Genomic DNA, 55,967 nt, shown 5'->3' with positions numbered 1-55,967 from the left:
AGCGCCGAATGTTCGATCTCGGCATGAATCTCGGGCTCCAGGCCTTGGAGAAAGGAGGGCGGTCGGCCGTCGCGGATGGCATCCTTTTCCGTGCCCTGCGCGACCGGCTGGGCTTCACCAACCTACGCTCCGCCGCCACGGGTGGCGCCGCGCTCGGCCCCGATACGTTTCGCTTCTTTCTCGCGCTCGGCGTGCCGTTGCGCCAGCTCTATGGGCAGACCGAGACGCTGGGCGCCTATACGTTGCAGGCGCCGGGCCGAGCAGATTTCGAGACCGTGGGCACCCCGTTCAACGAGCAGATCGAACTCCGCGTGAATGACCCGGACGCCAACGGGGTCGGCGAGATCGTCACGCGGCATCCGCACATGTTCACCGGCTATTTCGGCGTGGCCGAAACGCCGGACCTGCGTGATGGCTGGCTGCATACCGGCGACGCCGGGTATTTCGATGCCAAGGGCCGGCTCGTCGTGATCGACCGAATCAAGGACATCGCCACGACCAGCACTGGCACGCGCTTCTCGCCGCAGTACATCGAGAACAAGCTCAAGTTCTCGCCCTATGTGGCGGAAGCGGTGGTGCTGGGGGACGGACGACCTCACCTCGCGGCGATGATCTGCATCCGCTTCCCTATCGTCAGCAAATGGGCTGAGCGGAACCGTATCGCCTTCACCACCTACACGGACCTTTCGGCGCGACAGCAGGTGCAAACGCTGATCGCCGAGGAGGTCGCGAAGGTGAACGCGACCCTGCCGGAAGCGCAGCGCATCCGCGACTTCGTGCTGCTCTACAAGGAGCTCGACGCGGATGACGAGGAGCTGACGCGCACGCGCAAGGTGCGGCGCGGTGTCATCAATCAGAAGTATGGCGACATCATCGCAGCCATCTATGGCGGGCAGGGGGAGATCCCGGTGGACACCACCATCACCTTCCAGGACGGAAGCCGCAGCCGCATTCGCACCACCCTGACGGTACAACGCGGCGACGCCGCGCCAGCCAAGGCGGCCTGAACATGGAATGGGCACTTCTCTTCCAACTGCTGATCAACGGCCTGATCGTGGGCGCGCTTTATGGCGTTGTCGCGATGTCCTTCGTGCTGATCTACAAGGCCTCGCAGGTTGTGAACTTCGCCCAGGGCGAGTTCCTGCTGGTCGGTGCCTGGGCCTGCTGGTGGCTCATCACGCACATGCAGCTTCCCTTCTGGCTGGCCTTTCCCATGTGCCTCGCCTTCATGACGATCTTCGGGATCGTGCTGCAAGTCACGGTGCTGCGGCCTTTGATCGGTGAGCCCGTGATCTCCGTCATCATGGCGACGGTGGGGTTGTCCATCTTCTTCCAGGCGCTGATGAAGTGGATGTTCGGTGTCTTCGCCCAGCCATTCCCGCCCATCTTCGCTGCGGACCGCGTCTCGTTGCTCGGGCTCGAGGTACAAAGCGTCTACCTGCTCTCGCTCGGCCTTTCGGTATTCATCATGCTGGGCTTCTGGTGGTTCTTCACCTTCTCGAAGCACGGGCTCGCCATGCGCGCGACGGCCTTCGACCAACAGGTCGCGCAGTCGCTTGGCGTGTCGGTGCCCAAAGTCTTTGCCATGTCCTGGGCGATCAGCGCCGTCGTCTCGGCCGTGGCCGGTGTGGTTGTCGGCGTGGTGTCCGGCGTGTCCTCCGGCTTGTCGTTCTATGGCATCAAGGTCTTCCCGGCCGTCATCCTCGGCGGGCTGGATTCCATTGTGGGCGCCATGCTCGGCGGAATCATCGTCGGCGTGCTGGAGAACCTGGCGCAGTACCTCGACGCGCAGTGGCTGAACTGGGGCAACATGATCAACATCGCCCCCTTCTATGCGCTGGTGCTGATCCTGCTGATCAAGCCATACGGCCTGTTCGGCACGCGCAATATCGAGCGGGTCTGAGCCATGGCGGCGGCCAGCCAGCTTCCGAGCGGCGATTTTCGCACCTCCTATGCCGCGGACATGACAATCTTTCCCACGCGCAACTCGCGTATCGCGCTCTGGATCGGGTTGGCGCTGCTCTGCCTCGCGCCGCTTGTGTTCGGGCGATACGAGCTGTCATTGCTGATCCAGATCGGCTTCCTCGGCATCGCGGCGCTGGGCCTCAACATCCTGGTCGGTTTCACGGGACAGATCTCCATCGGCCACGCGGCCTTTTTCGGCTTTGGCGCGTTCGCGTCGGCCGGTTTCGCGAAGCTGGGCGTTCCGGTGGCGCTGGCCATTCCACTGGCGGGCATTGTCACCGCGTTTGTCGGCCTCGTCTTCGGCCTGCCGGCCGCTCGACTGAAGGGTCTCTACCTCGCCATCGCGACGCTGGCGGCACAGTTCATCCTGGAGGACTTCTTTGCCCGTGCCCGGTGGTTCTCTGGCGGGGTCGCGGGGCAGGTGACCGAGAATTTTTCGCTCTTCGGCTTCCGCTTCGACCGCGAGGAGACGTATTTCTACGTCGTGCTCGCCTGGGCCGTGATCATGTACGTGATGGCCGCGAACCTCATGCGGTCGCGGGACGGGCGTGCCCTGGTCGCCGTGCGAGACCACTATCTTTCGGCGGAGGTGATGGGGATCAACCTCGCCTATTACCGCACCCTGTCTTTCGGCATCGCCTCCTTCTACGCGGGCATCGGTGGCGCGCTCTACGCGCACTACATCCTGTTCGTGAGCGTCGAGGCATTCAACATCCTCTTCTCCATCCAGTTCCTCGCCATGGTCATCATCGGTGGGTTGGGTTCGGTCATGGGCTCGCTGATGGGCGCGGCCTTCATGGTGCTGATGCCCGAAGCGGTGCAGAGCGCGGCGCAGGCGCTGCAGGGCGGTGCGCTGGACCGGGCGCTGAACCTCGGCAACTCGCTGAACTTCCTGCGCGAGATGGCGATCGGCGCCGCCATCATCCTATTCCTGATCTTCGAGCCTGACGGGCTGGCCCGGCGATGGCGGTTGATCAAGGCCTATTGGAAGCTTTACCCCTACTCACACTAAGCAAGAAATCCGGAGGACACGTCCATGAAGAAGACCCTTCTCGCGGCCGCGCTGGCCTTGGGGGCGAGCCCCGCGCTGGCGCAGGCGCCCATCCAGGTTGGGCATATCGCGGATTACTCGGGCGCAACCTCGGATGTCGGCGTGCCCTACGGGCGCGGCGTGCAGGATGCGCTGGCCTGGGTGAACGCCAATCGCCGCGTCGGCGGTCGTCCGATGAACGTGATGACGGTGGATTACGGCTACCAGGCGCCGCGCGCCATCAGCCAGTACCAGTCCTGGATGGGCCGTGAGCGTCCGGTCGCGATTCAGGGCTGGGGCACGGTGGACACCGAGGCGCTGATCACCTTCAACACGCGCGACCGCGTTCCCTACATCTCCGGCTCCTATTCCGCCGCGCTGACCGACCCGACGGGACGTGCCCCACGCGCCGACAAGGCCGCACCGTTCAACTTCTTCTACGGTCCTTCCTACAGCGACGCATTGCGCGCCATGCTGATGTGGGCACGCGACGACTGGCAGCGGCGCGGCCAGCAAGGGCGGCCGAAATACGTCCACATGGGCGCCAACCATCCCTATCCGAACTCGCCCAAGGCGGCGGGCGAGGCCCTGGCGCAGGAACTCGGCTTCGAGGTGCTGCCCGCCATCCAGTTCGCGCTGACGCCGGGTGACTACACCGCCCAGTGCCTCACGCTGCGGAATCAGGGCGCGAACTACGCCTATCTCGGCAACACCGCCGGCTCCAACATTTCCGTCCTGCGGGCGTGCCAGACGGTGGGCGTGCAGGCGCAGTTTCTCGGCAATGTGTGGGGAATGGATGAGAACGCGATGAAGGCCGCCGGTGCCGCGGCGAATGGCGTAGTCTTCCCTGTACGCACCGCGGCAGTCTGGGGCCAGGATGCGCCTGGCATGAACCAGGTCCGTGCCATCTCGCGTATGAGCGACCAGGCGGGCAATGCCTACCGTCCTGTGCACTACCTCGCCGGGGTCTGCGCGGCGATGCTGATGGTCGAGGCGATGGAGACGGCGGCGGCCAATGGTGGCCAGATCACCGGGGAACGCATCCGCGATGGCTTCTATGCCCGGCGCGATTGGGTGCCCGAAGGATTCCAGGGAGTCTGCGCGCCCTCCAACTTCTCGAACGAGGACCATCGCGGCACGCTCGCCGTCGCGCTCTACCGCTCGGTGGTGCAGGGCGACACGACCCAGGCCAGCGTGGATGAACTGATGCGCAACGGCACCATGCGGCTGGAGCCGGTGACGACGGTCAATCTCGAGCGCCGCCGCGACTGGCTGGGCTGGTAAGCGATGACGGGCCCGCTGCTCCAGGTCAACAACATCGAGGTCGTCTACAACGACGTCATCCTGGTGCTTCGGGGCCTTTCGCTGGAAGTGCCGCAGGGCGAGATCGTCGCCCTGCTCGGCGCCAATGGCGCGGGCAAGTCCACCACGCTCAAGGCGATCTCCGGCCTGCTCCGCACGGAGGAGGGCGAGGTCACGAGGGGCGAGATCCGCTTCCTGGGCGACCGGATCAACGGCATCGAGGCGCATGACATCGTCCGGCGCGGCATCTTCCAGGTGATGGAGGGACGCCGCATTGTCGCCGACATGACGTGCCAGGAGAATCTTCGTCTCGGCGCCTTCACGCGTTCCGATGGCGCGGTGAAGCGCGACATCGACATGGTGTATTCCTACTTCCCGCGTTTGAGGGAGCGGACGGGCCTCGCGGGCTACCTCTCGGGTGGGGAACAGCAGATGCTTGCCATCGGCCGCGCCCTGATGGCGCAGCCTAAGCTGATCCTGATGGACGAACCTTCCATGGGGCTCTCGCCGCTCCTGGTGAAGGAGGTGTTCGGCATCATCCGCAAGCTGAACCGAGACCTCGGCATCACCATCCTGCTTGTGGAGCAGAATGCGCGGATGGCGCTCTCCGTGGCCTCTTATGGCTACGTCATGGAGCAGGGCAAAGTGGTGCTGGACGGCACCGCGGCCTCGCTGATGGACAACGAGGATGTGAAGGAGTTCTACCTCGGCGGCCACGGCGCGGATCGCAAGTCCTTCAAGAACATCAAGAGCTACAAGCGGCGCAAGCGTTGGCTGTGACCTCCTACGAAGCCTGGCGCCGTGATTTCCGGTGGGACATCCCGGAACGGTTCAACATCGCCCGGGCCTGCTGCGACCGTTGGGCGGATGGCACGGGACGCGTCGCCCTGCTGCGTCCGGACGGGTCGCGAGTCACCTTCGACGAGTTGCTGCAGCAGGCCTCACGCATGGCGAATGTCCTCCTTGCCCATGGCATCTTGCCGGGGGACCGCGTCGGGGTGCTGCTGCCGCAAGCGGTCGAGACGGCGGTGGCGCATATCGCGATCTACCGCATCGGTGCGATTGCCGTGCCGCTGTTCGGGCTGTTCGGCGCGGATGCCATCGCCTATCGCCTCGCGGACTGCGATGCGCGCGCCGTCGTCACGGACGGGGAGGGACTCCAGAAGCTTCCAACGGGTCCGCTGGTGTTCAGCATCGGGCCGGGCGCCCTGGACATGCGGGCCGCCATGGAGCGCGCGAGCGACCGTCACGAATGCGCAGAGACCTCGGCCGAGGACCCTGCGCTGATCATCTACACCAGCGGCACGACCGGCTCCCCCAAGGGAGCGCTTCATGCGCACCGGGTGCTGCTTGGCCATCTGCCGGGGGTGGAGATGCCGCAGGACCTCTTCCCCCAGCCCGGCGACCTGTTCTGGACCCCGGCTGACTGGGCCTGGATCGGCGGGCTGCTGGACGTGCTGCTGCCCAGCCTGTTCCACGGCGTTGCAGTGATGGCGCACCGCATGGCCAAGTTCGACCCGGAGGAAGCGTTCCACCTGGTTGCCCGCCAGGGCATCCGCAACTTGTTCCTGCCGCCCACCGCGCTGCGCCTCATGCGGCAAGTGCCTGACCCGGCGCGGCTCGGGGCGCGGCCCCGTTCCATCGGTTCGGGTGGCGAGACACTGGGCGCGGAGATGCTGGAATGGGGGAGGGAGGCCTTCGGGGTTTCGATCAACGAGTTCTACGGCCAGACCGAGTGCAACCTCGTCGTCTCCTCATGCGGCGTCCTTTTCCCGCCGAAGCCGGGCTGGGCGGGCCGCGCCGTGCCAGGGCACGAGCTTGCCATCGTGGAGGGCGAGATCGCGGTCCGCTCGCCCGATCCCGTCATGTTCCTGGGCTATTGGAAGCGGCCCGGTGACACCGCGGCCAAGTTCCGCGACGGATGGCTCATGACCGGCGATGCCGGCGAGATGGACGCTGACGGCTTCATCCGCTTTCTCGGTCGCGCCGACGATGTCATCACCTCCGCCGGCTACCGGATCGGCCCTGGCGAGGTCGAGGACTGCCTAATGCGGCACGAGGCCGTGGCCGCCGCCGCCGTGATCGGCATTCCCGACCCTATGCGGACCGAGGCGGTGGCCGCGGCGGTCGTCCTGCGCGCCGGCCATCCCGGCAGCCCGGAATTGGAGGCAGCCCTCCAGGCCCATGTCCGGACCCGCCTTGCCGGCCATCTTTATCCCCGCCACATCCGCTTCGTCGCGGAGTTGCCGCAGACAGCGACAGGCAAGATCATGCGGCGCACCCTGCGCGAGAACTGGAACAGGCTGCCATGATCCCGAACACGCCACCCGGACTGGACTTTGCCCTGGGCGAACCCGTCGAGGCCCTGCGCGACACGGTGCGCGGCTTCAGCGACCAGCGCATCGCGCCGCTCGCCGCAGAGATCGACCGCACCGACGAGTTCCCGCGCCACCTTTGGCCGGAGATGGGCGCGCTCGGCCTGCATGGCATCACCGCCAGCGAGGAGCATGGCGGCGCCGGAATGGGGTACCTCGCCCATTGCGTGGCGATGGAGGAGGTCAGCCGCGCCTCGGCCAGCATCGGCCTGTCCTATGGAGCGCACAGCAATCTGTGCGTCAACCAGATCGAGCGGAATGGGACGGAGGCGCAGAAGGCCCGCTACCTTCCCAAGCTGATCAGCGGCGATCACCTCGGCGCGCTGGCGATGAGCGAGCCGGGCGCGGGCTCGGACGTCGTCTCCATGAAGCTGCGGGCGGAGAAGCGCGGCGACCGCTACGTGCTGAACGGCACGAAGCTCTGGATCACCAACGCCCACTACGCCGAAACGATCATCGTCTATGCCAAGACGGAGCCGGAGGCCGGTCCGAAGGGCATCACCGCCTTCATCGTCGAGCGCGGCTTCAAGGGTTTCACCCCGGCGCAGAAGCTGGACAAGCTTGGCATGCGTGGCTCGCCCACCTCGGAACTCGTCTTCGAGAACTGCGAGGTGCCGGAGGAGAACGTGCTGGGCGCCGTGAATGGCGGTGTGCGGGTGCTCATGTCCGGGCTTGACTATGAGCGGGCGGTGCTGGCGGCGGGGCCGCTCGGCATCATGCAGGCCTGCCTGGACGTGGTGGTGCCTTATATCCATCAGCGACAGCAATTCGGCAGCCCGATCGGCGAGTTCCAGTTCATCCAGGGCAAGGTCGCCGACATGTACACACGGCTCAATGCGGCGCGCGCCTATGTCTACGCCGTGGCCCGTGCCTGCGACGCCGGCAAGACGACACGCAAGGACGCAGCCGGCGCCATCCTCTTCGCGGCGGAGGAGGCGACACGCGCCGCGCTGGATGCGATCCAGATCCTCGGGGGCAATGGCTACATCAACGACTACCCGACCGGCCGCCTCCTGCGCGATGCCAAGCTCTACGAGATCGGTGCCGGGACCAGCGAGATCCGCCGCCTTCTGATCGGACGCGAGATCTTCCGGGAGACGGCGTAGGTGCGCATCGCATCCAAGCTGAACCTTCGGACCGAGGAATCTCGCGCCAACCGCGCCCGCATGGACGCGCTGCTGGCGGAACTTTCCTCCCGGACCGCGCGCGCCGCGCTGGGTGGACCAGAGGCGGCGCGACAGAAGCACCTGTCACGCGGCAAGCTCTTGCCTCGCGCGCGGGTCGAGAACCTGCTCGATCCCGGCGCTCCATTCCTGGAACTGAGTCCGCTCGCAGCGAATGGCCTTTATGGCGATGAGGTGCCGGGAGCTGGGCTTGTCACGGGGCTGGGCATGGTGTCGGGTCGGCTTTGCGTGGTCGTCGCGAACGACGCCACCGTGAAGGGCGGGACCTATTTTCCGCTGACGGTGAAGAAGCACCTTCGCGCCCAGGAGGTCGCGCGGGAGAACCGCCTGCCTTGCCTCTACCTCGTGGATTCGGGCGGAGCCAACCTCCCGAACCAGGACGAGATCTTCCCTGATCGCGAGCATTTCGGCCGCATCTTCTTCAACCAAGCCAACATGTCGGCCGAGGGAATCCCACAGATCGCCGCTGTCATGGGCTCCTGCACCGCGGGCGGCGCCTATGTCCCCGCCATGTGCGACGAGGCAGTGATCGTCCGCAACCAGGGCACGATCTTCCTTGGCGGCCCGCCTTTGGTGAAGGCCGCAACCGGGGAGGTGGTGAGCGCCGAGGATCTCGGCGGGGGCGACGTGCACACCCGCCTGTCTGGGGTCGCCGACCATCTGGCCGAGGATGACCACCACGCCCTTGCGCTGCTGCGGCGCATCGTCGGTAACCTCAACGCGCCGAAGCCGCATGCGCCCCCGCGCGTCGCTGGGCCACCCGCCTACGACCCGGCCGAACTGCACGGTCTGGTTCCCAGCGACGTGCGGCAGCCAGTGCCGGCGCGCGAGATCATCGCGCGCATCGTGGACCGGTCCGAGCTGGACGAATTCAAGCCGCGCTACGGCACGACTCTCGTCACAGGCTTCGCGCATCTCTGGGGCATGCCTGTGGGCATCCTCGCGAATGACGGAATCCTGTTCAGCGAGAGTGCGCAGAAGGGTGCGCATTTCATCGAACTTTGCTGCCAGCGCGGCATCCCGCTGCTGTTCCTGCAGAACATCGCCGGCTTCATGGTGGGGCGGAAATATGAGACGGGCGGCATCGCCAAGGATGGCGCGAAGCTGGTCACCGCCGTCGCCACTGCCTCGGTGCCCAAGCTGACGCTGATCACCGGCGGATCCTTTGGCGCGGGGAACTATGGCATGTGCGGCCGCGCCTATTCGCCGCGCTTCCTTTTCACCTGGCCCAACTCGCGCATCTCCGTCATGGGCGGCGAGCAGGCGGCGAGCGTCCTCGCCACGCTTCGGCGCGACAACCTGGAGGCCGCCGGCAAGTCCTGGAGCGCGGAGGAGGAGGAGACCTTCAAGGCTCCGATCCGCGACAAGTACGAGCGCGAGGGAGATCCCTACCATGCCACGGCGCGGCTCTGGGATGACGGCATCATTCCGCCTGCCCTCAGCCGGGACGTGCTGGGCCTTGCGCTGCACGCAGCGATGCACGAGCCCGGTGAGCGTCGCGCCGCACCACTCTTTCGGATGTGAGCGCCATGTTCCGCACCCTGCTCATCGCCAATCGCGGCGAGATCGCCGTCCGCATCACCCGCACCGCGCGGCGCCTCGGTTGCCGGGTCATCGCCTTGTATTCGGAAGCCGACCGCCACGCGCTGCATGTAGAAGTGGCAGACGAGGCGCACTGCATCGGCCCCGCCCCCGCAGCGGAATCCTACCTGCGTGCCGAGGCGATACTGGAGGTGGCGCGCCGCACCGGCGCCGACGCGATCCATCCGGGCTACGGCTTCCTCAGCGAGAACGCCGCTTTCGCCGAGGCCTGCGCCGCAGCCGGCATCACCTTCGTCGGACCGGGCCCGGGGGCGATCCGGGCCATGGGTTCCAAGGCAGAAAGCAAGCGCCTGATGGTGGCGGCCGGCGTGCCGACCGTGCCCGGCTACCATGGCGAGGACCAATCGGACGCGGTGCTCGAAGCCGAGGCGCGGCGGATCGGCTTTCCCGTGCTGATCAAGGCGAGCGCCGGCGGGGGCGGGAAGGGGATGCGCCCCGCCCAGCGACCCGAGGATTTCGTCGCTGAGCTGGCGGGAGCCCGGCGCGAGGCGGAAGCCGCCTTCGGCGATGCGCGCGTCCTGCTGGAACGCTACCTCGCTCGGCCGCGCCACGTGGAGGTGCAGGTGTTGGGCGACACCCATGGCCGCATCGTCCACCTCCACACGCGGGATTGCTCGGTGCAGCGGCGCCATCAGAAGGTGCTGGAGGAAGCGCCTGCGCCGGCCCTGCCCGAGGCTCTGCGCGACAGGCTGCACGAGGCGGCGGTGAACGCCGCGCGCGCCGTGGGCTACGTGAATGCCGGAACGGTGGAATTCATCGTGGAGGCCGACGAGGCCTATTTCCTGGAGATGAACACGCGCCTCCAGGTCGAGCATCCGGTCACCGAGATGGTAACCGGCCTCGACCTCGTGGAATGGCAATTGCGCGTTGCGTCTGGTGACACCTTGCCTTCCGACCTCCCTCCGGCGCCGAAAGGCCACGCGGTCGAGGTGCGTCTTTACGCCGAGGACGCGGCCCAGGATTTCCGGCCCTCCACCGGACAAATCGCGCGGCTGGAGGTGCCCGAAGGGAAGGGGCTGCGGCTGGATGCGGGGTTCCGCACCGGTGACGCCGTCACCTCCTTCTATGACCCGATGCTGGCCAAGCTGATCGCCTGGGGCGAGGATCGCGATGCTGCCCTGGACCGCCTCGCTGAGGCGCTGGAGGCGGCGTCGCTAGAAGGCTTCGCCACGAACCTCCCTTTCCTCCGCCGCTTGGCACGGCATCCCGCGTTGCGTGCACTGGAGCTGGACACGGGGTTCATCACCCGCCACGCGGAGGCATTGCTGGCCGCCCAGCGCCCGATGCCTGCGCCTCTCCTCGCCGCCGCGCTGGCATGGCCCCGGGCGCGGGAGGTGTCAGGACCGTGGAACCGGCAGGACGGGTTCCGGCTCCAGGGCGTGGCGGAGCGGGTAGAGCACTGGTCGGACGGGATTGCCACCCATGCTCTTACCGTGCGGCGCTCGCCCTCCGGTGTGATGCTGGACGGCGTGGCGCCTGACGCATCGGGCGCCCGACTTACGGTAGAGGGCGACGTCCTGCGGGTCATCCGGCCCGGTGAGGCCTGGCGCCTGGAGCTTGTCGAGACGCCCAGCTCCGGCTCCGAAGCCGGGGATGCCGGGACCTTGCTCGCGCCCATCCCCGGCCGGCTGGTGCAATTGCTGGTTGCGGCCGGCGACAAGGTCGCGGAGGGCCAGCTCCTAGCGGTCATGGAAGCGATGAAGACGGAACTGAAGTTCCACGCGCCCTTTGCCGGCCGGATCGAAGCCGTGCCCCATGCGCCGGGCGATGCGGTTGAAGAGGGCGAGGCATTGGTGCTGCTGACCCCCGCTGCCTGAGGTCGAGCGTATGGCGATGAGGCAAGACGGGCTTTCACGGATTGCCCGTCCTGCAAGGTTCGGGCGATGGATGAGGGCTTACCCGCGCTTTGCGCCGCGCCGGCGAGGCGTGTAGAACCGGCCCATGGATCGTCGCCATTTCCTGGCCGCCGTCGCGGCGCTCGGCGCTGCCTCGGGGCACGCCCGTGCACAGACGCGCGCCATCGCGGCAAGCCCGGAAGCCCTTGCGCGCTTGGCCGAGCGGCTGCTGCGCGTCGAGGAGGACGGGCTGGACCCGCGCTGGTACGATCTTGGCCCGGCGACCCTGTCCGATCCAGCCGCCATCCTGCGCGCAGCCGGAATGGTCATGACGGACCTCCTGCATGGGCGCGCGGGCGTCCCAGCCGGACGTGTGGACCTGAGGCGTGATACGGCGGCGCACCCGCTCGGGCCATGGCTGGCGCAGATCACACAATCCGCCGAGCCGGTCGAGGCGCTGGACCGTGCTGCCCAGGCAGGGCCGGAGGTCGCGGCGCTGAAGGCGGGCCTCGCTGCTGCCCGTGCCCGCGCGCTGCGCCCGCTTCCCGCCGTTCCCAGCGCGGGTGGCACGTTGGAGCCGGGTGCCCTCGACGCTGCCCGAGTGCCGGCCCTGCGCGCGCGCCTCGCTGCGACCGATCCCCAGCTTGCCGCCCACCCCGGCACCGGCGAGGAGTTCAACGAGGCGCTGGTCGCCGCGGTGCGCCGCTTCCAGAGCGACGCGGGGCTGGAGGCCGATGGTCGTGTCGGCGCCCTGACCTTCGCCGCGCTCAATCGCTCGCCGCAGCATCAGGTCGACCAGATCAGGGTCGCGCTCGACATGCGGCGCGGCCTTGCTCCCGCGCTACGCGAACGCCGCATCGAGGTGAACGTCCCCGATTACCGCCTCCTGGTGCTGGAAGAGGAGCGGGTGCTGATGGACATGGCCGTGGTGGTGGGCCGGCCCGCCCGCGCCACGCCGATGATCGTGACGCGCTTGACCGCCGTGCAGTTCAACCCGCCCTGGGGCGTGCCGCAGCGCCTCGCGAAGGAGGACATGCTTCCGCGCCTCCGGCGCGACCCGCAATCCCTCGCGCAGCGCGGCATCCGCATCTTCCGCTGGATTGAAGGCGAGCTGACGGAAATCGACCCGATGACGGTGGACTGGCGCTCCGTCCACCCCGACCGCTTCCCCTTCATCCTCCGTCAGGACGCGGGCGACCTGAATGCCCTCGGCCGGCTGAAATTCATCATGCCGAACGGGGACGACATCTTCCTGCATGACACGCCGGAGCGGCAGTATTTCCGCCGCCCCGACCGAGCCTTCTCATCGGGCTGCATCCGGCTGGAGCGCCCGATGGATTTCCTGACGCTGCTCCTGGACGGCATGCCCGGCTGGGATCGCGAGCGGGCAGACCGCATGCTGGCCTCCCGCGCCACCTCCGTCGCCTCGCTGAGGCGACAGCTACCCATCCGCCTTCATTATTCGACCGTCACGGTCGCGGGGAGGGATGTCCGGATCCGTCCGGACATTTATGGGCTCGACCAGGCCTATGCGCGCGCAATGGAAAGCCGCGCTCCCCGCGTTCCGGTGGCGGCGCGGAGCTAGACACACCATGCGACTCTTTCACGATACCTGCCCGGCCTGCCGGGACGGCGTGGCGTGCGACGCCGTTCCCCGTCGCGTGATGCTGGGCGCCGCCTTCGGCCTGCTGACCGCCCCGGCCATGGCGCAGAGCGTCGCCTCGGGCACGCGCTCCATCGCCGTGCGCCGCGTCCAGACCGGCGACTCCTTCCGGGGCGTCTACTGGCGCGACGGCCGCTATGACCGCGACGCCCTGCACCGCCTTGACGAGGTGCTGCGCGACCCTGGCCTGGACGAAGCAACGCCCATGGACCCGCGCCTGTTCGACGTGCTCCATCAGGTGCAGCGTCGCCTGGGCTCGGACGACATGTGGGACGTGATCAGCGCCTACCGGGCCCCCGAAAGCAACGCGGCCCGCGCCCGGGAATCCCGTCGCGTGTCACGCGTCTCGCTGCACATGTCCGGCATGGCCTTGGATTGCCGGCTTCCCGGCCGCGATTCCATGGGAATTGCGCGCGCCGCGGCCGACATGCAGACCGGCGGTGTCGGGCTGTATCGGCGCGACGGCTTCGTGCATCTCGACTGCGGTCCCGTGCGCCGCTGGTAGCGGCTCACATCGGCTGCTGCGTCGCCCCGCTGGCCTGGCCGCGCAGGCAGGTCCGCATGAAGCCCTGACGCTGCTCGCCGGAAAGGCTGCGGCTCTTCGCCTCGGCGTTGCAGCTTCGCATCCTTTCCTGCTGCGCCCTTTGCGCTGGGCTGGGCTGCCGTGTCTCGGCCAGGGCGGGCGCTGCAACCAGCAGAAGAATGGGAAGAAGGCGGAGCATCCTGCATCCTTGCGAAAGTGGGAGGACATTCGCATGGCGCCGGTGGCTGGCCAAGAGGGCTTTCAACGCCGCTCGAGCCACCGTCGCAGCGGGATGCCCAGCAGCACCACCAGAGCGAGGCCGCACAGCGCCAGGATCAGCCCGGGCGTCAGGACGCGCCCGCCCTCCAGCGCGTCGCCCAGGCCGGAACCGGCCAGCGCGAAGGCGAAGGTGGCCGGAACGACGCCCAGCGCGGTCGCCCCGAGAAAGACCGGGAGCCGCATGCCGGCGAGGGGCGGCAGCAGGTTCACCAGCACGAAGGGAAAGAGCGGCACGAGGCGCAGCGCCAGCAGAACGAGGAAGCCGTCCTGCCGCAACAAGGCTGCGAGCCGAGCGCCGCGCTCGCCTAGGCTTTCCAGCCCATCCGCGCCCAAGATCCGCCGGGCCAGCAGGAAGACCAGCGCCGCGCCGAGAGTCGCGCCGGTCGCGGCCAGCGCGGTGCCGGGGAGTGGCCCGAACAGGAAGCCGCTGGTGAGCGTCATCACCGTCGCGCCCGGAAGCGAGAGCGCCACAACCGCAACATAGGCGCCGAGAAACAGCAGCGCGGCCAGGATGGGCCGTTGCTCCACCAGCGCCAGCAGCCCCGTCTGGTGCTGGCGTAGCTTTTCCAGCGAAAGCGCGTCGCCCAGCGGAGAAAGGCGCAGCGCCACGAGCAGCAGCACTAGCGCCGCCGCGGCGAGGAGCATGCGCCTCACGGCATCCAGCGCTGGATGAGGCGGACCAGCGACTGGGTGCGCGGTCCGAACAAGGTGGGCTCGAAGTGCTGCCCGGCAGCGCGCTTCAGCGCCTCGGACAAAGTCGGGTAAGGCAGGATCAAGCCGGCAAGCTCACGCACGCCGAGGCCGCGCGCGATGGCGAGAGTCGGCAGCCCGATCATCTCACCCGCATGCGGCCCGACAATCGAGCAGCCGAGCAGCTTGCCGCGCTTGCCGAGAACGAGCTTCACGCGGCCCTCCGTCAGGCCGTCGGTGACGCCGCGATCGGTGCGCGCCAGCTCAGCCACCTGGACGGTGCAACCCGGTGCCTGGGCCTCGGTCAGCCCGACCTGCGCGGATTCCGGATCGCAATAGGTGACGGAGGGCAGGGCACGCGGCCGGGCATGCGCAGGAAGCAGGAACAGGGCCCGCCGCAGCACGATGCCCGCCTGCCATCCTGCGAGATGGGTCCATTGGCCGCGGCCCGCCACGTCACCCAGTGCGAAGACGCGCCGGTTGCTGACGCTGCGAAGCCCGTCATCCACGGTGATGCCCTTGGCATCGTGCGCCACGCCGCCCGCTTCAAGGTCGAGGCCATCGGTCACCGGCACGCGCCCGACCGCCGCGAGTACATGCGTGGCCTCGACCGGCCCGGAGGGGAGGTGGAGCCGCGTTCCCGCCGCAAGCGTGGGCGCCTCGCCTAGCCGGACGGTGACGCCTTCCCGTTCCAAAGCGTTCTCGATGAGGGCGGAGGCGTCCGGCTCGTCGCGAGGGAGGAGGCGTGGACCGCGCTCGATCAGCGTCACCCGCGCTCCAAGGCGGCGGAAACCCTGCGCCATCTCGACTCCCACAGGACCGCCGCCGAGGATGGCGAGGTGGGTGGGCAGTGACTCTAGCCTGAACAGCGTCTCGTTGGTGAGGGGCGGGGCGAGGCCGGCGATGTCGGGAACGGCAGCGCGAGAGCCGGTAGCCAGGACGAAGCGCCGCGCGCGGATCCGCTGCCCACCAGCCTCCATCTCTTGTGGCGACACAAAGCGGGCAGAGGCGCGGATGACCTCGCAGCCCAGGCCACGGAACCTTTCTTCCGAATCGTGAGGTGCGATGGCTGCGATGGCGTCGCGGACACGCGCCATCGCTTCCGGGAAGGCCATGTCGTCGCGCGCCGCGGAAAGCAGCGCCTTGGATGGAACGCAGCCCGTGTTCAGGCATTCGCCGCCCATCGTCCCGCGCTCGACCAGCACGACCCGGGCGCCCATCCGTGCAGCGCCGGCCGCGACCGACAAACCGCCTGAACCTGCGCCGACGATGCAGAGATCCGCTTCCAGCATGGGGGCTACCTTATCGCCCCTTCGCGCCCGTGGCAGGGTCGCAAGCATGATTGGCCTGATGTGCAAGGACCCCGCGCGTGGAAAGACCCGCCTGGCGGCGACGATGGGGGCGGAGCGGGCCGCAATCTTCGCGGGCGCCTTCCTGCAGGACTCGGCCGCACTCGCGGCGGAAATCGCGGAGCGCCTTTCCGTGGGCGCCATCGCTTTCGCGGAGGGCGAGGTGGCCCTGCCGGGCTTCAGCGTGATGCCGCAGGCCGCCGGCGACCTGGGCCGGCGCATGGAGGCCGCTTTCGAGACGCTGGGCTATCCTTCCCTGCTCCTTGGCACGGATGCGCCCACACTACCGCCGTCCCTTGCCGAGTTGGCGATGGCGGGGCTGCGCGGTGGCGCCGACGCGGCCTTGGTGCCGGCGCTTGATGGCGGCTACTGCCTCCTTGCCCTGTCGCGGCCGCTGCCTGCGCTTCTGCGCGACATGCCGTGGTCCACGCCGGGTTTGATGGAGGCGACCCGTCGCGCCGCGGCCGGGCTGCGCTTGGTGGAACTGCCAGCTTGGCACGACGTGGACAGCGAGGAAGACCTCGCGCTGCTGCGCCTTTCCGTGGAAGGGCAATCCCCGTCCGGCTGCGCGGCGCTGCCGCCCTGGCGGGCCACCGAATGCCGACGGATTCTTCATGATTCTCGGCTTTGACTTCGGATCGACACCGGTTCAGCTTTCCCACAGACAGATATCAAGGAAGGACGCGTTCATGAGAAAGACCGTTGCTCTGGCCGTGCTGGGGGTGGCACTGGCCGCGGGGAGCGGCTTCGCGCAGCAGAAGGCGCCGCAAGGCACTCCCTTCCCGGATTGGCGCGCCGATCCGCGCTACGGCACGCTGAATCTGCGCGCCGACTTCCAGCCTGACCCGCGCGAAGTGTCGGTCGAGGCCGGCGGCGACCGACAGGCGGACGGAATCGGCCCCGGCTGCGCCGGGTGGATCGACTTCTCCCGTCCCGACGTGGACGTGAACTACGAGGCGGGCTCCTTCCCGCTCATCATCAGTGCCGTGTCGTCCGTGGACACGACCATCGTCGTCAATGACCCCTCTGGTCGCTGGTTCTGCAACGATGATTTTCAGGGGTTGAATCCAGGCGTGGTGTTCGAGCGGCCGCAGAGCGGGAACTACAACATCTGGGTCGGAACCTTCGACCGCAGCCGTCCGCAGCCCGCGACCGTCCGCATCTCGGAAATCATGCCGCAGGGCCGCTGAGGAAAGGGCGGGCGGCGCGCCACGTCGCCGCCCGCACCCCATCTCAGCGCGGCGCCATCCGCAGGGCGCCGTCCAGGCGGATCGTCTCGCCGTTCAGGTAGCCATTCTCGACGATATGCGCGGCGAGGCGCCCGTACTCCTCCGGCAGCCCGAGCCGGTGCGGGTTGGGAACACCCTGCGCCAGGGATTGCTTCACCGGGTCCGACAAACGCTGGAGCATCGGCGTGTCCATGATGCCCGGGGCGATGGTGCAGACGCGAATTCCCTTCGACGCAAGGTCCCGCGCGGCGACGATCGTCATGCCGATCACGCCGGCCTTGGAGGACGCGTAGGGAATCTGGCCTATCTGTCCCTCATACCCCGCGATGGAGGCGGTGAGGATGCAGACGCCCCGCTCGCCGTCCACTGCGTCAGTCCTCGCCATCGCCGCGGCAGCGAGGCGAAGCGCGTTGAAGGAGCCGGTGAGGTTCACGCGGATGATCGCCTCGTACTGCGCGAGGCTGCCCGGCGTGCCGTCCTTCTCCAGGATGCGGAGGGCGCCGCCGCGGCCCGCGCAATGAACCAACACGCGCACGGGGCCGAGCTTCTCGGCAGCGGCAACCGCCTCCTGCATCTGGCCTTCGTCGGCGACGTCGGCCACTGCGAAGCCGCCGCCCAGTTCCTTCGCCATCGCCTCGCCATTCGAAGTGGCGAGGTCCACGATCATGATCCTGGCGCCCTGCGCGGCGAGGCGCTTCGCCGTCGCCAGCCCGAGCCCAGAAGCGCCGCCCGTCACGATCGCGACGGCCCCCTTCACGTCCATCCTGTTTCCTCCTTCGCGGATGCGAGGGCAGGGCATCATGCACGCGCGGTTGACGCAAGCCGGGGCAGCCGGAAGCATGGCTGCCACGAGGAAAGGAAACGCCATGCCGCTGCTGGCCGCACGCGCTGCGGAAACACCCGAGAAGGTCTGCGCGATCTTTCCCGAGACCGGCGAATCCCTGACCTTCCGCGCCCTGGACGAAGCGGCGAACCGTGCGGCGAACGGCCTCCTGTCGCTGGGCCTCTCGCCGGGCGAGGGGATCGCGATGCTACTGCCCAACACGCCGGACTTCCTGGTGCTGGGCTATGGCGCGAGACGGGCCGGGCTGATGGTCACGCCGCTTTCCATCCATCTCCGCCCGCATGAGGTGGCGCATGTGCTGCGTGATTCCGGCGCGCGCGTGCTGGTGGCCGACGCGGGCCTCGCGACGCTCGCCGCCGCGCTGGACCTCGACGATGTCCCGCATCGCTACGCCGCCGGGGGCGTGCTGCCAGGCTTCGCACCACTGGAATGGCTTTCAGCAGGACAGCCCGCGACCTGGCCGGAGCCGCCACGTCCGCTGGGACGGGATTTCCTCTATTCCTCCGGCACGACCGGATTGCCCAAGGGCATCCGCCGTCCCCTCACTCCCTGGGAAGAGCGCGCAAAGCCTGAGTTCGACATGACCTGGAAGCGGCTCTACGGCTTCGATGCGGACACGGTCTATCTTTCTCCCGCGCCGCTCTACCACGCCGCGCCCAACCGCTACGTCCAGCGCGCCATGGACCATGGCGGCACCGCCGTGGTCCTGCGGAAGTTCGATGCCGAAACCTGCCTCGCGATGATCGAGCGCTTCGGCGTGACGCACAGCCAGTGGGTGCCGACCATGTTCGCGCGCCTCCTCGCCCTTCCGGAGGAGGTGCGGCGGCGGCACGACCCGTCCACGCATCGCTGCGCCATCCATGCCGCCGCCCCATGCCCCGCCGAGGTGAAGCGCGCCATGATGGCGTGGTGGGGGCCGATCCTTTGGGAGTACTACGCCGGCAGCGAGGGCATCGGCACCACGGTCATCTCGCCGCAGGAGTGGATGGAGCGCCCGGGAAGCGTCGGCCGTGCCGTCTATGGCCAGCTGCACATCACCGACGAGGAAGGGAATGAACTCCCCTCCGGCGAGATCGGGCGCGTCTGGTTCGAGGGCGGCGCCCGCTTCGCCTACCACAATGACCCGGCCAAGACTGAGGCGTCCTACAATAACAAGGGTTGGGCGACGCTGGGCGACCTCGGTTCCTTGGACGAGGCGGGCTACCTGTTCCTGTCCGACCGCCGGGCGGACCTGATCCTTTCCGGCGGGGTCAACATCTACCCGGCAGAGATCGAGGCGGTGCTGTCGCGCCACCCCGATGTTTCGGAATGCGCGGTGATCGGGGTGCGGGATGCCGATCTGGGCGAGATTCCCCTGGCGCTCGTGGTGGCACGCGGCGATGCGTCGCCGGACGCCCTCCTAGCCCATTGCCGCAACCACCTCGGGCGGATGAAGGTCCCGCGCGCCGTCGAGTTCGTGGAGGAACTGCCTCGCTCCGAGGCCGGGAAGCTGCTGCGCCGCATCCTGAAGGAACGCTTCTTGACGTAAGCCCGCGGGCGGACGAACTCCGCCCGGTCATGCTGCGCCTCACCGAGCTTCGCCTTCCCCTGGACCACCCGCCCGAGGCGCTTGACGCCGCCGTCGCCGAACGCCTGGGCGCGGCTCCGACGCGCTATTCCGTGTTCCGCCGTGGCTACGACGCGCGCAACCCGCGCCGGATCATGCTGGCCTACACGGTCGACGCCGAAGTGCGGGATGAGACGGACTTGCTGGCCCGCGACCCGAGGCTGCGCCCCAGCCCGGACATGACCTACCGCTTCGTCGCCGAGGCACCCGAGGGGTTGGCCGATCGGCCCGTCGTGGTCGGCACCGGGCCCTGTGGGCTGATGGCGGCGCTCATCCTTGCCCAGTCCGGCTTCCGCCCCATCATCCTTGAGCGCGGAAAGGCGGTGCGGGAGCGGACGCAGGACACGTGGGGGCTATGGCGCAGGCAGGTCCTGAACCCCGAAAGCAACGTCCAGTTCGGCGAGGGCGGGGCGGGCACCTTCAGCGACGGCAAGCTGTGGTCGCAGATCCGCGACCCCTTCTTCTTCGGCCGCAAGCTCCTGAAGGAGTTCGTGAAGGCCGGCGCGCCGGAGGAGATCCTCTTCATCTCCAAGCCGCATATCGGCACATTCCGCCTCGTCCAGATGGTGGAGCGCATCCGCAGCGAGATCACGGCGCTGGGCGGCGAATACCGCTTCGGCCAACGCGTGGACGACATCGAGACTGACCCCGGAACGCGCGCCATCCGCGCCTTGCACCTTTCGACCGGCGAAAGGCTGGAAGCGCGCCACGTCATCCTGGCCATTGGCCACTCGGCGCGCGACAGCTTCGCCATGCTGCACGGGCGCGGCGTGCAGATGGAGGCGAAGCCCTTCTCCGTCGGCGTGCGGATCGAGCACCCGCAATCCCTGATCAACCTGCGGCGCTTCGGGCCGAATGCGGGCAACATGCTGCTGGGCGCCGCGGATTACCGCCTGGTCCACCATGCCTCCAACGGGCGCGGCGTCTACTCCTTCTGCATGTGCCCCGGCGGGCGTGTCGTCGCGGCAGCGTCGGAGGCAGGGCGCCTCGTCACCAACGGAATGAGCCAGTACCAGCGCGACGAGCGCAACGCGAATGCCGGCATCGTGGTCGGCATCAACCCGGAGGACTATCCGGGCGGACCACTGGCCGGCATCGAGTTCCAGCGGCGATGGGAGGAGCGGGCCTTCGAAGCCGGCGGAAGGAACTACCGGGCTCCGGCGCAGCGCGTGGGCGACTTCCTGGCCGGCCGCGCCTCCACCACCCTCGGCGAGGTCGCGCCCTCCTATCAGCCTGGCGTGACGCCCGCCGACCTCGCACCTTGCCTGCCGGATTTCGCGGTGGCCGCGATGCGCGAAGCGCTGGCAGCATTCGACCGTGACCTGCCGGGCTTCGCCATGGGCGACGCGGTGATGACGGGAGTGGAGACACGCACCTCCTCGCCGCTGCGCATCCCGCGCGGCGAGGATTGCCAGAGTCTGAACACGCCGGGCCTCTACCCGGCCGGCGAGGGTGCGGGTTACGCGGGCGGGATCTTCTCCGCAGGGGTGGACGGCATCCGCGTGGCGGAGGCAGTGGCGCTGGCAATGACGGGGGGTGGGCCGGTCCGGTCCTCCGGCCGGCCCAAGGATGACAGCGTCACCTACGGCTAGACTTGTCCCGCTCGTTGGTGGCGCGGATACGGTCGCGCGCTTCCTGCCACTCCTCGTCGCCCCAGGCGGCATAGTCCATGTAGGTCCCGGCACCATTGGCCAGCCAATGCCCGCCATCCAGCGCGACGGTGTTCCCTGTGATCCAGCCCGCGCCGTCGCTCAGGAGGAAGGCGGCGAGGGTGCCGATGTCGTCCGGCGTGCCGGCACGGCGCAGCGGGTTGCGGACGGACCACTTTCCCGTCGGGTCGGCCTCGCCGGGCCGGATGCGGGCCAGCATTCCCTCGGTCGGGATCAGGCCTGGCGCGATGCCGTTCAGGCGGATGCCGAAACGGCCCCATTCCAAGGCAAGGGACTTGGTCATCGCCTCGATGCCGGCCTTGCTCATGGCCGAGGGCACGACGAAGGGCGAACCGGTCCAGATCCAGGTGACCAGGATGCTGACCACCGCACCCCCGGTCCCAGCCGCGATCCAGCGCTTTCCCAGCGCATGGGTGACGTTGAAGCTCCCGGCGAAGACGATGTCCGACACGGCGCGGAAGCCCCGCGGCGAAAGGTCCTCCGTGCGGGAGATGAAGTTCCCGGCCGCGTTGTTGATCAGGCGGGTGGGGCCATGCCCGGCCTCGAAGCTGGCCGCGATAGCCGCCTCGACCGCCTCCGCATCGCGGATGTCCACGGCTTGCCAGCGCACGCGCTCCGCGCCGAGCGTGGCGGCGGTCTCCTCCAGCGGGCCGGGGCGCCGGCCCCAGATCTCGACATCGGCGCCGCACCGCAGCAGCGCCTCCGCCATCATCCGGCCCAGTCCGGACCCGCCGCCGGTGACGAGGACGCGCGCACCCGCCAGCGCGTCCTCCCGCAGCACGCTCAACCGCGCAGCCCGAGGCGGGTGACGCGCGCCTCCTCCTCGTCCGCCGTGCGCTGGATGAAGGCGGCGTAGTCCTCGGGCCCGAGGTATTCGAGCGGCATGTCGAGGCGGCGCAGCACCGCGACATGGGCGGGGTCGTTCAGCGCGGTGCGGAAGCCCTCGTTCAGGCGGCGCACGATGTCCGGCTCCATCCCCAGCGGACCGACCAGCCCATAGGGCGAGGTGACGACCATGTTGTAGCCCAACTCCTTCAGCGTGGGCACGTTGGGCCAGCGCCAGGAGCGCTCGGCCGACCACACGTTCAGCACGCGCAGCTTGCCCTGCTCCACCAGTTCCACCACGCCCGAGCCGGTGGCCGAGGCCTCGATGTGGCCGCCCAGCAGTGCGGGCACGGCATCCGCCTCGCCCCGGAAGGGAACATGGACGATGTCCAGCCGCTCGGCGGCGGCAAGGTCCACCATGGTGAGGTGTGGCGTCCCATTCGCCCCCGTATTGCCCATCCGCAGCTGGCCCGGCCGCGCCCGAGCATCGGCCACGAGGTCGGCCCAGCTCTGGTAGGGGCTTTCCGCGCGCACGCAGGTGGCGAAGAGGTAGCCGGTCAGGTGCGTGATGGGCGTGAAGTCGGTGCGCGGGTTGAAGGCCATGCGCTGCATGAAAGGCAGGCGGATGGCGGGAAGCGGGAACTGCGCCACCGTGTAGCCATCGGGCCGCGTGTTGCGCATGTTCAGCGCGGGGATCGTGGCGCCGCCACCCGGCCGGTTCTCGATGATCACCTGCTGGCCGAAGGCGCGCGTCGCCGCGTCTGCGAAGGCGCGCATCTGGACGTCCGTCGCGCCGCCCGGCGGAAAGGCGATCTGCAGCGTGATTGGACGGTTGGGGAAGTTGGACTGCGCCTGCCCGATCGCGGGCAGGGAAAGCCCTGCCGCGCCCGCGGCGAGGATTTGACGTCGCTTCATTCTTTCAGCCTCCCAGCTTTGTTCACCCTTTTCGTGGGCTTCAGAGTGTGCGGGCGATGATCTCCTTCATCACCTCGCTTGAACCGCCGTAGATCCGCCCGATGCGGGCATCGGTCCAGGCGCGGCCGATGGCGTATTCCGCCATGTATCCGTAGCCGCCATGCATCTGCAGAAAGGCGTCCAGCCACTTGTTCTGCATCTCGGTGCCCAGCAGCTTCGCGGCCGCCGCCTCCTCGCCCGAGAGCTCGCCCTGCATGTGTCGGGTTAGGCAGTCATCCAGGTAGACGCGGAACATGCCGATCTCGGCCTTCGCCTCGGCCAGCTTGAAGCGGTGCACCTGGAAGTCGAAGACCGTCTGGCCAAAGACGGGACGCGACTTGGTGTAGGCGACCGTCTCGTCCAGCATCGCCTCCATGTTGGTGGCGGCGCGGATGGCGATGATCAGCCTTTCCTGCGGCAACTGGTGCATGAGGTGACGGAAGCCGCCATTCTCCTCGCCGATCAGGTTGGCGACCGGCACGCGCACATCCTCGAAGAAAAGCTCGGAGGTGTCCTGCGCGTGCAGGCCGATCTTCTCCAGGTTGCGGCCGCGGCTGAAGCCGGGCGTCCCTTCCTCGACCGCGATCAGCGACACGCCCTTGCGTCCTGCCTCCGGGTCCGTCTTGCAGACCACGATGACGAGGCCGGCATTCTGTCCGTTGGAGATGAAGGTCTTGGATCCGTTGATGACGTAGTGATCGCCCTCGCGCCGCGCCGTGGCACGCACGGCCTTCAGGTCGCTGCCCATGCCGGGCTCGGTCATGGCGATGGCGCCGATCATCTCTCCGGACGCCATGCGCGGCAGCCATTCGCGCTTCCGCTCCTCCGTCGCATAGGCGAGGATGTAGGGCACGACGATGTCGGAATGCAGCTGGAAGGCGGCGCCTGAGGCGTTCACCCGCGCCAGCTCCTCGATCACGACGGCGGAGTAGCCGAAATCCGCGCCCGCGCCGCCGTATTCTTCCGGCAGGGTGGGGCAAAGAAAGCCCTGCTCGCCGGCCTTGCGCCACAACTCGCGCGGGACGCAGCGGGCGCGCTCCCAGTCGCGATGATGCGGGACGATCTCGCGCTCGACGAAGCGGCGGAACTGGGCGCGGAACGCCTCGTGGTCAGGCGTCAGGACGGCACGAGGCCGCACGGGCCGGAGGGCCGTGTCCATGGATGCTTCCCCGTTGGTTTCCCGGCCAGACTATCCGTGATCAGCCGTTCGGCAACAGGGATTCGATTTCGGCCGGCGTGAAGCCGGCCTCCTCCAGGATTTCGCGCCCGTGCTCCCCGCGCAGGGAAGGTGGGCGGGACAGGGAGGAGGGCGTGCGGCTGAGGCGGGGGGCGGGGGCCGGCTGAAGGGTGCGCTCCTGCTCGGTGAAGGTGCCGCGTGCACGCAGATGTGGATGCGCGGGGGCCTCCGCCATGGAAAGGACGGGCGTCACGCAAGCATCCGACCCGGCGAAGGTGGCGGCCCATTCGTCGCGCGTCTTTGCGCGGAACGCCTCGGCGAGGCGCTGCTTCTGCCTCGGCCAGTTCGCAGCCTCCATGCGGCCTTCGAACTCGGCCTCGCTGAGCCCCATCCGACGCAGCATCTCGCTGAAGAAGGCGGGCTCGATCGGTCCCACGGCGACGAACCCACCGCAGGCGCAGGCGTAGCTGTCATAGAAGGGCGCGGCGCCATCCAGCATGTTCCCGGCCCGACCCGACCAGCGCCCGCGCGCCGCCATGCCGTATATCGGCGCCATCAGCAACGCCGCGCCATCGACCATCGCGGCGTCCACGACCTGCCCTTCGCCGGAGCGCCCACGCTCCACCAGCGCCGCCAGGATGCCAAGGGCGAGCAGCATCCCGCCCCCACCATAGTCGCCGACGAGGTTGAGCGGCGGGGCCGGGGGCTCACCGGCCCGGCCCATGGCGTGCAGCGCCCCGGTGAGGGAGATGTAGTTGATGTCGTGACCGGCCTCCTTTGCCATCGGCCCGTCCTGGCCCCAACCGGTCATGCGGCCATAGATGAGGCGCCTGTTGCGGCCCCGGACCACTTCCGGACCGAGCCCGAGGCGTTCCATCACGCCCGGGCGAAACCCTTCGATCAGCGCATCGGCGCCGTCGCACAGGCGCAGCACCGCCTCGATCGCCTCAGGGCGCTTCAGATCAAGCGCAAGGGATCGGCGGCCGCGCCCGGAGATGTCCTGGCGGGAGCCGGCCGGCCCGTCCTGACGGTCGATGCGGACGACATCCGCGCCCATGTCGGCCAGCAGCATGGCGCAGAACGGGCCCGGCCCGATGCCAGCAACCTCGATGACGCGGTGCCCCGCGAGCGGTCCGGCCACGGGTCAAAGCGCCTTGGGGGCGGAGACGGCGCAACGAGCGCGGGCAATCTCATCCAGCGCCGCGCGGGTCTCGGCATAGGCGGCGCTCCCCGGGGCAGGGGAATTATGGCGCAGCGTGCTGGCGAGGCGCGCGATGTCGTGCGCCGGCACCGCAGCATTGAGCGACCGCCCGGCGATGGCGAGGGCGTTGGCGACCATCCGCGCCTCGTAATGCTTCTCGCGCGGCAGGGCCGCGAGCAGGGAGTTCAGCACCGTCTCCCGTGCCGCCTCGATCAACTCGCCCGCATCAGGCCGTTCCAGCATCCAGACCCTCCACCTGCTTGAGGATATCCATTTCCAGCGCGGGCACGATGTGCCCAGTCAGCGCCAGTTCCAGCGAGCGTTCCACGCCCGACAGGAACCGCGCGCCCTGGTCGGCGGCGATCACCGCCCAGCGGATCGTCGCCGCCAGTTCCCAGTAGGGCAGCCGCGCCACGTCCACGCCAGTCCCGTAGCCTTCGAGAAAGGCTTCGCGCGGCCCCAGCCCGCCCGCTTCGAGATGTTGGTGTGCGAAGCGCCAGCACGGCGCGCAGAACCAACCCAGATCCTCATGCGGATCGCCCCAGCCGCAAAATTCCCAGTCGAGCACGCCGGTGACGCGACCCTCCTCCACCATCAGGTTGCCGTTGCGGAAATCCCGGTGCAGCAGGACCGGCGGCAGGGGCGGCGCGGCGTGGCGCCGCATCGCGGCCAGGCCCCATTCCAGAACCGGGCGCGGCGTGCCGGCATCGTCCAGCCGCTGCTCCATCGCCGCGACGAAGGCAAGCGCCGGATCGGCGGGCGGCTCTCCCAGGAACGGGAGGTCGTGCCTGGGTGGCGCGATAGCGTGGATGCGCCGCAGCGCCTTCCCGCACTCGCGCACCAGTGCCGCGTCGCCGCCGGGGCCGACCTGCTTGCCCAGCGCGATGGCATTGGCGGTGCCGCGGACGCGGCGCATGACGAGGAAGGGCTTGCCGTCATGCTTGCCCTCGAAGAGCGGCTCTGGCACCGGCACCCCCGCCGAATAGGCGGCGCGCAGCAGCGCGAACTCCTGCGGCCGCGTGAGCGAGACGGCGAGGGTGGCGGCGTTGTCCGTCCTCAGCACCCAATCCTCGCGCGCGCCGCCGCGCTCAACCTCCAGCAGCCAGTTCTGCTGGATTGCGCCGCCGGAGAGCAGGGCGCGCGACAGCACCCGGACGGGGGCGCCGGCTGCCTCGCTCAGCGTGGCGTCATCCATGATGGCCCCAGGCGAAGAAGCCGCCCGCCTCGCGGCGCAGGAAATTCGCGATCACCATGCGGTGCACCTCGGAAGCGCCGTCGACCAGTCGCGCCTGACGGGCATAGCGGTAGATCCACTCCACGACGGTGTCGCGCGAATAGCCCTTGGCGCCGAGGAGCTGTAGCGCCGTGTCGGCAGCGCGGTGCAGGGCATCGGCCACCACGATCTTCGCGGTCGAGATCTCCTTGCGCGCGAAGTCGCCCTGGTCGAGCTTCCAGGCCGCGCGCATGGTCAGCATCCGCCCGATATCGAGCTGCATCGCCGCCTCGCCAAGCAGCATCTGCACGCTTTCCTTGTCGGCCAGCTTCTGGCCGAAGGCGGAGCGCGTCTCGGCGCGTTCCAACCCGATCTCCAGGCAGCGGCGGCCCAGCCCGCCCCAGCGCATGCAGTGGGTGAGGCGCGCGGGACCGAGGCGGATCTGCGTCATCTTGAGCCCGTCGCCGACACCCATCAGCACGTTCTCGTCCGGCACCTCCAGCCCGTCAAACACGAGCTCGCAGTGCCCGCCATGCTCCTCCGGCCCCATGATCGGGATGCGGCGCACGATGTGCCAGCCGGGGTCGGTGTCGCGGAACAGGAAGGCGGTCAGCCCCTTGCGCGGATCGTCCGAGGTGCGGGCCATGACGATGAAGCGCTTCGACTCGCCCGCGCCGGTGATGAACCATTTCCGGCCGGTGATGCGCCAGCGGTCATTGCCCACGCGCTCGGCACGGGTCTTGGTCATGCCGGGGTCGGAGCCCGCGCCTTCCTCAGGCTCGGTCATGGCGAAGGAGGACTGGCACTCGCCGCGGATCACTGGCTCCAGCCACCATTCCTTCTGTGCCGGCGTAGCGACCTTGCACATCACCATCATGTTGCCGTCGTCTGGCGCGGCGGAATTGAACACCACGGGCCCGAAGATGGACCGGTTCATCTCCTCGTAGCAGGCGACCATGCCGGTGAAGGGCAGGCCTTGGCCGCCCGCGCTCTCGGGCAACTGGAGGCACCACAGGCCCTGCGCCTTTGCTTCCTCGCGTAGGGTGCGCAGCAGGGCAGGGGCGATGTTCTCGTGCTCGTCAAAATTGGCACGGTCGGATTCCAGCGGGATGAGGCGGTCCTTCACGAATTCGCGCACGCGTTGGCGGAAGCTCTCGCTCCGGGAGTCGAGGTTCAGGTCCATCAAAGGCTTCCTATCGAATGTCCGCCATCCACGGTGACGACGCTGCCGGTCATGTGCCGCCCGGCATCGCTGGCGAGGAGGAGCAATGCTCCATCCAGGTCGCGCGGTTCGCCGAGGCGGCGCTGCGGGACCCGGCGGATCATCGCCTTGCCCGGTTCCGTCTCGAAGAACCCGGCATTGATGTCACTGGCGATGTAGCCGGGCGCGATGGCGTTCACGCGGATGTTGTGGCGCGCCAGCTCAACCGCCATCTGCCGCGTGAGGTGGACGAGCCCCGCCTTCGCGGCTGTGTATCCCGCGACACCCGGAATGATGCGCGCGGCGAGGATGCTCGCGGTGTTCACGATCGCGCCGCCGCCATGCGCCGCCATGCCGCGCGCCACGGCCTGGCCCACCAGGAAGGCGCCGCGCAGGTTGACGTCCAGGACGCGGTCCCACTCCTCGGCCGTCTGGTCGAGGAAGGGGCGTGTCTCGGCGATGCCGGCATTGTTGACCAGGATATCGACCGGCCCGGCAGCTTCGACGCAGGCGGCGATGCTCGCAGGGTCGGTGACGTCGAGGGCGAGGGCCGTGGCGCCGCTTCCCAGCTCCTCCGCCAACTCCTTGCAGGCTTCCAGGCGACGCGCCGCGAGCACGACCTTGGCGCCCGCCTCGTGCAGGACCCTCGCAAAATGCGCGCCGAGCCCACCGGAAGCCCCCGTGATCAGCGCGCGCCGCCCGTCCAGGCGGAAAATGGTTTCCACTCCCATGCCCCGAGCCTAGCGGGCTTCGCGCCGGCATCAAGCTGCGCCACCATGCGGGAGGGGAAGGAGGCGGCCAATGCCCACCATGTTCGATCGCATCTGGGACCGGCACGTCGTCACGACGCTGGGTGACGGGTGGGACCTGCTCTGGCTGGATCGCATTCTGCTGCACGACCTGTCCGGCGGGCGGGCGCTGCGCGAGGTGGCGGAACGCGGGCTGCGCGTGGCCGAGCCCTCGCGCGTCTTCGCGACGCCGGATCATGCGGTCAGCAGCGCGCCCGGCCGCACGGCGTCCACCTTTCCGCGCGGCGCCCAGCTTCTGGACAGCCTGCGCCGGAACTGCGCCGAGCAGGGGGTCCGCCTCTTCGACCTCGGGACGCGGGAGAACGGCATCGTCCATGTCGTCGCGCCGGAGCAGGGCATCGTCCTGCCGGGCGTCACTCTGGCCTGCGGCGACAGCCACACCTGCACCAATGGCGGCGTCGGCGCGGTGGCCTTCGGCATCGGCTCCAGCGAACTGACCCAGGCGCTCGCGACCAATTGCCTGCCGCAGCGCCGACCCGGCACCTTCCGCATTCGTTTCGAGGGCAGCCGGGCGCCCGGCGTGACGGCGAAGGACATGATCCTGCACGCCATCGGCCGCTTCGGCGCTGCTGCCGGCACCGGAATGGCGCTGGAATTCGCCGGTTCCGCCGTGCGCGCGATGTCGCTGGAGGAGCGGCTGACCCTGTGCAACCTGTCCATCGAGATGGGCGCGCGGGTCGGCATGGTCGCCCCGGACAACACGACCTTCCAGTATCTCGCCGGCCGGCCCTTCGCGCCGACAGGTGCGCTGTGGGATCGCGCCATGGCCGATTGGCGCACCCTGCCGAGCGACCCGGATGCCCGGTTCACGCGCGACGAGGCCATCCCCATGACGGAGGTCGCGCCGCAGATCACCTGGGGCACCAGCCCGGAACAGGTGGCGCCAATCACCGGCACCGTCCCCACCCCCGAGCAGGCGCGCAGCCCGGCCGAAGCCGAGGCGTGGCGCGCCGCCCTGGACTACATGGGGCTGCAGCCGGGCCAGAAGCTGGAAGGCACCAAGGTGGACTGGGTCTTCATCGGGTCCTGCACCAACTCGCGCATCGAGGATCTGCGTGCCGCCGCCGCCGTGCTCGCGGGACGCAAAAGGGCCGGGCACGTGACCGCCTGGGTGGTGCCGGGCAGCGAGGAGGTCAAGGCGCAGGCGGAAGCGGAAGGGCTGCACCGCCTCTTCCTGGACGCGGGGTTTGAGTGGCGGGAGCCGGGCTGCGCCCTCTGCGTCGCCGCCAATGGCGAGTCGGTGCCGCCGGGCGCACGCGCCGTATCCACGAGCAATCGCAACTTCGTGGGGCGCCAGGGAACCGGGGCGCGCACCCACCTCGCCAGCCCTGCCACCGCCGCCCGCTCTGCCCTGGAAGGCGCCATCACGGATCCGCGCGCATGACCCCCTTTTCCAGCGTCACCGGCCCCGCGGCGCCGCTCCTTGCGGCGAATGTGGACACGGATGTCATCATCCCGATCCAGGCCCTTGTCGGCACCGGCAAGGACGGATTGGGAGAGCAAGCCTTCGCGCGGCTCCGCTACCGCAGCGACGGAACGGAGAATCCGGAATTCCTGCTCAACCAGAAGTCGTGGCGCGGAACGCCCATCCTGCTCGCGGGCGAGAATTTCGGCTGCGGTTCCTCGCGCGAGGGGGCGGTCTGGGCGCTGATGGGGATGGGAGTGCGCTGCGTCATCGCCCCCTCCTTTGGCGACATCTTCCACGCCAACTGCTTCCAGAACGGCCTGCTGCCCGTGCGCCTCCCCATGGACGCGATCCGCCGGATCGCCGCGCTATCGGGCGCGAACGGGCTGACGACGGTGGATCTGGAGCGGGGCGTCGTGATCGCTCCGGATGGCGAGGCCATCCCGTTCCAGGTGGATCCGCGCAAGCGTGAGGCGCTGCTGGAAGGCCTGGACGACATCTCCCTCACGCTGCGGCATGCGGAGGCGATCGCGGCCTTCCGAGACCGCGCCCAGACCGAAAGACCCTGGCAATGAAGCTTCTTGTCCTCCCCGGTGACGGCGTTGGCCCGGAGGTAACGGCCCAGGCGCTTCGCGTCCTGCATTGGTTCGCCGAGCATCGCGGCCTCGCCTTGGAGGTCACGGAGCGCGGCTTCGGCTTGGTGAACTGGCAGCGCCACGGCACGCTGATGCCGGACGAGACCTGGGACCGGATCGAGGCGGCGGAAGCCATTCTTTTCGGCGCAATCGGCTCGCTCGACCAGCAGGCGGTGATCCCGTCGGAGGAGCGGCGCAAGGGCAGCCTGCTGCGGATGCGCAAGGCGCTGGACCTCTACGCCAATATCCGGCCCATCCGCCTGCTCGACGCGCTGCTGGAGGCGTCGCCGCTGAAGCCGCGCGTGGCGAAGGGCGCGGATTTCGTGATCCTGCGCGAGCTGACGGCTGGCATGTATTTCGGAACGCCCCGCGGCGTGGAGACCCTGCCCGACGGCACGCGACGCGGCGTGAACACCCACAGCTACACGGAAGGCGAGATCGCGCGCGCGATCCGCTTTGCCTGCCGCCTGGCCCGCGAAAGGCGCGGCCATGTCACCTCGGTGGACAAGGCCAATGTGATGGAGGCGGGCGCGCTGTGGCGCGAGGTGGCCGGTCGCGTCGCGCGCGAGGAGTTTCCGGACGTCACGCTCGAGCACATGCTGGCTGACAACTGCGCCATCCAGATTGCGCGCGACCCGCGGCGCTTTGACGTGATCGTGACCGACAATCTGTTTGGCGACCTGCTGTCGGATGCAGGCGGAGCAATCCTTGGTTCGCTCGGCATGCTGCCCTCGGCCTCGGTGAACGACCGCGGTCAAGCCCTGTATGAGCCGGTGCACGGCTCGGCGCCCGACATCGCGGGCAAGGGCGTTGCCAATCCGCTTGGCGCGATCCTCTCCGCGGCGCTGCTCCTGCGCTGGACGGCGAAGCGGCCGGAAGACGCGGCGATGCTGGAGCTTGCCGTTGATCGCGCGCTGGACGGCGGTACCCGCACCGCCGACATCGCCGCGCCGGGTGAGCGCGTCGTCTCAACCAGCGGAATGGGCGACGCCGTCCTCCACGAGCTTTCGCTCCTTCAGCGGGAAGCGTAGCTCCCAGCGCAAGCCCTCCGGCGGGAAGTCCAGCGAAACCTCGCCGTTGACCGCCTGGGCGGCCGCCCACTCGATTACCTCGCGGCCGAAGCCGCGACGGTTGGCCGGGCGGACGGGCGGGCCGCCCATCTCGCGCCAGCGCAGGGTGCAGCGGCCATTCTCCACGGTCCAGGCGACGCGTACCATGCCGCTTGGCACGGACAGGGCGCCGAACTTTACCGCATTGGTCGCGAGCTCATGCAGCGCCATGCCGATGTGGAGCACAGCCGAGTCGTCCAGCCGCACCTCGGGACCTTCGATGATGAAGCGCGACGCTTCGTGATACCCAAGCTGGCTCTCGACCACCTCCCGCAAGCTCGCGCTGCGCGGCCCCTCGCGGACGAGGAGCTGGTGTGAGCCGCCGAGTGCGCGGAGACGGAGCCCAAAGCGCTCCACCACCTCGTCCACCGTTTCGCAGCTTGCAGCCGTCTGGCGCAGGATCGCCTGGGCCACCGCGAGCAGGTTGCCGACGCGGTGCTTCACTTCGTCGAACAGGAAGCGGATGCGTGCTTCGTCCCGCTTTCGGCTGGTGATCTCGATCGCGCCGCAGATGATGCCGGGGGCGTCGTGCAGCTTCTCGATGGACATCTGCCACCATTGGTCGCCCGCCTTCGCCTCCATCCGCTCGGGGTCTCCGGTTTCCAGCACGCGCCGCTTCACGGCGACGATGGGCGGCGCCGCTTCACCCAGGACTTCCTCGTCCGTGCGGCCGATGATCTCTTCGACCGTCAATCCAAGTTCGGGCTTGCTGATCCAGGTGTAGGTGAGCCTCTCATCCTGGGTGAACACGGTCACGTCCGCAGCGCTGAGCGCGGCGTCGAAGCGGCGGTTGATCTGCGCGATGCTCTCGGTGCGTTCCATCACCCGGCGTTCCAGGGATGCTGTCAGCTCCTTCAGCTCGGCTTCCCGCACCTCGAGCGCACGGACAAGGGCGTTCTTCTCTTCCACCTCGCGCGCCAGCCGGTCATTGGCCTCGCGCAGGGAGGAAGGGGAGGGAAGGGAGAGCGCCTTCGGAATCAGGGGCCAAAGCACGATGGCGGTGAGCAGCGACACGATCGCCGTCGCAGCCTTCACCAGCCCTTCGAACCAGTACCAGGGCTGCCAGAGCGTCACGACGCCGATCATGTGCGTGAGCCCACAAAGCAGGATGAAGGCGGCGAAGAGCCAGCCAATCTGCGGAAACTCGAAGTCGCGCCGGCGGCGGAGGAAGGCGACGAGCGCAACGGGAATGGAGAAATAGGCCAGCGCCACCAGCGCGTCGGAGACGGTGTGCAGCCAGATCAGCCCAGGCTCCCAGAGCAGGCAGAAACCATGCGGGGTAAAGGCGGAGGGCTCAAACCAACTCCGCAGGTAGTTGCCCATCAGGGATGCTCCAGCGCGTCGGAAAAGGCAGCAAGTATGACGCCGCACGGAAACAAGCGTGCGGGGTGCCGCGGGTCAATGCGTTTGCCTACCTAGCAGAAGCAGGTCAGTCGGCGCGACCCAGCACCACGGACACGTTCTGCCCACCGAAGCCGAAGGAGTTCGACAGTGCCGCCTCGAAGCGGTGCTTCCGCGCGACCGGAACGGTGTCGAGACGAAGTTCGGGGTCCGGGTCTTCGTTGTTGATGGTGGGCGGCAGCATCTGGTCCCGTAGCGCGAGGAGGCACACCGCAGCCTCGATGGCCCCAGCCGCGGATAAAGTATGCCCGATCATACTTTTCGTGGATGAGATGGGTGGCGGCGCCTCTCCGAACAGGGCGTGGGAGGCGAGCGCCTCCATCTTGTCGTTCTCGGGAGTGGAGGTGCCATGCGCGTTGACATAGCCGATCGCGCTTGGCTCCAACCCTGCATCCGCGATGGCGCGGCTCATGGCGCGGATGATGGCGGAGCCGTCCGGCGTGCTGCGGGTGCGGTGGAACTTGTCCGCCGCCTCGCCGGCGCCGAGTACGTAGCCGAGGATGGCGGCCCCGCGCGCGCGGGCGTGGTCCTCGCGCTCCAGCACCAGGGCACCCGCGCCATCGGCCATGACGAAGCCGTCCCGGCTCAGGGTGAAGGGGCGCGATGCCTTTTCCGCCGCGTCGTTGCGGGTGGACAGGGCCTGGAGGAGGGAAAAGCGGATCAGCGTTTCCGGCTGCAAGGAAGCTTCGGCGCCGGCCGCGATGGCGCAGTCCGTTTCGCCGCGCCTGATCGCCTCGATCGCCATCTGAATGGCGCTTGATCCGCTGGCGCAAGCGGTGGTGACGGTCTGCGGAACGCCGCGTGTCCCGAAGCGCTCGGCCAGGCGCGTCGCGGTCCCGCCGAACAGGAACTCCGCCTGGAGATCTAGGCGACCGGAGGCGGCCTCGATCAGCCCGGGATAATCGGCGGCGTTGAGTTCCAGGCGCTGCGGCCACTCGATCTCCACGGGCGGCAGGCCGATGCAGAGCGGACCGGGGAAGGGGGCTTCCAACCCGGCCTGGGCCAACGCCTCGGCGATGACCGCCTCGCCGAGGCGTCGCGAGCGTTCGGCGACGGAGACGGGGTGTCGGGGTCGGTCCTCTGGCAGGTCCACGGAGGCGGCGAAGCGGGTCCGCATGCCGGTCGTGTCGAAGCGCGTAATCGGACGGACGCCGGAGCGCCCCGCAAGCATCGCCTCCCAATTCGCCTCCGCGCCCCAGCCGAGCGCGGTGACCATGCCGATTCCGGTGACGGCGATCCTCATTCCGAAGGCTCCAGCACGGCCACGGCCTCACCTCGGAAGGCGCCCCGCATCGCGATGCGGATCTGGGGCGCGCCGTCGCGCAGCATCATCGCGCCCAGCGCGACGGCGAGGGGGAAGGCGGCCTCGACCGTATGGCCGAATTGGTCGGCAAGGCGCAGGCCGGGACGAGGTGTCCCGAAGGGCCCGGCCCAGATCTCGATCGCGCCGGGACGCGCAGGCGGGGCGTCGATAAGCAGCGCGTCCAGACGGGCCTCGCTTGCCTCGGGCGGGCCCTGGTCCGTGGCGACGTGGGTCAGCTGCACCATGCCCGGGCCCGGGCCAAGTAGGAGAAAGGCGGCCGCGCTGCCAAGGACCAAGCCTTCGCGCTCATCCATGGGAACCCAGGGCCCCCGGTGCAGGCGCCCGCCCATGGCATGCAAAAGCAGGATCTCGGGCCGCTCGGCCAGGAAGGCACCACCGGCCAGGGCGAGGGTCGAGCTTCCGGCGGCGACGCGTGCCCAGGCCATGCGCATCGCCTCGGCACCGGCGATCTCCTCACCCATCAAGGTCCGGGAGGAGCCGCCAACGCCGTGGACAATGGAAATCGAGCCGGCGAGGAGGTTGGAAAGCTGTGCCAGAAACAGCGTCGGCCGCAGCCCATTCATCAGCGCGGCATGCAGCCCGGCTTCATCCGGCCGCGTCGCGAGGATCTGCGCGTCCAGCGCCGCATCGCGCTCGCCGCCCCCCGCCGCGACGACGAGATCCATCTCGGCGACACGCTCGGATAGCGCAGCATCGGCGATGGCGAGGCCGGCGGCATGGGTGCCGAGGCGCTGCCAATTCTCCATCTGCCGCGACTCACGCCGCGGGATCGTCTTGTCGAAGGGCAGGGGCGCGAGGGGATGCAGCGGATGGGGGGCGAAACGCGCCTCGTCCAGCACGGGCACCGCATCCCGCCAACCTCGATGTGCCTCCGCGCCATCCCCCAGGGAGGACGCGATCCCGAGGCCCAGCACATGGACCGGCCGGCGCGTCACAGCCCCAGCACCTCGGCGCGCCGCACCACTGCTTCGCGCAGTTCCGGAACGGGGAAGGGGAAGGTCTTCAGGGTCAGCTCGACTTCGGCCACCTTCTGCGTGCCTTCGGACAACTCGCCGCGCAGCACCGCATAGCCGGAGCCGTCATGGATCAGCTCGGCGACAGCGGTGAGCGCGGCGCCAGGACGCACCTGCCCGCGCAGCTTGGCCTCGCCCACCTTGGCGAGCACCGCCATCCGCGTGCGACCTGACCGCTCCACCATCAGCCAGCCCGCGGTTTGCGCCATGATCTCGACCATCAGCACACCGGGAAGCAGCGGGTAGCCCGGGAAATGCCCTTCGAAGACAGGGCTTTCCTCGGGCACGCGGCAGGCGGTCGCGATCCGCGTCTCCGTGCGTTCGGTGACGCGGTCCAGCATCTCGAAGGTTTCCAGGCGCAAGTGTCAGCCCTGCTTCGCGGCCACCAGCTCGTCGATGCGGCGCGCCAGGCTGCCCATCACGAAGAACTGATCCGCGGGGGCCTTGCCGCTGTTCACCTGCTCGGTCCATGCCTCGACGGGGACCTTCACGCCGAAGCGCTTGTCGATCTCGAACACGATGTCGAGGAAATCGAGGCTGTCGATGCCCAGGTCGTTGATGACGTGGGCCTCCGGCGTGATCTTCGCGCGCTCGACATTGGCGGTCTCGGCGATGATGTCGGCGATGGTCTCGAAGGTCGGGTCGGCCGAGGCCATACGGGGGCTCCCAGGGGAATGGCGAAGTGGGCGGTTTCGCCCGAACGCCGGGCGCTGTCCAGCGGGCTACCGTCCGCCGCTAATCCGCGAGGGAGGAGGCCGGGATTCGGATCTGGAGGGATGGTCCGCTTCCACCCGTCTCAAGCACGGCCCGCATCCCGCGCGGCGCCAGCAGCCTGAGCGCGGCCGGCCCTGGATCGCTGGCCGGGCCGTTGCTCTCCATCCACAGGAGCGAGAGCACATCCTCGTTCATCCGGGCTTCGAGCGTCACCAAACCGCCGCGGACGGACAGCGCCCCACTTGCCCGCGCGCGGTCACGCAGGCGGTGCGCCAAAAGGGTGAGCCAAGCTGCAGAGGCTGGTCCCAAGGTGGGTTCGGGCCCTTCCAAGCTTAGCGAGACCTCGATCCCGAGGACGCCGCGCAAAACGCTCCAGCCGCCGTGCCCATCAATATTCAAGGAACTTGTTCCCGCGAGCCCATTGCGGCAATGTTATGTCGCAGGGAGCCTTCGAGTTCTGTCCACAAGCAGACATAGAGCGGAACAAAATGCGGTGGAATAGGTGGAGGGCAGGTCTCATGGAAGAACAGTTCTCGAACAATCTTCTTCTGACCTTGCGACCACAGGACAGGAAGTTGCTGGAACCCTCGCTGGAAACGGTCGTTCTCAGTACTGGCACGTTGTTGTTCGAAGCCGGCGATGATGTCGAGTTCGTGCATTTCCCATGCGGTCCCACCCTCGCTTCGTTTTCCGTGACCTTGGAGAATGGCGCACCGGTGGAGACAGCATTGATCGGCCGTGAAGGCGCTATGGGGGGCATCGTGAGCCAGGGGCGCCTTCCAGCCTACGCCAGGGCGGTGGTTCGCATGGGCGGACCCTTCCTTCGAATTCCATGCATGAGGTTGGAGGCTGCCAAGGAGCGGTCTGCTCCGCTTCGCAACGTCTTCGCCCGCTATGCTGATTGCCTCCTGGCGCAAGTCTTTCAGTCCGTCGCCTGCAACGCCGTCCACGGAATCGAGGCCCGCACCGCCAAGTGGCTCCTCGCCGCGCTGGACCGGACCGGCTCGCCCGAAGTCGAACTGACGCAAGAGCAGCTTGCCGGAATGCTCGGAGTCGGCCGGACCTATGTAAGCCGAGTGCTGCGCGACCTTCGCGGCGCCGGCGTTGTGGCGACGCGCCGCGGCCGCCTCGTCATCCAGGACCCCAAGGCGCTGCACGCCACCTCATGCCACTGCAACGAGGCGCTGAAGCGGCACTTCCAGGAAGTGCTTTCGGGAGTTTACCCGAGCGCAGAGGAAAGCCAGGCCATGCGGCGCGCCTGAGGCCGAACTGGTAGGGGCGGGGGGACTCGAACCCCCATGGCCGCGAGGCCGCTCGATTTTGAGCCGAGTCCGTCTACCGTTCCGGCACGCCCCCACCGGGCGCGGCTGCATAGCACGTCCCGCCACCAGAGGGCGAGACGCCACACTCCGTTTCCTTCGGTTACATGAATCCCCGCTATCCTGAAGCGAAGATGAATCCCTCCCAGCACATCCTTGTCCTCGACGATGATCGCGAGATCCGTGAGCTCCTCGGCCAGTTCCTGGAGCGCCAAGGCATGCGCGTCACCTTGGCCCGCGACGCGCGAGAGCTGCGGCGAGTCTGGCCGCTGGCGAAGTACAATCTTGTCGTGCTCGACCTGATGCTTCCGGGCGAGTCGGGGCTGGACGTGGCACGCTGGCTGCGCAGCCAGTCGCCGGTGCCCATCGTCATGCTCACTGCCATGGGGGAGGAGACAGACCGCATTGTCGGCCTCGAGCTTGGCGCCGACGACTACATGGCGAAGCCCTTCAACCCGCGTGAACTCCTCGCCCGCATCCGCGCCGTGCTGCGCCGCGCGGAGGGAGCAGAGACCGCGCCGGGCGGGCCGCCGGAACGGCTGTTCCGCTTCGCGGGCTGGACGCTGGAGACGGCGCGGCGTCGCCTCCTCAGCCCGCAAGGCGTGGAAATCCCGCTCACGGGGGGCGAGTTCGACCTTCTCACCATCCTCGTCGAACGGCCGAACCGGGTCCTGACGCGCGACATGCTGATGGACCTGTTGCACAACCGGCAGCCCGGCCCCTTCGACCGGGCGATCGACGTCGCCGTGTCGCGGCTGCGGCGCAAGCTGGAGGATGACGGGCGCAATCCCAGCGTCATCAAGACCGTGCGCGGCGGGGGCTATGTGCTCGCCTCGCCGGTGGAAAGGGCCTGAACCCCGTGCTGCGGCGCCTATGGCCCTCCAGCCTCGCCGGGCGCACCGCGCTCGTGCTCATCCTGGCCCTCATGGCCGTGCAGGCGGCCGGCCTCACCATCCATGCGCTGGACCGGGTGGACCTCCAGCGGCGGGCCGAGGCGCGGGAGGTGTCGCTCCGCGGCTTCGCGTTGTGGCGCAGCCTCGTGACCCAACCGCCCGAGCGCCGCGCCGACATCCTGGCTGATGCGGAGCTTCCCGCCGGCCTCCAGGCCTCGCTGGATGACTCGCCTTTGGTGACGCAATCCACGGCCCCGGTGCCTGAGCGCTTGTCGCGGATGTTTCGGCTGGATGGGCCGGGCCCGCCAGGGCTCCGCCGCTTCCGTCCGCGTGAGGTCCTGTCCGGGGTGGAGCGGGGCGAGTTGCGCGTCGCGCTGCGCTTCCCGGATCGGGGCTGGCTGAACCTGGCGATCGCGCCGCCAAGGCTGCGGCCCTGGCATTCGGACACGTTCCTTGCGGCCTTTGTCGCCATGTCGGTAGCGGCGGCCCTGCTCATTCTCTGGGCGGTGCGGCGCCTGACCCGGCCCGTGCGCGACCTCGCGGCCGCGGCGGAGCGGCTCGGGCGGGACGTGAACGCGCCCGACCTTCCGGAAGCCGGCCCGCGTGAGGTCGCGACGGCGGCAGCGGCCTTCAACACCATGGCGGGCAATATCCGCCGCTTCGTCGATGACCGGACGCAGATGCTGGCGGCGATCGGTCACGACCTCCGCACGCCCATCACCCGCCTGCGCCTCCGTGCCGAGATGATGGAGGATGACGCGCTGCGCGAGAGGATGCTGCGCGACCTCGAGGAGATGGAGGCGATGATCAACGCCACCCTGACCTTCGCCCGTGACGACGCGGCCCAGGAAGCAGCGGTTCCGCTCGACCTCGCCGCCCTAGCGCGCACCGTGGCGGACGAGGCGGCCGATGCGCGGGAATCGGCCTTGATCTCCTATGAAGGCCCGGAACGCCTGGTGCTGCCGTTGCGTCCCGTCGCGACCAAGCGCGCCGTTGCCAACCTCGTGAACAATGCCCTGCTCTATGGCGGCGCCGCCCGGTTGTCGCTGGCCCACGAGGAAGGCGAGGTGGTGCTGGCGGTCGAGGACGATGGTCCAGGCATCCCACCCGAGCAGGTGGAAGCCGTGTTCCGCCCCTTTCACCGCCTGGAGGCGAGCCGGAACCGCGAAACCGGCGGGTCCGGCCTGGGCCTGACAATCGCGCGGTCCGTCGCGCGCGCCGGAGGCGGCGATATCCGCCTTCGCAACCGGGCGGAGGGGGGGCTGCGTGCGGAACTGCGGCTTCCGGCCTGACATTGCGGAAACTCCGGGGGACGCGCGCCGTTGGAAGGGGCATGAAAACCCTGCGATTCCTTGCGCCGGCCGTGGTCGGCGCCGCCCTCCTCGGCCCCGCCGCGGGCCTCGCCCAGATGATGGATCGTCCCGCCATCGCGCCGGGCGTCACCGTCATCGTTCCCGGCCATTCCGGCATGGCCCATGGCCATGGCCAGATGGTGCCGATGGACCATGGGCCCGCGACGATGGGCGCGGGCTATGGCGCCGGTCAGGCCGCGCCGCCGGGCTACACCGGCCGGATGGTGCCGGTGCCTGAGCCGTCTGCCGGCGACCGCATGAATTACGAGATGCTGCGCGAGCAGGAACGCCAAGCCTGGGAACGCGAGCGCGCCGAGTTGATCCGGCGCGGCTACGGCGTGCCATCGACCCAGCAGCGCTGACCCACACCGCTTTCCCCCAACGCGTTTGAGCGCCCCGGACCGCAAGGCCGGGGCGCTTCGCTTTGGAAGGGCAACGGTGCGCGCGGCCAGATGTTCAATAAACATGACCCGCATCATGTTCTTTGCGCCGGTTCTCGCCGGTCTTGCCCTTGCGGTCCCGGCGAAGGCCCAGGACCTGGGCACCATCATCCAGCAGGTCGCGCCTGCGCTCCTGGGCCAGCAGCCTCAGGCGCCCGTCCAGCAGCAGCTCCATCCCCAGGATGACCGCAACCGAAACGGTGTCCCGGATTGGGAGGAGCGCCGCCCGCACCGCGATGCCTATCGCGAAGAAGGCCGCCCCCACCGGGATGCGCATCGCGACGAGCGGCGCGCCCTGCGCGAGGAGGAACGGCGCCTGGCCGAGCGCGAGCGTCGCCTCGAGGAGCGTCGGCGTCAGCTCGATGCCGAGCGCCGCTCACTTGACCGACGATGGTAAGGTAGCATTTCTCTCGCGCACCATTTCCCGCTAACCCTTCGCTAGACGCGCGAGGAACCCATGTCCCTGAAGGCCAGCATCATCCCGGTCACGGCTTTTGGCCAGAACTGCTCGGTCTTCTGGGATGACGGATCGCGTCAGGCGACGGTGATCGACCCTGGCGGGGACGTGGACGCCATCCTTGCGATGCTGCAGCGCGAGAACCTGACCGTCGCCGAGATTGTGCTCACGCACGGCCATATCGACCACGCCGGCGGTGCGGCCGAGTTGAAGGAGCGCGCCGGGGGGGTCCCGATCATCGGTCCGCACGAGGCGGACCGGATCCTGCTCGACCATCTGGCGGAGCAGGGCCGCGCCTACGGGCTTGAGGGTGCGCGAAACGTCACCCCCGACCGCTGGCTGAACGAGGGCGACGAGGTAACGATCGCAGGAGAGACCTTTGCCGTGCTGCACTGTCCAGGCCACTCGCCGGGGAGCGTCGTCTTCTTTTCCTCCGCCCTGCGCTTTGCCGTGGTGGGCGATGTGCTGTTCCAGGGCTCAATCGGCCGGACCGACTTTCCCTATGGCGACCACGACGGACTGATCGAGGCTATCACCACCAAGCTCCTGCCGCTTGGTGACGATGTTCGCTTCATCTGCGGCCACGGCGCGGGCAGTGACTTCGGGACCGAGAGGCGGACCAACCCCTTTCTGCGTGGCTGACGGCGACTCACACCGCGACGGAGTGCCGCCCGGGACCCGTTCCCAGCCGCGCGTCGAAGCAGGCGGCGACATGCCGCAGGAAGCGCCGTCCGGTTTCGGTCACCCGGAGCAGGTCGCCTTCCAGCACCACGACTCCATCTTTTGCCAGGGCCCGCAGCCCCGGCACGGCGCGGGCCCGGATGCACAGGGGCAGAGGGGCAAGGTCAAGACGCAGGTCGCACATCACCCGCTCGATCGCAGCGCGGCGTAGCCGGTCCTCCTCGCTGAGGCGGAGGCCGCGCGCCACGGGCAGGATGCCAGCCTCCACCGCCTCGACCCAACCGCGCTCCTCCGAGATGTTCTGCACATAGCCGGAGGGGGTTTCGCCGATCGCGGAGCAGCCCATGCCGAGGAGAACCGGGGCCGTGTCGGTGGTGTATCCCTGAAAGTTGCGCCGCAGCCGGAAGCCGCGTGCGGCGACGGCCATCGGGTCGTCGGGGAGGGCGAAATGGTCGAGGCCCACCGCCTCGTAGCCGTGGGCCAGGAGGGTTTCCTGTGCGGCCGCCGCCTGGTCGAGCCGTTCCACGGCCCCGGGGAGTTCCTCGCCCCGGATTGCGCGCTGGGCGGGCTTCATCCAGGGCACGTGGGCGTAGCCGAACGCGGCGACCCGGTCGGCGCGGAGCCGTGCCGCAACCTGCGCCGTCGCCACCACGTGATCGGCGGATTGGCCCGGCAGCCCGTACATCATATCGAGGTTGATGCGCCGGATGCCCGCGCCGCGCAGGCGCTCCATCGCCTCCTCCACCTGCGGCACCGGCTGGATGCGGCCCATCTTGCGCTGGACTTCGTCATTCGCGTCCTGCAGGCCGAGCGAGGCTCGGTTGAAGCCGGCTTCCGCCAGCGCCCCCACTACGTCCTCAGTCAGGGTGCGCGGGTCGAGTTCCACGGAGAGTTCGGCACCCGGCGCGAAGGGAAACTGGCGCTTCAGGTGGCGGACGACACCGGCCAGGCGCTCGGCGCCGAGGGCGGAGGGGGTGCCGCCGCCCAGATGGAGCTGCGTCACCGGGCCGCAAGGGGAGGGCATGGCATCGGCCAGAAGCTGCGCCTCCCGCACCAGGGCGAGGGCATACCGCTCGATCCGCTCCTCCTGCCGGGTCACCGTGGTGTGGCAGCCGCAATACCAGCAGAGCGCATGGCAGAAGGGGATGTGGAGGTAGAGGGACAGCGCGTCCTCGGCGCCGATGCGCGCCAATCCGGCCGCGTGCTCCGCGGGCGTCAGTGGCTGGAAATGCGGCGCCGTGGGGTAGGAAGTGTAGCGCGGCAGGCTGGCGGTGGCGTAGGCGGCGAGGTCCATGGCGTCATCCCATGCCCCGGCGTGGGATGCGCCGCCTTGCGCTGGATCAAGCCCCCGCCCAGAGCAGGCGCTTCGGCAGGTCGCCCAGACGTTCCGCCTCCGCATTGGCAAAGGCGAGCCGAAGGTGCCGGTGCTGCCCCGGCCCGAAGAAGGGGCCCGGCAGGACAAGCAGGCCGGTCCGCTCCGCGAGCAGCCGCGCAGCTTCCACTGCGTCGGGCGCCGCTTCGGGCAGGCGGAGATAGGCGAAATAGGCACCAATGGCGTCGATCCGGTGCGCGGAAAGCGCCTCGCGGCACGCCCGGGCGCGGCCGTCCATGATCCGCCGGTTTCTGGCACGCCAATCGCGCAGGGCGGGAATGGCCCAGGCCAGCGCCGCCTGTCCCGGTCGGGCCGGGCAGATCTGGAGCGTGTCCAGGGCTTTGCGAAGCTGCTCCTGGAACGCCGCCCGTGCGACTACCGCCCCCAGGCGATGCCCAGGGATGCAGAAGGCCTTGCTGAAGCTGTAAAGGTGGACGAAGCCACGCCCCTCCGCGAAGAGGTCATGGGGCCGGGCGTCCAGGAAGTCGCGGTAGGTCTCGTCCACCACGAGTTCGATGCCGCGCCTTTCGCACAGGGCCTGGAAGGCGGCGATGGTCTCGGGCGGGTAGACGGCGCCGGTCGGGTTGTTGGGCGTCACCAGCAGGATGGCACAGCTCCGCTCGTCCAGCAGGGCCTCGGCCCGTTCGGGATCCGGCACGAAACCTGCCTCAGCGTCGCAGGGGAGGGGGCGTGCCTCCACCCCGGCCATGCGCAGCGCCATCTCGTGATTGAAGTACCAGGGCGTCGGGATGAGCACGTTGTCGCCCGGCGCCGCCAGCACCTTCATCACCATGGCGAAGGCGAGGTTGCAACCTGCGGTGATCGCGACCTCCCCGGCGCTGACGAGGCCGCCGTAGAGGGACGACACATCTTCGGCCAGGGCGTCCCGCAGCGCCACATCGCCCTCGATCGGTCCATACCCGGCCAGATCGGCGCGGGAGGCCGCCTCGCCCAGACGGAGCAGCATCTCCGGATGAGGAGGATAGCCCGGGACAGCCTGCGTCAGGTCCAGGGCCGGTCCCTGCGCACCGTCATAGCGCGATGCCCATTGGCGCGCGGCGGGGATGGGAGGCTCTGCGGTGGCGAGGATGGTGGGCGCGAACATGGCCATGGCTTGGCATCCACCCGGCCCGCGATCAATCCCGGTCCCAGACCGGACGCCCCGTCACCAGCAGCCAGTGGTGCCACAGCATCCGCGCCGCCACCCCGCGCCAGGGCGTCCAGGCGCGCGCAATTTCCCGCAGTGCCGTGGGGGAGGGGCGTCCGGCGAGGTTCAGCATGTGCGCGGCCCCGGCCGCCAGCGCCACATCCCCGGCAGGAAACACGTCATGTCTCAGTTCGGAAAGGACGAGGTGCGTCTCGGCCGTCCAGGGGCCGATGCCCTTCACCGCGGTCAGCATCGCCACCGCCGCTTCATCGGCGAGTTGCGGAAGGGCGGCGAAGTCGAGCGTCCCTTCGACCACCGCCCGCGCCAGGGCCCTTGCATGGGCGGCCCGCGACCGCGTCAGTCCGCCAAGGCCACACAGCGTGTCGTCATCCATCTCGGGCAGGATGGCCGGGTCGAGCGCGCCGGGGATGGAGGAAAGCCGCCGCCAGATCGCGCCCGCGGCCGCATGGCTCACCTGCTGGCCGCAGATCGTGCGCAGCAGGCCGCGGAAACCGCCCTCCCGCGCCACGAAGGGGACGGGCAGGGCCACCTGGGCGAAGCGGGGCTCGGCAGCGATCAGCGCCGCAATGCCCTCACCGAACCAGGGCGGCTCAGAAGGCGGTCCGGAAGCGGAGGGCGAGGAGATGAACGGGTCCACGATCCTGGTTGTATGCCGGGTTCACGATAGCTTGGTAGTTCAGCGCCACGTCGATCCCGGCGGCGACGCGCATGTTGTAGTAGGTCTCAATCGCCACCTCGGGCGTGTAGTTCAGCCGTCCGTCGCCGACGATGAAGCCGATGCCGCCCGCTTCCAGGTAGCGGCGCCGGCCGGCACTGATCCATCCGACATTGCCGCCCAGCGCCACCGTGTCGAGCGGCCGGCCCCAGCGCGTGCCATGCATGGAAACGCCGGCCGAGACGGCGCGGTCCGTCTCGGTGAACATCCAGTTCTGCGTGCGGCCGTCATTCCAGGAAAGCCGTCCGAACACGCCGAGATCCTGAGTGATCTGCTGGTCGAAGGATAGGGCGAGGTTGTTCTTCCCTTCATAGCCATTCGGGTTCTGCTCGAAGGTGTCGAATCCGTTGCGGAAGAGCTGGTTCCAGGTGGATTGGCGCGTGCGGGAATAGCCATAGATCAGCCGTGCCGCGCCCTCGCGTCCATTCACCTCCCAGAACCGCTCCAGCGAGACGAGGGCCTGGAAGGCGCGGGTGACGGAGGGGTCGAGGAACAGGCCATTGGCTCGCCGCGCTACCTGGAACACGCCGGTGCGGACGGCCCACTTGCCGTTGTCCCACTCCACCGCGACGCCGTTGGTCCAGCCGCGCGCATCGGCGGCGTAATCGAACCCAGCCGCTCCGACCAAAGCCCAATTCAGGAACTGGGTGCGGGCGTCATGGGCGTAGCGATTGTCATCGAAGATGTCCCAGACGCTGAACTTGCCGGCCGTGATGGTGATGCGCTCCCGCGGGAGGGGTGCCGTGAAGCGCAGCGGGTCGTTATCGGGCGGCACCATGTCGCCGGAGAGGGCGATGGTCTGGCGGAAGAAGGCGCGCGGGACGAAGAAATACGGCTCTGTGCTGCCCAGGCGGAAGGCCTCGTTGTTCGGAAAGGCAGCGGCGCCCACCGAGTTGGACACGCCGAAGCCGCGTGTGACCGATGCGTTCACGACCACCTCGGCCCCGTGCCACAGCCGCCGCCCAAGGACGAGATCGGTTGAAAAGGTGTTCCGGGCATTGGGCGCCGGGCTGAGCGACGCCTCGCCGCGATAGGGCGAGCGAAAGCGCGGATGGCCCTGAAGGATGAAGGTCGCCTGGCCGCGGATCAGCCAGCCCTGGTCCTCCAGCCGGTCCTGCAACGCCGCGAGGCCAGGGAACAGCGCAAGCTCCGGGGAGCCGACATTGGGCGTGCCTGCCGACTGGAACCGCCCTGTCTGCGCGATGGCAGTGCCTGGCAATACCAGGGCGAAGATGGCGAGGAGGAGGCGTGCGAGGCTCATGGGTCTGCCTATCAAGACGTCTGCCCGCGAACAACGGTTGAACGGGAAATGTCATTCGGCGGACTTGCCGTCCGGGCTGCGCCGTTCTTCGATGCGCCCATTCGGAGGAGACGACGCATGGCTCAGCGCCCCTACACCAAGGAAGATCTCGACGCGCTCTGCGCCTGGGACACGCCCACCATCTGCAACGCGCTGGAGATCGTGGTGCCGGCCCGCCGCTCGCACGGCTTCACGGTGCGCCGCTTCGACGTGGCCTTCCCCTCCATGGCGCCGATCTGCGGCCCGGCCCGCACCGGAACGATCCGGGCGGCGCATCCATCGGGCCGCACCAAGGAGATGGACCGCGCCGCCCGCATCGGCTGGTACGAATACGTCGCCGAGCACGACCTGCCGGTGATCGTGGCGCTGCAGGATCTGGACGACGTGCCGGGCACCGGCGCCTTCTGGGGCGAGGTGAACACCAACGTCCACAAGGGGCTCGGAGCGCTGGGCTGCGTCTCCAACGGCTCCTTCCGCGATCTCGACATGATCGCGCCGGAATTCCAGCTCCTGGGCGTGGTGAACCCGTCCCACGCCTTCGTTCACATCGTGGATTGGGGCCGCCCGGTCAGCATTCACGGCATGAACGTCCAGCATGACGAGATCATTCATGCCGACCGTCACGGCGCCGTGACCATCCCGGCCGAGGCGGTGAAGCAGCTTCCCGCCGCCATCGATCTCCTCACCCGCAAGGAGGCTGTCATCCTGGAGATGGCGAAGCGTCCTGATTTCGACATCGCCAAGCTGCGCGAGGCCCTGGCCAAGAGCGATGACATTCATTGAGGACGGCCCCGTCCCGGAGGTCGAGGATGGGGTCTTCCGGTGGCGCCAGCCCCTCGCGCGGGTGAAGCCCGAATGGGTGGACGGGTATCGCCACCTGAACATGGGCTATTACCTCGTCGCCTACGACGCCCAGACCGACCGGCTCTGGCCGCATCTCGGCCTGGGCACGGCGCTGCGCGAATCCGGCCTCGGCACCTTCGCTGCCGAAGCCTGGCTCGACTATCAGCGCGAGATGACGGAAGGCATGCCGATCGGAGCGGAGAGCGAGGTTCTCGCCGTCGACGAGAAGCGGCTCCTCGTCCGGCACCGCATGTTCCATTGGGAGGAAGGCTGGACCGCGAGCGCGCATGAGGTGCTCTACCTTTGCGTGGATCTCGAGCGCCGCCGCGTCACCCCATGGCCGGAGGCGCTGCGCCAGCGTCTAGCATCCACGGCGACGGGCGCCCCGCCGCAGCGCCTGGCTCTCAGCCGCCGTCGCGGCTGATCGCCCTGCCTTCCGCGCGGGCAGCGCGGCCCGTTGCGAAGGCAGGATGGATTACGTTTCCCCGCGCTGACATGTCGCAAGAGTTGACGCGGCTTCATCATCGCATGACCATTCAGCCGTCCGGGAACAGGGGTGTGCGTGCAAGCAGAGATTCTTTTCACCAACGGCAAGGTGTTTCGTGGTCTCGCGGGCGGCATCGCCGATGGCGTCGCGGTCGCCGGGGGCAAGGTGGTGGCGCTTGGCGGGTCGCGCGAACTGGCGGGACCGGACACCAAGGTGGTGGATCTCGGCGGGAGGCTGCTGATCCCGGCCTTCAACGAGGCGCATATGCACCTCCTCCCCTTCGGCCTGGGACTGCGGCAGGTCCGCCTCCGCGCAGAGGAGGTGCGTTCGCTCGACGAGGTGCTGACGCGCCTGCGCGAAGCCGCGGCGCGGACGCCCAAGGGGCAATGGGTGCTCGGCACCGGCTACGACCACACGGCTCTCGACATCAATCGCCATCCCGACGTGGCCGAGCTGGACGCGGCCGTGCCGGACCATCCGGTCTTCATCACCCGGACCTGCGGCCATATGGGCGTGGCCAACAGCGCCGCGCTGCGCCTTGCCGGCATCGGTCACAACACGCCGGACCCGGAGGGCGGCGTCATCGTACGCGAGAAGGGGCGGCTCACCGGCCTCATCCAGGAACGCGCCATGGGCCTGGTGAAGCACGCCATGCCCGCCCCGGATGAAGCCGTCATGGCCGAGGCGATCGAGGCGGCTGGCCAACACCTCGCCTCGCTTGGCTTCGCATCTGCCACCGACATGAACGTCGGCATGTCCGGCGGCATGGCCGAGCTGGCCGCCTATCGGCGTGCGCGGGTCGTGCAGCGCATGTGGATGGTCCTGGCCGGCAACCCGGAAGGCATCGCCGCGGAGGCATGGGAATCCGGCCTCCGCCCGTGGCTCCCCGGCGGCGACGCGGAGGAGATGCTGCGCTACGGCGCGGTGAAGGTCTTCGCCGACGGCAGCGCGGGCGGGCTGACCGCCGCCTTCTTCGACCCCTATTTGCCCGGCGGCACCGGGGTCTTCACCTTCCCCGACGCGAAGATGCGCGACCTTCTCTCGCGCTATCATGGTCAGGGCTGGCAGCTCGACATCCACGCCATTGGCGACGCGGCAATCGAGCAGGTTCTTTCCGCCATGGAGGAAGCCGGCGCGACGCCGGAGCGCCGCCATCGCGTCGAGCATTGCGGCTTCGTGACACGGGACCAGCGACGCCGCATGAAGGCGCGCGGCATCCTGCCCGTGCCCCAGCCTGTCTTCATGCGGGAGTTCGGCGAAACCTATCTGAAGGTGCTCGGCCCCGAGCGCGCCCTGCGCGCCTATCCGATGAAGACCTGGATGGAGGAGGGCCAGCATCCGAGCGCCAGCAGCGACAGCCCGGTGTCCAACGTGGACCCGTTCGGCAACCTTCATGTCATGGTCACGCGCGAAACCGCGCAGGGCCGCGTCATGGGGCCCGAGGAGCGCCTGACGATCGAGGAGGCGCTGCACGCCTATAGCTGGTGCGGTGCCTACAGCACCTTCGCGGAAGGCAGCCGCGGCACGCTGGAGCCTGGGATGGATGCCGACATTGCCGTGCTGGACCGCGACATCCTGGTGGCCGATCCGGCGGAGATCCTTGCTGCGCGCTGCGACCTGACGCTGCGCGGCGGCGCCGTGATCCATGACCGGCACGGGGAGATGGGCTGATGCTCCGCCACGCCGCCCAGCGCCTCCTCCTTGCCCTGCCGGTCCTGTTCGGCGTGCTGCTGATCGGCTTCCTGCTGATGCAGGTGGTGCCGACCGACCCGGCCACCGTGCGGGCCGGCCCCCAGGCCACCGCCGAAGTTGTGGCCGCGATCCGCACCGAACTGGGGCTGGACGAGCCGATCTGGAAGCAGTTCGTTCTCTATGTCGCCCGCCTCGCCCAGGGCGACCTCGGTGTGTCCATCATCAACAACGTGCCGGTCAGCCAGGAGCTGGGCAGCACGATCGGGCCGACGCTGGAGCTGATGTTCGCGTCGCTGGTCTGGTCCATCCCGCTCGGCATCGCGATGGGCACGGTGGCAGCCTACTGGCGCGGCTCCTTCATCGATCGCATCGTGATGGCCTTCAGCGTGGCCGGCGTGTCGGTGCCGGTGTTCTTCCTCGGGCTACTGCTGATCTGGCTGGTGGGCTTCCAGTGGCAGCTCCTGCCCTTCACGGGGCGCGGCGGACCGCTCTGGACGCTGGACGGCATCAAGGCGGTGATCCTGCCTGCCATCACCCTGGGCGGGGTCTTCGTCGGTCCCGTCGCGCGCATGACCCGCACCGCCGTGGTGGACGCGCTCTCTGCCGAACATGTGCGGACGGCCCGCGCCAAGGGACTCAGCGAAGGCATCGTCGTGCGGCGCCACGCGCTGCGGAACGCGCTGATCCCGGTCGTCACCCTGATCGGGCTGCAGATCGGCTTCCTGCTTGGCGGCGCGGTGGTGACGGAGACGATCTTTTCCTGGCCTGGCGTCGGACGGCTCGCGGTGGGCGCGATCCTGTCCTCTGACTTCCCGATGGCGCAGGGCACCATCATCGTCCTTTCGGCGGGCTTCATCGTGATCAACCTCATCGTCGACCTGCTCTACGGGGCGCTCGACCCGCGGGTGCGCCAGTCGTGAGCGCCATCGTGACGACCGCGATCGAGGCGCCGCGCAAGCCCTCCGTGCTGCGGATGCTGATGCGCGACGTCGGCGGCACCATCAGCCTCGTCCTCGTGGTGCTGATCCTGCTCACCGCGCTGCTGGCGCCCTGGATCTCGCCGCGCGACCCGTACGAGACGGACCTGCTGGCGATCATGCAGCCCCCGAACGAGACCTACTGGCTCGGCACGGATGGGCAGGGCAGGGACATCCTCGCGCGCATGCTCTACGGGCTGCGCGTGACGCTGGCCATGGGCCTCGCCTCGCTGATCTTCGGCGGCGTGATCGGCGCGGTGGTCGGGTTCTGCGCCGCCTATTACCGCCGCGCCGACGGCACGCTGATGCGGCTGATGGACATCCTCCTGTCCTTCCCGGCCATCCTGTTCGGCCTGGCCCTCGCCGCCATCTTCGGGCCCGGCGAGACGAGCGTGGTGATCGCCCTTTCCATCGCCACCATCCCACTGATGGCGCGCATCGTGCGCGGCTCGGCCCTCGTGGTCATGGGGCTTGATTACATCGAGGCTGCGCGGGCCATCGGCATGAGCGACGCCCGGCTGATCTGGCGACACCTTGCGCCCAACTGCCTTTCCGCGATCTTCGTCTTTTCCACCTTGCGGCTCGGGCAGGTGATCCTGCTCGGCTCGGCGCTGTCCTTCCTGGGGCTTGGCGCGCAACCGCCGCTCGCGGAGCTTGGGGCGATGGCGGCGCAGGGGCGGAACTTCCTTTTCATCGCGCCGCATATCAGCGTGATCCCATCGGTTGGCATTTTCGTGATCGTGCTGGCCTTCAACCTTCTGGGGGATGCGCTGCGCGACGCGCTCGACCCCCGGCTCAGAATCTGAATCCGCAGGGAGACCAAGAGATGAGAGCGATGCTTCGACGCGCCACCCTGGCCGGGCTTGCCGCCATTGGCCTTGGCGGCATCGCGCAGGCCCAGGCGCCGGCGCGCAACCAGATCGTCATCATGCGGGAGATCGACGCCGACCGGTACGATCCGCACCGCTCCACCGCCCTCGCCACCGGCGAGGTGATGACCATGCTGTCCGACACGCTGGTCGCGATGGATTTCGACATGCGAACCATCCGGCCGCTCCTCGCCGAGCGCTGGGAGGTTTCGCAGGACGGCCTCGTCTACACCTTCCACCTGCGGCGCAACGTCACCTTCTGCGACGGCAAGCCCTTCACGGCGCGAGATATGGCCTTCAGCCTCAACCGCTGGATTGGCCGCACCCAGCCGCGCATCACCTCGCCCGTTGCCTGGCGCGCCGGCGACGTGAAGGAGATCAGCGCGGTGGACGACCACACGCTGCGCTACGAGTTGAACCGCCCCTTCGGCGAGCTGCTGTCGCAGCTGACGCTGTTCTTTGCCTCAGCGATCGATCCTGCCACGGTGGAGCGCCTGGGCGACAATTTCGGCGTGCAGGGCTTCAACGGCACCGGTCCCTTCTGTTGGGGCAGCTGGACCCCGCGCAACGAGCTGGTCCTGAACCGCCACCAGAACTATCGCTGGGGGCCTGATTTCTACCAGAACCGCGGGCCGGCGCATCTCGAGCGCGTGACCTGGCGCGTGATCCCCGAGGCGGCGTCGCGCGTCGCCGCGCTCCAGGCCAGCCAGGCCGATCTGACGCAATACATCCCTGCGGCCTTCGTCGAGCCGCTGTCGCGCGTGCCCACAGTGCAGCGGCTGCGCCAGCCCAACTACTTCTGGGACGTGTTCATGGGCTTCAAGGTGGACAAGCCCGTGGTGAACGACATCGCCATCCGCCGCGCCGTCCACATGGCGGTGGACCGCAACGCACTGGTGCGGGCCGTCTGGGCCGGGCAGGCCGAGGCCGCCCGCAACATCGTCAACCCCAATGCCGCTGACTACGACGCGGAATCCGACCGCATGGTCCCGGCCTTCGACCGTGCCGCCGCGATCCGCACGCTGGAGGAAGCGGGTTGGCGCGCCGGGCCAGACGGGGTCCGGGTGAAGGACGGGCAGCGCGCGACCTTCCTGCTCTATGCTATCAACACCCTCGACAACCAGCGCATGGGCGAGATCATCCAGCAGGCTTTGCGGCAGGTCGGGATCGAGATGCGCATCCAGCTCTTCGATGCGACCGTCGCCTGGGGGCGGCTGGCGACGCAGGAGTTCGACGCCTTCTTCCTGTCCTACCCCTACGTCTCGGCGACGGACGCGCTGAACCTCTACTGGCACAGCCGCAACCGGCCCACGCCGAACCGCATGAACTGGGCGGACCCGCAGACCGACCAGTGGCTGGAAGCGGGCCGCTCGGCCCTGCAGCCCGAGGAGCGCGCGCGCTACGCCGCGCTGATCCAGCGCCAGCTGGCCGAGCAGGCGCCGTGGCTCACCGTAGCGCGGACCCAGCTCAACCTCTTCGCCTCCAACCGCATCCAGGGCGCCCGCGCCCATGGGCTCTACGGGGCGGGGATCTACAAGGGCCTCGACATCCGGACCGTGAGGTAACCGCCATGCCCGTCACCCTCATCCGCAACGCGGAACTCATCGTCGCCTGGGACGCGTCCGAGAAGCGGCACGCCTACATGCCGGACGCGGACCTCGCCTTCGAGGACGGGGTGATCCGCTTCGTCGGGCGGGGGTATGACGGGCCGGCGGACACGGAGATCGACGGGGCCGGGCTGATGGTCATGCCCGGCCTCGTCAACATCCATTCCCACCCGAGCAGCGAGCCGATGAACAAGGGGCTGCTCGACGAGATCGGCTCGACCGGCCTCTACAACTCCTCGCTCTACGAGTTCATGCCGATCTTCCGTGCGGACTCGGAGGCGGTGCCGGATTGCGTACGCGTCGCCCTGTCGGAATTGCTGCTGTCGGGCGTCACGACCCTCGCCGACCTATCCGTCGCGCATCCCGGCTGGCTGGACCTCCTGGCCGAGGCGGGAATGCGGGTCTGCATCGCCCCCATGTTCCGCTCGGCGCGCTGGTTCACCAAGAACGGTCACGTCGTCGAATACGAATGGGACGAGAAGGCCGGCGTGAAGGCGATGGACGAGGCCTTCACCCTCATCCAGCGGGCGGAGCAGCATCCGTCCGGCCGCCTGTTCGGCATGGCCTGCCCCGCGCAGATCGACACATGCTCGCCTGAACTCCTGCGCGACAGCCGGGCCGAGGCGCGGGCGCGCGGCATCTCCTGGCAGATCCACGCGGCGCAATCGGTGGTGGAGTTCCATGAGATCACCCGCCGTCACGGGTTCACGCCCATCCAATGGCTGCACGAAATGGGATTGCTGGACGAGAAGGCGATCATCGGCCACGGCATCTTTCTGGACGACCATCCCTCGACGCCGTGGCACACCGACAGCGACCTCGGCATTCTGGCCGAGACGGGGACCACGGTCGCGCATTGCCCGACCGTCTTCGCCCGGCGGGGCATCACGCTGAAGGATTTCGGACGCTACCGGCGCGGCGGCGTCAACCTTGGCATCGGCACCGACACCTACCCGCACAACATGCTGGATGAGCTGCGTCTCGTCGCTTACCTGGCGCGCACCCAGGCGGGCAATCCGCGCACCATGAGCACGACGGACGTGTTTGACGCCGCCACGGTCGGCGGCGCGCGCGCGCTGGGACGCGACGATATCGGGCGTCTTTCGCCCGGCTGCCGCGCCGATATCGTGCTGGTGGACGCGGCCCACCCCCGGATGCAGCCGCGCCACGATCCCGTGCGCAGCCTGATCTATGCCGCCGGCGACCGTGCAGTGAAGGATGTCTACGTGGATGGCGAGAAGGTGGTGGGCGACGGCAAGGTGCTGACCATCGATTTCGAGCAGGCGGCCGCCCATCTCGCGGAGGCGCAGAAGCGCGTGGTCGGCAATGCCCCGAACCATGATTGGGCGCATCGGCCCGTGGATCGCATCGCGGCGCCGACCTTCAAGTGGCTGTGACGCCTCTCCTGGAGATCGAGGGTCTCCGCACCGTCTTCCGCACCAGCGCGGGGGAGGTGCCGGCGGTGGACGGCGTTTCCCTCTCGGTGGAGCGCGGCAAGACCCTCGGCATCGTCGGCGAGAGCGGCTGCGGCAAGTCCGTCCTGTCGCTCTCCATCATGCGGCTCGTCGCGCATCCGGGACGCATCGCCGCGGGCAGCGTGCAGCTGGAAGGGAAGGATCTGACCACCCTTTCCCCTTCGGCCATGCGCGACCTGCGCGGGCGCGACATCGCGATGATCTTCCAGGAACCGATGACGAGCCTGAACCCGGTGCACACGGTCGGTTTCCAGGTCACCGAGGGCGTGCGCGCGCACGAGCCGGGCCTTTCCGCCGCCGAGCTGCGGGCGCGAGGGATCGAGGCGCTGCGGCGCGTCCGCATCCCTTCGCCGGAGCGGCGCTTCGACGAGTATCCGCACCAGCTTTCCGGAGGCATGCGCCAGCGCGTGATGATCGCCATGGCGCTGGCCGGGCAGCCGAAGCTGCTGATCGCCGACGAGCCGACCACCGCACTGGACGTGACGGTCCAGGCGCAGATCCTCGACCTCCTGCGCGAACTGCAGGCCGAGACGGGCATGGCGGTTATCCTGATCACCCACGACCTCGGCGTCGTGGCGGAAATGGCGGATGATGTGGCTGTGATGTATGCGGGCAAGGTGGTTGAGCACACCGATGCCCGCCGCCTGTTCGAGGACCCCCAGCACCCCTACACGCTGGGGCTGCTCGGGAGCATCCCGCGGCTGGACGAGGAGCGCGAGGACCTGCTCGCCATCCGTGGCACGGTGCCGCCGCCCTTCGCCCTGCCGCCGGGCTGCCGCTTCGCGCCGCGCTGCCCCTTCGCCATCAACGCCTGCAACGAGGCCCAGCCGCCCTTGCTGCCCATCGCCGAGGGCCACGGCGCGGCCTGCATCCGCGCCCCCGTCGAAAAGGCGCTTGCGGCATGACGGCGTTGCTGGAAGCCGAAGGCATCGCCAAGCACTACCCGGTCCGCCAGGGCCTCATCCGCGCCAAGACGATCGGCACGGTGCGCGCCGTGGACGGCGTTTCCTTCTCGGTCAGGAAGGGCGAAACGCTGGCGCTGGTCGGCGAGTCGGGATGCGGCAAGAGCACCACGGCGCGGCTGGTCCTGAGGTTGATCGAGCCCAGCGCCGGCCACGTGCGCTTCGAGGGCGTGGACATCACCACGCTGGACCGCGCAGCGCTGCGCGCCTTCCGCCGCCGCGCGCAGATCGTGTTCCAGGACCCTTATGCCTCTCTTAACCCGCGCCTGACCGTGGCGGAGACGCTGCGCGAGCCGCTGGAGGTGCACGGCATCGGCGACGGGCGCAGCCGCAAGGCCCGTGTGGAAGAGCTTCTCTCCCTGGTCGGCCTCGCACCCTATCACGCCGCCCGCTACGGGCATGAGTTCTCCGGCGGGCAGCGGCAGCGCATCGGCATCGCCCGGGCACTGGCGGCCGGTCCGGACCTCGTGGTGTGCGACGAACCGGTTTCGGCACTCGACGTTTCCATCCAGGCGCAGGTGGTGAACCTGCTGCGCGATCTGCAGCGGCGGCTTGGTCTCGCCTACCTGTTCATCGCGCATGACCTAGCTGTCGTGAAGCACGTCGCCGACCGGGTGGCGGTGATGTATCTCGGCCGCATCGTCGAGGTGGCGGAGAAGAACGAGCTGTTCCGCAACCCGCGCCACCCCTACACACGCGCCCTGCTTGCGGCGATCCCACACCCGGACCCGACACGGCGCGGCCGCATCGTGCCGCTGGGCGGCGACCTGCCTTCGCCGCTGAACCCGCCCTCGGGCTGCCGCTTCCGCACGCGCTGTCCCTTCGCGCAGGAGATCTGCGCCAAGGAGGACCCGCCGCTGGAAGACGGCGTGGCGTGCCATTTCCGCGACGAGCTTCCGCCCGCCGGGCTGGACTTTTCGGGCGGCCTCGCGCCGAATGCGGCCCGCCGCCTCGCCCTCTTCGCCGAGGCGGGACGGAGACAGGGAACGCTATGACCACTGCCATCGTCGCCCCCCGCCAGATGCTGGTAGGCGGCGGAAGCCTTTCGCGCGCCGGCGACCTGCTGCGTCAGCTTGGCCTGACCCGGCCGCTGGTGGTGACCGATCCCTGGATGGTCCGCTCCGGGACCGTGGACAAGCTGCTGACCCCGCTGCGCGCGGCCGGACTGGCGCCGGAGGTCTTCAGCGACACCGTGCCCGACCCGACCGATACGGTGGTGGAGGCGGGCGCG

56 protein-coding genes and 1 tRNA gene (2 of these 57 only partly in view) are annotated in these 55,967 nt (G+C 68.9%); 34 read left to right on the top strand and 23 right to left on the bottom strand.

Annotation, left to right across the window (positions count from 1 at the left end; all coding sequences use genetic code 11):
- From OF850_RS03600 to OF850_RS03550, 11 genes are all read left to right on the top strand, one after another.
- Positions 1-1,007 carry the 3' portion of an AMP-binding protein gene (locus OF850_RS03600; RefSeq protein ID WP_301588383.1) on the top strand. The gene continues 877 nt to the left of window position 1, outside the view, so the window shows 1,007 of its 1,884 coding nt (coding positions 878-1,884); its start codon lies off the left edge, out of view; the stop codon is at positions 1,005-1,007.
- Between the two features lie 2 nt (positions 1,008-1,009).
- The gene (locus OF850_RS03595; protein ID WP_301588382.1) at positions 1,010-1,903 is read left to right on the top strand and encodes a branched-chain amino acid ABC transporter permease; all 894 of its coding nucleotides are present in this window, start codon (positions 1,010-1,012) and stop codon (positions 1,901-1,903) included.
- Positions 1,904-1,963: 60 nt separating this feature from the next.
- Positions 1,964-2,977 (top strand): branched-chain amino acid ABC transporter permease, encoded by a 1,014-nt coding sequence (locus OF850_RS03590; protein WP_456313631.1) that lies wholly within the window; start codon positions 1,964-1,966, stop codon positions 2,975-2,977.
- A 24-nt stretch (positions 2,978-3,001) separates the two neighbouring features.
- Entirely contained in the window at positions 3,002-4,279 is a 1,278-nt protein-coding gene (locus OF850_RS03585) for an ABC transporter substrate-binding protein (RefSeq protein ID WP_301588379.1), read from the top strand.
- Between the two features lie 3 nt (positions 4,280-4,282).
- Complete coding sequence (locus OF850_RS03580) at positions 4,283-5,077, top strand: ABC transporter ATP-binding protein (protein ID WP_301588377.1); 795 nt, start codon at positions 4,283-4,285, stop codon at positions 5,075-5,077.
- Positions 5,074-6,609, top strand: a complete 1,536-nt coding sequence (locus tag OF850_RS03575; protein ID WP_301588375.1) for an AMP-binding protein — start codon at positions 5,074-5,076, stop codon at positions 6,607-6,609. Before OF850_RS03580 ends, OF850_RS03575 begins: the two co-directional genes overlap by 4 nt.
- The gene (locus OF850_RS03570) at positions 6,606-7,778 is read left to right on the top strand and encodes an isovaleryl-CoA dehydrogenase (protein ID WP_301588374.1); all 1,173 of its coding nucleotides are present in this window, start codon (positions 6,606-6,608) and stop codon (positions 7,776-7,778) included. Before OF850_RS03575 ends, OF850_RS03570 begins: the two co-directional genes overlap by 4 nt.
- A 60-nt stretch (positions 7,779-7,838) precedes the next feature.
- A complete protein-coding gene (locus tag OF850_RS03565) occupies positions 7,839-9,380 on the top strand; it encodes a carboxyl transferase domain-containing protein (RefSeq protein ID WP_301588854.1) in 1,542 nt (513 codons plus the stop codon).
- Positions 9,381-9,385: 5 nt separating this feature from the next.
- Entirely contained in the window at positions 9,386-11,275 is a 1,890-nt protein-coding gene (locus OF850_RS03560; RefSeq protein WP_301588373.1) for an acetyl/propionyl/methylcrotonyl-CoA carboxylase subunit alpha, read from the top strand.
- A gap of 124 nt (positions 11,276-11,399) precedes the next feature.
- Entirely contained in the window at positions 11,400-12,878 is a 1,479-nt protein-coding gene (locus tag OF850_RS03555) for a L,D-transpeptidase family protein (protein WP_301588372.1), read from the top strand.
- Between the two features lie 7 nt (positions 12,879-12,885).
- A complete protein-coding gene (locus tag OF850_RS03550; RefSeq protein WP_301588370.1) occupies positions 12,886-13,461 on the top strand; it encodes a DUF882 domain-containing protein in 576 nt (191 codons plus the stop codon).
- A gap of 4 nt (positions 13,462-13,465) precedes the next feature.
- On the opposite strand, the gene OF850_RS03545 is transcribed toward OF850_RS03550, so the two are convergent.
- From OF850_RS03545 to OF850_RS03535, 3 genes are all read right to left on the bottom strand, one after another.
- On the bottom strand, positions 13,466-13,678 hold the full coding sequence (locus tag OF850_RS03545) for a PsiF family protein (protein ID WP_301588369.1): 213 nt from the start codon (positions 13,676-13,678) through the stop codon (positions 13,466-13,468).
- Positions 13,679-13,740: 62 nt separating this feature from the next.
- Positions 13,741-14,403 (bottom strand): TVP38/TMEM64 family protein, encoded by a 663-nt coding sequence (locus tag OF850_RS03540; RefSeq protein WP_301588853.1) that lies wholly within the window; start codon positions 14,401-14,403, stop codon positions 13,741-13,743.
- Positions 14,404-14,408: 5 nt separating this feature from the next.
- Positions 14,409-15,740: a dihydrolipoyl dehydrogenase family protein gene (locus tag OF850_RS03535; RefSeq protein WP_301588367.1), complete on the bottom strand. Its 1,332-nt coding sequence runs from the start codon at positions 15,738-15,740 to the stop codon at positions 14,409-14,411.
- Between the two features lie 58 nt (positions 15,741-15,798).
- Between OF850_RS03535 and OF850_RS03530 the strand changes: the two genes are divergently transcribed.
- Together OF850_RS03530 and OF850_RS03525 are read left to right on the top strand one after the other, a co-directional pair.
- Positions 15,799-16,428, top strand: coding sequence for a TIGR04282 family arsenosugar biosynthesis glycosyltransferase (locus tag OF850_RS03530; RefSeq protein ID WP_301588365.1), 630 nt, complete (start codon positions 15,799-15,801; stop codon positions 16,426-16,428).
- 58 nt (positions 16,429-16,486) lie between these two features.
- Entirely contained in the window at positions 16,487-16,987 is a 501-nt protein-coding gene (locus tag OF850_RS03525; protein ID WP_301588363.1) for a hypothetical protein, read from the top strand.
- Between the two features lie 43 nt (positions 16,988-17,030).
- Here the strand turns inward: OF850_RS03525 and OF850_RS03520 are convergent, their stop codons facing one another.
- Positions 17,031-17,789, bottom strand: a complete 759-nt coding sequence (locus OF850_RS03520; protein WP_301588362.1) for an SDR family NAD(P)-dependent oxidoreductase — start codon at positions 17,787-17,789, stop codon at positions 17,031-17,033.
- A gap of 103 nt (positions 17,790-17,892) precedes the next feature.
- On the opposite strand from OF850_RS03520, the gene OF850_RS03515 reads away from it, so the two are divergent.
- Positions 17,893-19,398 (top strand): AMP-binding protein, encoded by a 1,506-nt coding sequence (locus OF850_RS03515; protein WP_301588361.1) that lies wholly within the window; start codon positions 17,893-17,895, stop codon positions 19,396-19,398.
- 29 nt (positions 19,399-19,427) lie between these two features.
- Positions 19,428-21,068, top strand: coding sequence for an NAD(P)/FAD-dependent oxidoreductase (locus OF850_RS03510; RefSeq protein WP_301588360.1), 1,641 nt, complete (start codon positions 19,428-19,430; stop codon positions 21,066-21,068).
- Here the strand turns inward: OF850_RS03510 and OF850_RS03505 are convergent.
- The 8 genes from OF850_RS03505 to OF850_RS03470 are packed head-to-tail and all read right to left on the bottom strand — an operon-like array spanning position 21,055 to position 28,448.
- Positions 21,055-21,927 carry an SDR family oxidoreductase gene (locus tag OF850_RS03505; protein ID WP_301588852.1) on the bottom strand — a complete coding sequence of 291 codons (873 nt, stop codon included), beginning with the start codon at positions 21,925-21,927 and terminating at the stop codon, positions 21,055-21,057. The genes OF850_RS03510 and OF850_RS03505 overlap by 14 nt on opposite strands.
- Positions 21,928-21,929: 2 nt before the next feature.
- Positions 21,930-22,886, bottom strand: a complete 957-nt coding sequence (locus OF850_RS03500) for a Bug family tripartite tricarboxylate transporter substrate binding protein (protein ID WP_301588359.1) — start codon at positions 22,884-22,886, stop codon at positions 21,930-21,932.
- Between the two features lie 40 nt (positions 22,887-22,926).
- Positions 22,927-24,084 carry an acyl-CoA dehydrogenase family protein gene (locus OF850_RS03495; RefSeq protein WP_301588358.1) on the bottom strand — a complete coding sequence of 386 codons (1,158 nt, stop codon included), beginning with the start codon at positions 24,082-24,084 and terminating at the stop codon, positions 22,927-22,929.
- Positions 24,085-24,124: 40 nt separating this feature from the next.
- On the bottom strand, positions 24,125-25,243 hold the full coding sequence (locus OF850_RS03490; RefSeq protein ID WP_301588357.1) for a CaiB/BaiF CoA transferase family protein: 1,119 nt from the start codon (positions 25,241-25,243) through the stop codon (positions 24,125-24,127).
- A 3-nt stretch (positions 25,244-25,246) separates the two neighbouring features.
- Positions 25,247-25,546: a hypothetical protein gene (locus tag OF850_RS03485; protein WP_301588355.1), complete on the bottom strand. Its 300-nt coding sequence runs from the start codon at positions 25,544-25,546 to the stop codon at positions 25,247-25,249.
- On the bottom strand, positions 25,530-26,498 hold the full coding sequence (locus tag OF850_RS03480) for a phosphotransferase family protein (RefSeq protein WP_301588353.1): 969 nt from the start codon (positions 26,496-26,498) through the stop codon (positions 25,530-25,532). The genes OF850_RS03485 and OF850_RS03480 overlap by 17 nt, the downstream gene beginning before the upstream one ends.
- Positions 26,491-27,699, bottom strand: a complete 1,209-nt coding sequence (locus tag OF850_RS03475; protein ID WP_301588352.1) for an acyl-CoA dehydrogenase family protein — start codon at positions 27,697-27,699, stop codon at positions 26,491-26,493. Before OF850_RS03475 ends, OF850_RS03480 begins: the two co-directional genes overlap by 8 nt.
- On the bottom strand, positions 27,699-28,448 hold the full coding sequence (locus OF850_RS03470) for an SDR family NAD(P)-dependent oxidoreductase (RefSeq protein WP_301588350.1): 750 nt from the start codon (positions 28,446-28,448) through the stop codon (positions 27,699-27,701). Before OF850_RS03470 ends, OF850_RS03475 begins: the two co-directional genes overlap by 1 nt.
- Before the next feature lie 70 nt (positions 28,449-28,518).
- On the opposite strand from OF850_RS03470, the gene OF850_RS03465 reads away from it, so the two are divergent.
- The 3 genes from OF850_RS03465 to leuB are packed head-to-tail and all read left to right on the top strand — an operon-like array spanning position 28,519 to position 31,597.
- On the top strand, positions 28,519-29,910 hold the full coding sequence (locus OF850_RS03465) for a 3-isopropylmalate dehydratase large subunit (RefSeq protein WP_301588348.1): 1,392 nt from the start codon (positions 28,519-28,521) through the stop codon (positions 29,908-29,910).
- Complete coding sequence (leuD, locus tag OF850_RS03460) at positions 29,907-30,506, top strand: 3-isopropylmalate dehydratase small subunit (RefSeq protein ID WP_301588346.1); 600 nt, start codon at positions 29,907-29,909, stop codon at positions 30,504-30,506. Before OF850_RS03465 ends, leuD begins: the two co-directional genes overlap by 4 nt.
- On the top strand, positions 30,503-31,597 hold the full coding sequence (gene leuB, locus OF850_RS03455) for a 3-isopropylmalate dehydrogenase (RefSeq protein ID WP_301588345.1): 1,095 nt from the start codon (positions 30,503-30,505) through the stop codon (positions 31,595-31,597). Before leuD ends, leuB begins: the two co-directional genes overlap by 4 nt.
- On the opposite strand, the gene OF850_RS03450 is transcribed toward leuB, so the two are convergent.
- The 6 genes from OF850_RS03450 to OF850_RS03425 form a co-directional block, all read right to left on the bottom strand.
- Positions 31,535-32,998: a sensor histidine kinase gene (locus OF850_RS03450; protein WP_301588344.1), complete on the bottom strand. Its 1,464-nt coding sequence runs from the start codon at positions 32,996-32,998 to the stop codon at positions 31,535-31,537. The genes leuB and OF850_RS03450 overlap by 63 nt on opposite strands.
- A 106-nt stretch (positions 32,999-33,104) precedes the next feature.
- Entirely contained in the window at positions 33,105-34,319 is a 1,215-nt protein-coding gene (locus OF850_RS03445; protein ID WP_301588343.1) for a beta-ketoacyl synthase N-terminal-like domain-containing protein, read from the bottom strand.
- On the bottom strand, positions 34,316-35,335 hold the full coding sequence (locus OF850_RS03440) for a beta-ketoacyl synthase N-terminal-like domain-containing protein (protein WP_301588341.1): 1,020 nt from the start codon (positions 35,333-35,335) through the stop codon (positions 34,316-34,318). The genes OF850_RS03445 and OF850_RS03440 overlap by 4 nt, the downstream gene beginning before the upstream one ends.
- Entirely contained in the window at positions 35,332-35,775 is a 444-nt protein-coding gene (locus tag OF850_RS03435; RefSeq protein ID WP_408906453.1) for a 3-hydroxyacyl-ACP dehydratase FabZ family protein, read from the bottom strand. The genes OF850_RS03440 and OF850_RS03435 overlap by 4 nt, the downstream gene beginning before the upstream one ends.
- A 3-nt stretch (positions 35,776-35,778) precedes the next feature.
- Complete coding sequence (locus OF850_RS03430; protein WP_207536896.1) at positions 35,779-36,069, bottom strand: acyl carrier protein; 291 nt, start codon at positions 36,067-36,069, stop codon at positions 35,779-35,781.
- Positions 36,070-36,148: 79 nt separating this feature from the next.
- On the bottom strand, positions 36,149-36,340 hold the full coding sequence (locus OF850_RS03425; RefSeq protein ID WP_301588339.1) for a hypothetical protein: 192 nt from the start codon (positions 36,338-36,340) through the stop codon (positions 36,149-36,151).
- Between the two features lie 305 nt (positions 36,341-36,645).
- Here OF850_RS03425 and OF850_RS03420 point away from each other — a divergent pair, with 305 nt between their 5' ends.
- Positions 36,646-37,389 (top strand): Crp/Fnr family transcriptional regulator, encoded by a 744-nt coding sequence (locus OF850_RS03420; protein ID WP_301588338.1) that lies wholly within the window; start codon positions 36,646-36,648, stop codon positions 37,387-37,389.
- 8 nt (positions 37,390-37,397) lie between these two features.
- Here the strand turns inward: OF850_RS03420 and OF850_RS03415 are convergent.
- Positions 37,398-37,483: transfer RNA gene (locus OF850_RS03415), tRNA-Leu, on the bottom strand.
- Between the two features lie 97 nt (positions 37,484-37,580).
- Between OF850_RS03415 and OF850_RS03410 the strand changes: the two genes are divergently transcribed.
- The 5 genes from OF850_RS03410 to OF850_RS03390 all read left to right on the top strand — a co-directional run bounded on the left by OF850_RS03410 (position 37,581) and on the right by OF850_RS03390 (position 41,230).
- Entirely contained in the window at positions 37,581-38,300 is a 720-nt protein-coding gene (locus OF850_RS03410) for a response regulator (protein ID WP_301588336.1), read from the top strand.
- Between the two features lie 5 nt (positions 38,301-38,305).
- Positions 38,306-39,631: an ATP-binding protein gene (locus OF850_RS03405; protein ID WP_301588335.1), complete on the top strand. Its 1,326-nt coding sequence runs from the start codon at positions 38,306-38,308 to the stop codon at positions 39,629-39,631.
- 41 nt (positions 39,632-39,672) lie between these two features.
- Positions 39,673-40,053, top strand: a complete 381-nt coding sequence (locus OF850_RS03400; RefSeq protein ID WP_301588333.1) for a hypothetical protein — start codon at positions 39,673-39,675, stop codon at positions 40,051-40,053.
- Positions 40,054-40,156: 103 nt separating this feature from the next.
- Positions 40,157-40,528, top strand: a complete 372-nt coding sequence (locus OF850_RS03395; RefSeq protein WP_301588331.1) for a hypothetical protein — start codon at positions 40,157-40,159, stop codon at positions 40,526-40,528.
- Positions 40,529-40,588: 60 nt separating this feature from the next.
- Positions 40,589-41,230, top strand: coding sequence for an MBL fold metallo-hydrolase (locus tag OF850_RS03390; protein ID WP_302474063.1), 642 nt, complete (start codon positions 40,589-40,591; stop codon positions 41,228-41,230).
- 7 nt (positions 41,231-41,237) lie between these two features.
- Here OF850_RS03390 and hemN read toward each other — a convergent pair whose 3' ends face one another.
- From hemN to OF850_RS03370, 4 genes are read right to left on the bottom strand one after another with little or no spacing between them, the layout of a single operon-like run.
- A complete protein-coding gene (gene hemN / locus OF850_RS03385; protein ID WP_301588329.1) occupies positions 41,238-42,563 on the bottom strand; it encodes an oxygen-independent coproporphyrinogen III oxidase in 1,326 nt (441 codons plus the stop codon).
- A gap of 46 nt (positions 42,564-42,609) precedes the next feature.
- On the bottom strand, positions 42,610-43,752 hold the full coding sequence (locus tag OF850_RS03380; RefSeq protein ID WP_301588328.1) for an aminotransferase: 1,143 nt from the start codon (positions 43,750-43,752) through the stop codon (positions 42,610-42,612).
- 25 nt (positions 43,753-43,777) lie between these two features.
- Positions 43,778-44,446, bottom strand: a complete 669-nt coding sequence (locus tag OF850_RS03375) for a DNA-3-methyladenine glycosylase family protein (RefSeq protein ID WP_301588326.1) — start codon at positions 44,444-44,446, stop codon at positions 43,778-43,780.
- Positions 44,400-45,785 (bottom strand): carbohydrate porin, encoded by a 1,386-nt coding sequence (locus OF850_RS03370; protein ID WP_301588325.1) that lies wholly within the window; start codon positions 45,783-45,785, stop codon positions 44,400-44,402. Before OF850_RS03370 ends, OF850_RS03375 begins: the two co-directional genes overlap by 47 nt.
- 117 nt (positions 45,786-45,902) lie before the next feature.
- Between OF850_RS03370 and OF850_RS03365 the strand changes: the two genes are divergently transcribed.
- From OF850_RS03365 to OF850_RS03320, 10 genes are all read left to right on the top strand, one after another.
- Positions 45,903-46,607: an RraA family protein gene (locus OF850_RS03365; RefSeq protein ID WP_301588323.1), complete on the top strand. Its 705-nt coding sequence runs from the start codon at positions 45,903-45,905 to the stop codon at positions 46,605-46,607.
- Complete coding sequence (locus OF850_RS03360) at positions 46,594-47,091, top strand: acyl-CoA thioesterase (RefSeq protein WP_301588322.1); 498 nt, start codon at positions 46,594-46,596, stop codon at positions 47,089-47,091. The genes OF850_RS03365 and OF850_RS03360 overlap by 14 nt, the downstream gene beginning before the upstream one ends.
- Before the next feature lie 138 nt (positions 47,092-47,229).
- Positions 47,230-48,825 (top strand): amidohydrolase, encoded by a 1,596-nt coding sequence (locus OF850_RS03355; RefSeq protein ID WP_301588321.1) that lies wholly within the window; start codon positions 47,230-47,232, stop codon positions 48,823-48,825.
- On the top strand, positions 48,825-49,766 hold the full coding sequence (locus tag OF850_RS03350; RefSeq protein WP_301588320.1) for an ABC transporter permease: 942 nt from the start codon (positions 48,825-48,827) through the stop codon (positions 49,764-49,766). Before OF850_RS03355 ends, OF850_RS03350 begins: the two co-directional genes overlap by 1 nt.
- Complete coding sequence (locus OF850_RS03345; RefSeq protein ID WP_301588319.1) at positions 49,763-50,629, top strand: ABC transporter permease; 867 nt, start codon at positions 49,763-49,765, stop codon at positions 50,627-50,629. Before OF850_RS03350 ends, OF850_RS03345 begins: the two co-directional genes overlap by 4 nt.
- Positions 50,630-50,658: 29 nt before the next feature.
- The gene (locus OF850_RS03340; protein ID WP_301588318.1) at positions 50,659-52,257 is read left to right on the top strand and encodes an ABC transporter substrate-binding protein; all 1,599 of its coding nucleotides are present in this window, start codon (positions 50,659-50,661) and stop codon (positions 52,255-52,257) included.
- A 5-nt stretch (positions 52,258-52,262) separates the two neighbouring features.
- Positions 52,263-53,696 carry an amidohydrolase family protein gene (locus OF850_RS03335; protein WP_301588317.1) on the top strand — a complete coding sequence of 478 codons (1,434 nt, stop codon included), beginning with the start codon at positions 52,263-52,265 and terminating at the stop codon, positions 53,694-53,696.
- The gene (locus tag OF850_RS03330; RefSeq protein ID WP_301588316.1) at positions 53,693-54,679 is read left to right on the top strand and encodes an ABC transporter ATP-binding protein; all 987 of its coding nucleotides are present in this window, start codon (positions 53,693-53,695) and stop codon (positions 54,677-54,679) included. Before OF850_RS03335 ends, OF850_RS03330 begins: the two co-directional genes overlap by 4 nt.
- The gene (locus OF850_RS03325) at positions 54,676-55,731 is read left to right on the top strand and encodes an ABC transporter ATP-binding protein (RefSeq protein ID WP_301588315.1); all 1,056 of its coding nucleotides are present in this window, start codon (positions 54,676-54,678) and stop codon (positions 55,729-55,731) included. The genes OF850_RS03330 and OF850_RS03325 overlap by 4 nt, the downstream gene beginning before the upstream one ends.
- A protein-coding gene (locus OF850_RS03320) for an iron-containing alcohol dehydrogenase (RefSeq protein ID WP_301588314.1) crosses the window boundary here: on the top strand, positions 55,728-55,967 show its beginning. 930 nt of this gene lie beyond the right edge of the window; 240 of the gene's 1,170 nt are visible here — the first part of the coding sequence; the start codon lies at positions 55,728-55,730; its stop codon lies beyond the right edge, outside the window. Before OF850_RS03325 ends, OF850_RS03320 begins: the two co-directional genes overlap by 4 nt.

Source organism: Sabulicella glaciei, from assembly GCF_026183895.1.
Taxonomy (GTDB): Bacteria; Pseudomonadota; Alphaproteobacteria; order Acetobacterales; family Acetobacteraceae; genus Roseococcus; species Roseococcus glaciei.
This window is presented reverse-complemented; position numbering and strand designations above follow the sequence as displayed.

Bases quoted from the DNA above. Each gene is read 5' to 3' on its own strand.
- OF850_RS03595 (WP_301588382.1), top strand. From the start codon at position 1,010: ATGGAATGGGCACTTCTCTTCCAACTGCTGATCAACGGCCTGATCGTG.
- OF850_RS03590 (WP_456313631.1), top strand. From the start codon at position 1,964: ATGACAATCTTTCCCACGCGCAACTCGCGTATCGCGCTCTGGATCGGG.
- OF850_RS03585 (WP_301588379.1), top strand. From the start codon at position 3,002: ATGAAGAAGACCCTTCTCGCGGCCGCGCTGGCCTTGGGGGCGAGCCCC.
- OF850_RS03580 (WP_301588377.1), top strand. From the start codon at position 4,283: ATGACGGGCCCGCTGCTCCAGGTCAACAACATCGAGGTCGTCTACAAC.
- OF850_RS03570 (WP_301588374.1), top strand. From the start codon at position 6,606: ATGATCCCGAACACGCCACCCGGACTGGACTTTGCCCTGGGCGAACCC.
- OF850_RS03565 (WP_301588854.1), top strand. From the start codon at position 7,839: ATGGACGCGCTGCTGGCGGAACTTTCCTCCCGGACCGCGCGCGCCGCG.
- OF850_RS03560 (WP_301588373.1), top strand. From the start codon at position 9,386: ATGTTCCGCACCCTGCTCATCGCCAATCGCGGCGAGATCGCCGTCCGC.
- OF850_RS03555 (WP_301588372.1), top strand. From the start codon at position 11,400: ATGGATCGTCGCCATTTCCTGGCCGCCGTCGCGGCGCTCGGCGCTGCC.
- OF850_RS03550 (WP_301588370.1), top strand. From the start codon at position 12,886: ATGCGACTCTTTCACGATACCTGCCCGGCCTGCCGGGACGGCGTGGCG.
- OF850_RS03545 (WP_301588369.1), bottom strand. From the start codon at position 13,678: ATGCTCCGCCTTCTTCCCATTCTTCTGCTGGTTGCAGCGCCCGCCCTG.
- OF850_RS03540 (WP_301588853.1), bottom strand. From the start codon at position 14,403: ATGCTCCTCGCCGCGGCGGCGCTAGTGCTGCTGCTCGTGGCGCTGCGC.
- OF850_RS03535 (WP_301588367.1), bottom strand. From the start codon at position 15,740: ATGCTGGAAGCGGATCTCTGCATCGTCGGCGCAGGTTCAGGCGGTTTG.
- OF850_RS03530 (WP_301588365.1), top strand. From the start codon at position 15,799: ATGTGCAAGGACCCCGCGCGTGGAAAGACCCGCCTGGCGGCGACGATG.
- OF850_RS03525 (WP_301588363.1), top strand. From the start codon at position 16,487: ATGAGAAAGACCGTTGCTCTGGCCGTGCTGGGGGTGGCACTGGCCGCG.
- OF850_RS03520 (WP_301588362.1), bottom strand. From the start codon at position 17,789: ATGGACGTGAAGGGGGCCGTCGCGATCGTGACGGGCGGCGCTTCTGGG.
- OF850_RS03515 (WP_301588361.1), top strand. From the start codon at position 17,893: ATGCCGCTGCTGGCCGCACGCGCTGCGGAAACACCCGAGAAGGTCTGC.
- OF850_RS03510 (WP_301588360.1), top strand. From the start codon at position 19,428: ATGCTGCGCCTCACCGAGCTTCGCCTTCCCCTGGACCACCCGCCCGAG.
- OF850_RS03500 (WP_301588359.1), bottom strand. From the start codon at position 22,886: ATGAAGCGACGTCAAATCCTCGCCGCGGGCGCGGCAGGGCTTTCCCTG.
- OF850_RS03495 (WP_301588358.1), bottom strand. From the start codon at position 24,084: ATGGACACGGCCCTCCGGCCCGTGCGGCCTCGTGCCGTCCTGACGCCT.
- OF850_RS03485 (WP_301588355.1), bottom strand. From the start codon at position 25,546: ATGCTGGAACGGCCTGATGCGGGCGAGTTGATCGAGGCGGCACGGGAG.
- OF850_RS03480 (WP_301588353.1), bottom strand. From the start codon at position 26,498: ATGGATGACGCCACGCTGAGCGAGGCAGCCGGCGCCCCCGTCCGGGTG.
- OF850_RS03475 (WP_301588352.1), bottom strand. From the start codon at position 27,699: ATGGACCTGAACCTCGACTCCCGGAGCGAGAGCTTCCGCCAACGCGTG.
- OF850_RS03470 (WP_301588350.1), bottom strand. From the start codon at position 28,448: ATGGGAGTGGAAACCATTTTCCGCCTGGACGGGCGGCGCGCGCTGATC.
- OF850_RS03465 (WP_301588348.1), top strand. From the start codon at position 28,519: ATGCCCACCATGTTCGATCGCATCTGGGACCGGCACGTCGTCACGACG.
- leuD (WP_301588346.1), top strand. From the start codon at position 29,907: ATGACCCCCTTTTCCAGCGTCACCGGCCCCGCGGCGCCGCTCCTTGCG.
- leuB (WP_301588345.1), top strand. From the start codon at position 30,503: ATGAAGCTTCTTGTCCTCCCCGGTGACGGCGTTGGCCCGGAGGTAACG.
- OF850_RS03450 (WP_301588344.1), bottom strand. From the start codon at position 32,998: ATGGGCAACTACCTGCGGAGTTGGTTTGAGCCCTCCGCCTTTACCCCG.
- OF850_RS03445 (WP_301588343.1), bottom strand. From the start codon at position 34,319: ATGAGGATCGCCGTCACCGGAATCGGCATGGTCACCGCGCTCGGCTGG.
- OF850_RS03430 (WP_207536896.1), bottom strand. From the start codon at position 36,069: ATGGCCTCGGCCGACCCGACCTTCGAGACCATCGCCGACATCATCGCC.
- OF850_RS03420 (WP_301588338.1), top strand. From the start codon at position 36,646: ATGGAAGAACAGTTCTCGAACAATCTTCTTCTGACCTTGCGACCACAG.
- OF850_RS03410 (WP_301588336.1), top strand. From the start codon at position 37,581: ATGAATCCCTCCCAGCACATCCTTGTCCTCGACGATGATCGCGAGATC.
- OF850_RS03400 (WP_301588333.1), top strand. From the start codon at position 39,673: ATGAAAACCCTGCGATTCCTTGCGCCGGCCGTGGTCGGCGCCGCCCTC.
- OF850_RS03395 (WP_301588331.1), top strand. From the start codon at position 40,157: ATGACCCGCATCATGTTCTTTGCGCCGGTTCTCGCCGGTCTTGCCCTT.
- OF850_RS03390 (WP_302474063.1), top strand. From the start codon at position 40,589: ATGTCCCTGAAGGCCAGCATCATCCCGGTCACGGCTTTTGGCCAGAAC.
- hemN (WP_301588329.1), bottom strand. From the start codon at position 42,563: ATGGACCTCGCCGCCTACGCCACCGCCAGCCTGCCGCGCTACACTTCC.
- OF850_RS03380 (WP_301588328.1), bottom strand. From the start codon at position 43,752: ATGGCCATGTTCGCGCCCACCATCCTCGCCACCGCAGAGCCTCCCATC.
- OF850_RS03370 (WP_301588325.1), bottom strand. From the start codon at position 45,785: ATGAGCCTCGCACGCCTCCTCCTCGCCATCTTCGCCCTGGTATTGCCA.
- OF850_RS03365 (WP_301588323.1), top strand. From the start codon at position 45,903: ATGGCTCAGCGCCCCTACACCAAGGAAGATCTCGACGCGCTCTGCGCC.
- OF850_RS03360 (WP_301588322.1), top strand. From the start codon at position 46,594: ATGACATTCATTGAGGACGGCCCCGTCCCGGAGGTCGAGGATGGGGTC.
- OF850_RS03350 (WP_301588320.1), top strand. From the start codon at position 48,825: ATGCTCCGCCACGCCGCCCAGCGCCTCCTCCTTGCCCTGCCGGTCCTG.
- OF850_RS03340 (WP_301588318.1), top strand. From the start codon at position 50,659: ATGCTTCGACGCGCCACCCTGGCCGGGCTTGCCGCCATTGGCCTTGGC.
- OF850_RS03335 (WP_301588317.1), top strand. From the start codon at position 52,263: ATGCCCGTCACCCTCATCCGCAACGCGGAACTCATCGTCGCCTGGGAC.
- OF850_RS03325 (WP_301588315.1), top strand. From the start codon at position 54,676: ATGACGGCGTTGCTGGAAGCCGAAGGCATCGCCAAGCACTACCCGGTC.